Genomic DNA, 43,426 nt, shown 5'->3' on the forward strand with positions numbered 1-43,426 from the left:
ACTTTCAAGGTTTTTACCTAATATAAGCTAAAATGCGCTTGTTAAAGCGTTTAAGACAATAAAAAACGCCAATTTATAAAGTTAATATAAATAATTAGCTACCAACGGGGCTTCTTTTACCTTATTTCTAATTTGGTAAATTTTTTAATATTTATAGCTAAAGCAATTCAAAAGCCCATGAAGGGTGTCATTCCAGCGCGTGACGCTAAAATTCTGGAATTTTATCAGGTAGGTAAGCATAAAAGTTATGTTAAATGTATCATTTTATGGAAAACTGGATCCCAGTGTCAGCTACTTGGATGGCAGAAAAAGGAGGTGCTTGGATGAGACCATTCTTTTTTCTGGGTGCCAGCTTGTATCTACTTTGATAGGGGAATACAAGAAAGTTTTTATGGTTAATTTTTAGACAAAATATAGAATTTCGATAAATTTAACCTTTTTATGAAACTATACAGCAATGATAAATAAACTAAGAGGAAAGGGTTATGTTAATAGAGAAGGAAAAGTTTTTTGAAATAATAAAAAATGTCAGTGAGAGTAAAGATCTGAATGAGAATAATCTACTTGAAAGAATAAAAAATGAATTGCTCAAAAAGGATGAGGGAAAATATAGCACTTATAACGATTTAAGAATAGATAAGATATTCAGTGTATTAGTAGACTCAAGCAAAATTGTAAATTATACATTGTTACATCTTGCCGTGGAATGTAAAAATGCAAAAGTGGTAGAATGCCTACTAAAAAACAGAATAAAAGTTGATGAACCAATACGTGAACTTGATGTGGCTAAGTCTAAGCTAACTGCTTTGCACATTGCTGCTTTGAACGGTTATCAAGAGATAGTACAGCATCTTACTAGATGCTAACGCAAATCCCCTACTAAAAAATAGTGAAGGCCTAACTCCAAGAGAGATGATTTGTAATGTGCCAAACATGGATGCTATAATAAAAATGTTAGAGGAAGAAGAAATACGCCATGCTACAAATCAATCTGAGGCGAGAGCTACGAGAAGACAAACTTATAGAAGCAGTAATACCTTATTACAGCCTAATAATAAAGCTTCAGAAGATTGCAGAAATAATGAACAGACTTCTTTAAACTCAATCACTAATGCAAACAAAGTAGATGACACATTAGAAAGAAAACAGGCTCTAAGAGAAAGAGAGGCTAAAGCGCAACAGTTAAAAGAGGCAGAACAACGATTTGCCAATAGTCAGAAGCGTGTAGGGCAAGAGTGTTTGCACAATCAATATCCAGAGCAGTATACTCCGCATAACGGGGAACAGGCCTCTTTAGACTTGACTACTGATGAAGTTAGTAGTAACGACAGTCGAATATATGCTCCTACAGAAGAAGCCCATGAAGAACTAGTAAAATACTTAAAAGAACATAAAGAAAATGTTAATGAACGGGATGGCGATGGACGGGCTCCCCTACATTTTGCTGTTGCTGCTAGAAGTGAGAAATTAGTAAAACTTTTGATAGAACATAGAGCAAATATTGATGCACAGAATAAAGATGAAAAGACTCCTCTACATCTTGCTATTGCATATAGTTGCTCAAAGATTACGAAATATCTAGTAGAAAGTAAAGCAAATATTAATGCACAAGATAGGGCTAAGCATACTCCCTTATATTACGCTGTTGCAAATAACAATAAAAGATTAGCAAAATTTTTCATAAAACATCGAGCAGATCGCTCATTGATAAAGGATGAGGATCTAGTAACAGAAGTTCAGAAAAAAGAAGGAGCTGAAAAACTTAAAGTTAAGTTAAAAAGATCACGTGCTCAGCTAGAGGAGGGGCAGAAAGAAAGTCAATCACTAAAACGAAAAATACACGATCTAGAAAATGAAAACGTAGCACTTAAGAATAAATTAGAAAAAACAAAAAATCAGCACTCTGAGACAAACAAAGTATTGTTAGAAAAAGCACAAAAGGATCTAGTGGAATTAAAAAGTTGCGTAGCTGGACATGAGACTAAGCAGGAAGCACTTAATAAACTCGATGAAGAGAATAAGTCGCTGAAACAAAAAATAGGAGATCTGGAAAGTGAAAATGCAACGTTTAAGGGTAAATTAGAAGAAGCGCAAAGTCAGCATTCTAATTATGTAGCTGAGCATGAGGCTAAATTGGAAGCATTGAATAAACAAAACCAAGAAAAGAGTAAATTACAAGAACAAGAAATAAAAAATCTGAAAAGTGAAAATGCAACACTTAATAGCGAATTAGAAAAAAACAAAAATCAGCATTCTCAAACAAGTGAAGTGTCATTAAAAAAAGTAGAAAAAAGCCACCGTTATCAAAAATTGCCTACGTAAGCGTTGTAACAACGTCAATGGTAGGTTCTATCCTTAGTATTGTTTCAGGATTGTTTGCTCTATCGATGATTACAACTTCTGTAACATCTGCGTTGGTAGCTGGCGGTATTACATACATGGTATCAAAGCCTACCACCGAATTGAAAGGAGTAGCTATTGAATGCTTGGTGCAACATGGTGTTGGTAAGGTTTAGAAGTTGTACAGCTTATCTCAGTTTTCTTCCTTACTGAGCTAAAACCATTGTTAAGCTTTGTAATTTTAACACCAATACTTAATTAATAAATATATTTCTATAATTAATAATAGTATTAGTTGAGGTAAAAGTATATGTCAGAGAAATCAAAAATAAAACGTGCTTTACATTCAATCAATAATGTAGGCGATAAACTATTAGAAAAGGTTATAAATTATGGCTACTCTATTGAAGATTTGTCAAAAAAAGCTGCTAATGGAGTTTCTTCTAATGCCAAAAGTTTATATGGAAAGGTTACAAAAAGCGGATCTTTTGACCTTAACAAGAGCTATGAAAGTTCAGAGTTAGGAGGTAAATATAGATCTACTGAAAAAGTAGCGGTGTATCTCGAAGGGGAAAAGAAGGAAAGGATGGAAAAGCTTCGATATGCAGTAAAAGAATTTTGCAAAGCAAGCCCAAAATCAGGCAATCACCAAGCACTAAAAGAGGAACAGGTGAGTATAGATCTTGGTAATAAATCAGTGATTGATCATTACACTGGTATTTTATATAAAGCACCTCCAATGTTTGAAGAAGTTGCATATATGAAAGAGGTGGGGACCAAAGAAAGAAAAAGCTATAAGGAGCTTATGGGACTCGAAACATCTGCTAAACGTTTTTCTTCGAAAGAGCAAGCAGAAAACACAAAAATTATAAAAAAGGGCTCGAAAGGTGAATATAGACTGTTTGACCAGTGCGGTAATTTATACGATACAAGCGACAAGATAAGTAAAGGTCAAAAAGGTCTTGTAGCATATGCTATTACACTTGATGGTAAGCTAGTTACTTCACAACATATCCAACCGAGTGATAATACTAAATATGGATATTACCATTCAACACTTCTTGGTGGTAAGCCGGGGTTATGTTTTGGCATGATGAAAGTAAAAGATGGAAAAACAACTGAAATTGATGCCTTTAGTGGTCACTATAAGCCAACTCAAGAAAACTTGTATAATGCCGCTTTTCTCAAATCAGAACTAAAAAACGTTTTTGCTGATGATGTCAGAATAACAACATTAAGTGTCTCACACAACAAGAGAAAAAATATACTCGAGAACACAGTACATTCAGAGACTACAAAACAATTTGCACAAAGAATGGAGACAAAAGGAGCAGACGGTTTTACAATGCCGCAAAGATATTTTGGAGCATTACGTAACTATAATGCAGCATATAATGAGATGTTGGATAAATCTAAATCGAGCCATACTGAAAAAATCACCAATGAAAGAACAAACAGTAGTGAAAGAACAAGATGATGTATGTTCCATAGAGCAAAAGTTTTGCTCTATGGAACATACTGCTTTACTAGCCACTGGTAACTTTGATATAGTTACTTTAGTTAATCTATAAAAGTTTATAAATGGCAACTTTAAGCGTGAGAGAAGCTTTATGCGCAGCAATCAGAGAAGAAATGCAAAACGACCCTGATGTGTTTATTATGGGGGAAGAAGTAGCAGAATATGACGGTGCTTATAAAGTAACGAAAGGATTGCTGAAAGAGTTTGGAGAGAATAGGGTGATTGATACACCTATTACCGAACATGGATTTACTGGTCTTGCTGTTGGAGCAGCGTTTGCTGGACTTAGGCCAATTGTTGAGTTTATGACTTTTAACTTTTCTATGCAGGCTATCGATCAAATTGTGAATTCTGCAGCAAAAACAAATTATATGTCAGGTGGACAACTTGGATGCCCTATAGTATTTCGTGGACCAAATGGTGCTGCAGAGAGAGTTGCTGCACAACACTCTCAATGCTTTGCATCTTGGTATTCGCATGTACCAGGATTAAAAGTAATAGCACCTTATTTTGCCTCCGATTGCAGGGGTCTGCTTAAAGCTGCAATTCGTGATCCAGATCCAGTGATATTCCTAGAAAATGAGATTGCTTATGGACATGAGCACGAAGTTCCTGACTCTGAGCTATCGAATAAAGACTATTTACTTGAGATAGGCAAGGCTACTGTTATACGGGAAGGAAAGGATGTAACTATCACTGCTTTCTCACTGCAATTAATGTATGCTTTGAATGCAGCAGATTTACTCTCTAGTAAAGGTATAGAAGCTGAAGTTATTGACCTGAGAACCTTAAGGCCGCTTGACACTGAAACTGTCATTAACTCTATCAAGAAAACTAATAGATTGGTCAGCGTAGAAGAGGGTTGGCCATTTGCAGGAATCGGCGCAGAGCTTTCAGCTGCGGTTATGGAGGAGGGATTTGACTACCTTGATGCTCCAGCTGTACGCGTAACAGGTAAGGATGTTCCTTTACCCTATGCTGCAAACTTGGAGAAAAAAGCATTACCGCAAGTGGAAGATATAGTTGAAGCTGTGCACCTGGTTTGCTTTAGAAAGACTTAGCTATTTAGCAGGAAGAGCGTAGCTAAACCGAGAAGTATAAAAGCTGAAAGAATATCGGTTGTTGCTGATGTTAGAATTGAAGAGGAAACTGCAGGGTCGGATTTTAAACGATGGAGCATTATAGGAATGAAAGTTCCAATAAATGTTGCAATGATCGACATCATAAGCATGGAGGCTGCAAAAATGATCTCCACTTTGAAGCTGTGAAATCTCACTGCTAATACTACGAGTGAAATAGTAGATAGAATTATTCCATTTATAAGACCTATTAGAAACTCTTTTATCAGTATTCTGTTTGCATTTTGCTCAGTTAAATGTTTTGTTGCGATTGCTCTGATGGTGAGTGTTACTGTTTGGGATCCTGCATTTCCGCTAATCGACGCAATTATTGGCATAACTATTGGCAGTACTACAAAACTCTTTATTACGTTGTCGAAAAATCCAACTACTATAGAGCATATCGTTGCTGCTAAGAGGTTGAAAAACAACCAAGGTAGTCTTTGAATTATGGTTTTATGTATAGGGGCATTTATATCAGCTTTGGATGACACACCGCTTATTTTTAGTACGTCCTCTTCTGTTTCTTGTTGGACAACTTTTATTACATCTTCGATTAAGATCACACCGATGATTTTACCACGCTTATTTACTACTGGAGCTGATAGTAGAGAGTAATCTTTAAATATTCTTGCAACTTCCTCTTGGTCCACTCCAGTTTTGATGATCTTTATCTCCTGGCTCATTATCTCTTTTATTGTTGTTTCTCCCGAATGAGATATTACCTTGTTTAAATTAATACTACCTATAGGTTCTAATTTTGAGTTGATGACAAAAATCTGATGGAATGTTTCTGGTATTTTTCTATAGTTGCGTAAGAATTCTGTTAGCTGGTTTATTGTCCAATAATATGGAGCTATAACCATGTTTTTATGTATCAACCTTCCTGCACTTTCTTCTGGGTATGATAACAACTCCTCTACTAACTTTTGAGTTGTGTAGGGCAAATAGTGAAGTATGTTTTCTATAGACTTTCTATCCAAGTCCTTCACTATGGTTACTATGTCTTCTACATCAAGAAGAGTGAGTAACTTTGCCGTATTTTCTACTCCCAATGTTTCTATAATTTCCACTTGTAAATCTGGTACTACATGTACTAGGGCATCACTTAACAAATGTTGATCTAGGATACTAACTAATTTTTCCCTGTGGTCACTGATTGAAGTAGATAAAAAATAGGCTAACTGAACGCTATCTATTGTTTTTACGATATTGCGAACGTTTTCTAGCTCCTCTTTATCAAGTGACTCAATTAGGTCATCAATAGCCCTTTTATCTAAACCATAGTGGGAATTTATTTCAATACTCATATCTTCACCTTACTTCTTAACACATATACGTACTTGATCCCTTTAAACATTAGAGTATAATAGGATTGTTTTAAATTAACTACTATATGGTTAAATTTCTGTTTTGTGTACTGTTATTGCTATTGATAGTGAATATATTAAAATCTAAAGCGTAATGAAAGCCTATTTAGAAATTTTTGAACACTTTCAGAGCTTAGATAAGAGTATTTCTGTCATTAGGAGGTGTCTTTGACGTAGAAAAATTGAAATCACGCCTTGCAGAGCTAGAATTTCAGGCTGCAGGTGATGATCTATGGCAGGACAACCAAAAAGCACAAGAAATTTTAAAAGAACGTTCTAAAATCAAAAATGATGTTGAGTCGTTTTCAAAGTTAGAAAGTGATTACAACGATGCTATCAGCCTAATGAAATTTGCTATTGATGAGAATGATGAGGAATTTTTCTCTGAAGTTGAAAACGAATTAGTGAAGCTAGAGAAATTAATCAAGCGCAAGGAAACAGAATCTTTATTTACTGGTGAAGCAGATGATAATGACTGCTTCTTAGAAATTCACTCAGGAACTGGTGGAACGGAGAGCAATGATTGGGCTGAAATGCTTATGCGTATGTATATGAGATGGGCAGAGATTTATCACAACTTTAAAGTTGAAGTTGTAGAAAAATTGGAGGGAGAATCGGTTGGTATAAAATCTGCAACGATAAAAATCGTTGGAGAAAAAGCTTATGGATGGGCAAAAAGCGAAGGTGGTATTCACAGGCTGGTTAGAATATCACCATTTGATGCAAACAGCAAACGTCATACCAGTTTTGCAAGTGTAGGGGTGACACCGGTGATAGAAGATTCAATTGATATTGCTGTAGATGAAAAGGATTTAAAAATCGACACCTACCGCGCTTCAGGGGCAGGCGGTCAGCATGTAAACAAAACTGAAAGCGCAGTGCGCATTACGCACATTCCAACTGGTGTCATAGTTCAGTGCCAAAACAGCCGTTCCCAGCATCAAAACAAGCATGAGACATTGAGATTGCTTAAAGGACGTTTATACCAAATTGAGCTGGAAAAAAAAGAGCGGGAAATGGCTGAAGAATACGGCAAGAAATGTGACATAGGCTGGGGTAATCAAATCAGGTCATATGTTGTGCATCCATATCAAATGGTGAAAGATTTAAGAACCGGATATGAAGTGGGCAATATAAATTCCGTCTTTGACGGTAACATAGATTGTTTCATAGTCAGTGTGCTGACTAATAAAAATTAGGTGGGTTGACTTTTTATTGCGATATGTTCATAAAACCTCACTATCACTACAAGCTTGTATATGACTTATTTCCGTCGTGTGCTACTGTGTTGCTCTATAGACAATATGCCACCATCGCTGGAGAGCAAAGTGCGTGCTGGCTCTTACTTTGTTTAAGGCTTTCAATTGCCTACTTCTTGTCAGCTTCAGTGCGTGCATTAAAACTACATTGAAGATCTACACCACCTTCAATAAGGCTACATTGCAAGCCAAAACCAGCAGCAAAATCTTCTGTTTCATCAGGAAGATTTCAAGCAATGATTCCCTTTATAGTAATATTTTGGTCATTTGCAGTTGTTCGTATCATTACTTTGCCGTCTTTGATATCGTCATCTGCAATCCTTGCCACAACAATCCGATCTACAGCTTGTTTATCTTTCATTACTCGGGATATTACTTCTATATCTGGCTGACCATGATCTGTATCATCATGTTGCTCCAATTTATCAGCTTCTTCTTTTATGCGTTTTTTGTACTCTTCTTCACTTTTCACTTTGACTTCGTTTACTTCTATACTTGTATCTTTTTGATTGAAGAAATCTCTATTGATGTAATAAAAAATAAGCGCAGGTACCAGTGAAGTCATTAGATTTGATATAATACACGGGATTAAAATTATAGCAGCAACAATATAGATGAGGACTCTAGCTATAAACTTTAGTATTTTGGATAGTTTAGAATCGTTCTTGTGAGCACTAACAGCATTCAAAAAAAGGTAGACACACACAATCGACGCTATTGTTGCAGCAGTGGGCGCGATAATTGGAACAAGTAAAAGAGCGTTGACTAGCTTTTTCCAGGTACTAGTTGGTTTGGCGCTACTACTTAGCGATGCAAGATAGTTTTGGCCAGCGTTAGCAACCTATTTTGTACTTGATAAGACTCTCTCGCTATTTTTTTTTAGATAAATTAACTTTCATTGGCTTTACCATACTTATGATTATGCCAATTATACTAACAACGAATATAGTAAAATTAACATAAAATTTTTACTTCTGTATTTTTTGTTATTACAGAACAAAAAAACTACTTGACAACCTTCGCCATTCCTTTTATTATAGTATCGGAGCTATTCATTTAGCTTTAATCTGTGCAGATTAAACGACGAAAGTATCATGGTTGGCGTCTTATGTTTAATTTTTTGCACTATGTGCGCTTCATGTCTTTATTAATTCACCTAGACTTCTAGGTTTTTCCCTATACAAGCTGAAACGCGCTTATAAGTCGTTTAAGACAGTATAGTACGCCAATTTGCAGGATTAGAGAGTGAGCAACTTCTACCACGGGATTTCTTTTGCCTTTTTTTCTGCTTAGTTTAGGTTATGTAAGAAATTTAATGCTCATACAGTCACAATAGGTCTGAAAATTTTTATAGAACTAAAACTAAAGAAAACTTGCACGTAAACTTATCAAAGTATAAAATTAAAATTGTTTTAAAATGAATAGGTAAATTATGAATCTTATTACAAAGTCCGCTATTGATTTTAATGCTCCGGCTGTTCTCTCTGACGGAAAAATAGTTGACAGCTTCTGTCTAAGCGAATACGTAAAAGATAAGTATGCGGTCCTTTTTTTCTATCCACTTGACTTTACCTTTGTATGCCCAACTGAGCTGATATCGTTTAGTAACAAAATAGAGGATTTTTCGAAACGCGGTGTTGAAGTTATAGGAGTAAGTGTAGATTCAAAGTTCTCACATCATAGGTGGAGAGAGACTCCAGTTAATTGTGGTGGTATTGGAGAGATTAGCTACACTTTAGTGTCTGATATCAAAAAGTCTATATCAAGAGACTATGGAGTATTATATGATGACTCAGTTGCTTTTAGAGCAACTTTCATTATTGATGATCAGTTTGTTGTACGTCATCAATCAATAAATGATTTACCTTTAGGACGTAATATTGATGAGTTCATTAGAATCGTTGATGCAATTAAACATAACAAAGAGCATGGTGAAGTATGTCCAGCAGGATGGAAGAAAGGCAAACCAGCAATGCAAGCAAGTGATGAAGGAGTAGCTGACTACCTAAACTCATACAGTGAACAATTATAGATGGGGCAACTTAGTACAAAAGTTCTTATTATTGGGTCTGGAGTAGCCGGTTATGCTGCTGCTATATATGCAGCACGTGCAAACTTAGAGCCAGTTGTAGTAACCGGAATGCAACCTGGTGGTCAGCTTATGATTACTACGGATGTTGAAAATTATCCCGGGTTTATTTCAATACAAGGTCCGGAATTAATGGAGCAAAAGAGGTTGCATGCAGAGAAGGTTGAAGCAAAAATAATAGATGATGAAATAAAGAGTGTTGAGCAGCTTAAGGATTATAATGAATATAGGTTTAAGTCTTCTGGTGATATTAATGACTACTACTCAGATGCAATGATCATTGCATCTGGTGCGCAAGCAAGATGGCTTGGCCTGAAGAGTGAAAAAAAATTTCAAGGTTACGGGGTCTCAGCGTGTGCAACTTGCGATGGTGCATTTTTTAGGAATAAAGTTGTAGCTGTTGTTGGTGGTGGAAATACCGCTGTTGAGGAGGCGATATTTTTAACTAGGTTTGCCAAGGAAGTTATACTAATACACAGGCGCGATAAATTGAGAGCAGAGAAGGTAATGCAAGATAGGCTCTTTAAGAATGATAAGATAAAAGTAATGTTGAACCATACTGTGGAGCAAATTCTTGGGGAAGAAAATCCAAAGAAAGTTACTGGTATTGCAATTAAATCAACAGAAACTAAAAAAGTTCAAGAACTGGAAGTAGATGGAGTATTTATTGCAATTGGACATGCACCAAATACAAGTGTTTTTAAAGGCTTTGTTGAAATGGACGAGCAGGGCTATATAATTACAAAACCTGCAACAACTTTAACTAGTAGGGCAGGAGTGTTTGCTGCAGGTGATGTTCAGGATAAGATATATCGCCAGGCAGTAGTTGCGGCAGGGACTGGGTGCATGGCTGCGCTTGATGCGGAAAAGTTTTTAGAGTGCATTGTCAACTAGATTAAAATTTGGAAAATCTCTTGACATTTTCTTTATTTTCCTAATATAATTACACCACTAAATTCTTAGTGGTAGAAGTAACATGCCTAGTATAGGAGATAATTCCCTTGATTCGAGAGTTCCGGAACCATATAGAAGTAATAGGACTAATATCACTAATAACAACATGTTTGGTCGTACAACTCTAGAACCGCTTAGCGCATCAACAAAAAAGTTATTTCAGGCTATTGATGATGAAACCCTAGAAGATTTTAAGCGAGCTTCGGTAGAAGGTGTAGATGTTAACGCGTTTGATGAAGGGTATACACCATTAATGACTATAGTTACTGTTTTGTCTACATGTTCTATGGAGACGGAAAAGAAATATCATAGTATGTTAAGGCTACTTCTACTGGACCAGAACATAAATGTTAACATTCATGAACAAACTAATGGCAACACAGTTTTACATTTAGCAATGTGCTATCAACAAAAGGGAACGTTACAACTTTTGCTTAGTCACCCAGACATAAACACTAATATAACCAATAAGAAAAACCAAAGTCCTAGCGAGTATGCTACGAAAAATCGTGCAGGATATTGTATAATAGAAATACAAAAAGCACAAAAAGGAAAAAAATTATTAAATGCTCTTGCTAATGGAGACATTTACAAAGCGGAAACACTATTGAATCAAAAGCTTAACCCTAACTGCTGGAGAAGAAACCAAAATGGAGAAATAGAAACACCACTTAGCTTAATTGTTGGATTATGCTCAGGAGGAATAACGAAAAATAAAAAGGAAGTATTGACTAAACTTTTAAAACATAAGGAGCTGGATTTTAGTCAGATAAAGCCAATACAAAACAAAGAGCTGAAGCTATTGGTTGAGCTAACCATTAAGAACCAATTAACTAATGTTATTAACAGAAAAGATTTAGATGATGTGAAAAAATTGGTGGAAGATAATTGCTTCATGAATTATGCAATTGTTGCTGCTGCGTTAAGAGATGTTGGTGATCCAATTGAATCTATTACGAATTATTTAAATGAAAAATTTCCTGTAAGTATGGGGCAATCTTTATCAGAAGGTTTCAAACAACCTTTCCAAGATATTGGAACTGAACTTGAAAGCGTACAAGCTGATTTGAAACAAGCAAAACGAGAAAAGGTGGATCAACAAGCTAAAATAACTCGACTCATTAATGAAAATGCTCAACTTGGAGCTCAAAACCAAGATTTGAAAAACAAAAAATCCTCGGGGGAAGGTGCTCCAGGTGGAAAACAAAACAACTACGCTCTTGCATTTTTTATATTGCCGGGAACATTTGTTGTTGGTGCGTGTTTAACGGCAGTGGATTATCCAGAGATAAGTGCTGGTCTTGCTGCAGTTGTGCTGGGTCTTTTTTTAGCAGGGTATTTCCTATACAAAGGAGATGAAAAAGACATAGGACCTGGTAGTGCTACAGATAATCCTCAAGTTAAAAGGATTTCTATTTCTTCTCCAAATTCTGCTGGAAGTTCTTGTACATATTAAAAACATCCTGATAATTTAAGTGAGTGTAAACTTGGGTAGTTTCTAAGCTTGAATGGCCAAGCAGTTGTTGTATTGACCTTATATCGACGTTTTTCTGAAGTAAATGAGTGGCAAAACTGTGACGGAATGCGTGTGGAGATAAAATTTCTGGCAAGTTCAACATTCTCCTTATTTTCTGCAAGCGATTAGCAACGTAAGTTCTTCCAAATTTTTTTCCTCTTACTCACATAAAGAGATATTGTGATTCATCGTCAATGCCAAGGTAAGGACAAGCTTTTATATATTCTTGTAAGCACTTTTTTACTACCGGAAGAATAAATACCTGCCTTTGTTTGTTTCCCTTACCCGTAATTATTAGGTTTTCACCACTTACATCACTAATCCTAAGACTTAGCGCTTCACTAATTCTTAAGCCTGTGCCATATAATAGAACAATAATCGCAACTTCTCTTTTTATTACCCAGGGTTCACCCAAGTCAGATAATTTCATTTCTTTCAGTAGAGTTTTTATATTAGATATCGATAATGCTTTAGGTAAAGTTTTTCTCTGAATTGGCTTTGACAAAGAAAATACAGCCTTATTATTTATTTCATAGTTGTTTCTTATGTACTTGAAAAAGTTTCTGACTGCTGACAGCGCGCGAGTGTTAGATCTTGCATTTACGCCTCTTGCGTAACGGAAACTAAGCAAGCTTCTTAGCTCAGATATGCTTAATTTTTCTAAGGAACCAACATTTACTTCTCCACCAATATGAGCGCTGAGGAAACTTATAAGATCTTGCAAGTCTCTCATATATGATTCTAAAGTGTTAGGTGAGTAAGATCTATTGCATCTCAGCCATTCATGCCAATTTTCAATGATTGAACCAAGGTTACTTTTTAAAGAAGGCATTGATACACGCGTCGCGGAAAGCTTCGTTTATATCAGGGTGAGAGTGACAAATTCTATATATATCCTCTGCTGCAGCACCATATGCCATTGCAACTGCTGCTTCGTTAATTAGCGTATCAGCATATTTTCCTATGATATGTATGCCTAGTATTGTATCTGTGATGCTGCAAGTCAGCACTTTCACGAATCCTTCTGCATCATCAGTGATTTTTGCTCTGCCATTTGCAGCAAATTGGGATTTACCAACTTTATACTTACAACCTGCACTTTTTAGTTCCTCTTCGGTTTTACCGATTGAAGAAACGGCAGGGTGAGTGTAAATGACGGATGGTATGATCCCATAGTCAACGTGAGGTGACTGCCCTGTTATTGTCTCTGCAACTGCCACTCCTTCTTCTTCTGCTTTATGAGCAAGCATTGCTCCACCAATTACATCACCGATGGCAAATATTCCTTTCATATTAGTTTCATACCTGTTGTTAACTTGAATGAAACCACGATTATCTTTCTCTATCTTCTGATCGATACCAAGACCCTCGGTGCATGGTTTGCGACCCACTGCAATGAGCACCTTATCTGCCTCTATAGTGTCTGTTTGGTTGTCTTGAGCAGAGCAAACTTTTACGCTGAGAGAATTACTATTTTGATTTATCTCCTCAACTTTAGTGTTGAGTGAGAATTTTATTCCTTGCTTTTGCAGACTAGAGAGCAGAGATTTACCTAATTCTCCATCCATTGCTGCAGCAATTCTATCAAGAAACTCTACTACAGTTACCTCAGACCCTAGCCTTTTCCATACAGAAGACATTTCAAGTCCTATTGCTCCAGCTCCGATTACGACAAGTTTTTTTTGCACTTCAATTAGAGATAACGCACCGGTAGATGAAATGATGTTTTTCTCGTCAATATTAATTCCTGGCAGAGAACTAACATCAGAACCTGTTGCAATTACTATATTTTTTGTCTTCAACTTCTTGCCTTCAACTGAAACTTCGAGGTTACCTTGATCAAAAGCGGTAATTTTTCCAAGTCCGCTGACTTTAGTGATCTTGTGAAGGCTGAACAGATATTCTATACCTTTTCCAAGCTCCTGAACTCTGGCGTCCTTGTATTCCAACATTTCTTTTAAGTCAAAACTCGCATCCTTAACTTTTATGCCAAGTTTTGACAGATCATTTTTCGTGTGAACATACTGATAGGAGGAGTGAAGTAAAGCTTTAGAGGGTATACATCCAACTCGCAAACACGTACCACCAAAAATACTATTTTTATCTACGCAGGCAACTTTCAATCCAAGCCTTGCAGCAGCAATGGCACACTTATAGCCGCCTGGACCGCCACCTATAACAATCAGATCATAATCAGTCATAAAAAACAAACCTATTTTCTAAAGAATAAACACCGTTTTCCTCAATTGTCACATATATCTTATCATGGATAAACACTGGAGTGTGAAATACATTGCCAGGTATTTCAATTGCCTTTCATGTGTTTTCAGATCCAGGAAAAGCAAACACCAACCCTTTGTTACTTGTTACCCATAAAGTATGAGCATACATAATTGGAGCAAACAATTGCGTATTTTCTATTAAATCGGACGTCCAGACTGTTTCTCCGTTTTGTATGTCGACACCGATTATTTTATTATCTTTAGTAATTACAAAAATCCTGCCACCAGCTCTTTGTTCCTTTGCAGGGATAAGAGGACTATAATATGATACAATGTCTGATACACTTTTTATTTGCAGTGGCTTTGACCATAAAATGTTTCCTGACTTCACGTTAATACCATAAGTATAAGAATTGTTTGTAGCTACTAAAATATCACCGAGCACTCTTGGTGTAGTGGTTACATCTGTGAGCTGTGTGTCCAGAAGGTTTGTAGCCAATTTTTGGCTCCACAATTTTTTACCATCTTCGTTAAAAGCTATCAGCTCACCATTTGAAAACGGTGCTATTATTTTATCATTAGAAATTACGGGTGATATGGAATGTAAACCACGAACCACATTGATACCATTTTGATAAGTCCAAGCGGAGCTGCCATCTTTTATATCAAACGCATACAGGTAGTTATCGATGGTTAATACTACCAATTTGTTATTTATTACTGCTGCTTTTCCTCTTACCGGAGCTCTCAGTTCTTTTTCCCACTGAACCTCGCCAGTTTTTGCATCTATTGTATGCAGAACGTTATCTACTATAAAGAAAACAATCCCTCTATGGCGCGATAGGCTCATGTTACCAATTTTTTTTGTGTGTGGAAGGTGCAATTTCCAATTCAAAGTCCTTGGGTTATCAGCATCAAAGGAATATAAGGTTCCGTGCTTATCTGCCAGAATGATACTATTTTCTGTAAGCACCGGAGCCACATAACCTTGCGATAATTTTTTATCAACTAAGGTTATTCGTTCGCTTGCCATTGTGTAACTACTACACAATAACATTATCATAACAATTATTACTTTCATTATTTATTGAAAACAAGATTTATGAATATACATACTAGAAGCATTAATCACAATGAAAATGTTCTTAATTGAACCAAAAGTTAAATATCAACATCATGCACATTTAGTGCATTGGTATTGATAAAATCACGGCGTGGTTCGACTATATCACCCATTAACACTGAGAATATAGAATCGGCTTCCTCACAATCTTTTATTTCAACTTTGAGCAAAGTCCTAGTTTCTGGGTTGAGTGTAGTTTCCCAAAGCTGGTCAGCATTCATTTCACCAAGACCTTTGAATCTTTGCAGAGTTAACCCTTTTTTACCATAGTCCATTATTGTTTTTGCAAGTGCACTCGGAGATTTGATTTTTATTTCAGTTTCTTGTGACTTTAAAAATGAATCACCATTAAATAAGCCAATTATATCATCAAGAGAACTCAATATATTTCGTATTTCTTTGCTTTCAAGCATACTAAGCGGAAATATATATTTGTCTGCCAGTCCTTGAAATAACTTAGAGATATGCACTTCTTCATCTTTTATTTCTACTTCCCAATTGTATTCGTTATACATTAACTTTAAATATTTCAATATCTCATCAGCAGATGATAGGGCATTCTTTTTGCTTAGAATTAGTAGTGACTCCAGTAGATTTTGTGGTATTTCCCTGTTATAATTTTTGCTAATGTTTGAAATACTAAGACATTTGTCCAAGACAAAGCGTAAATCTTTGTCTTTACCACTTAATGTCAATCTTTTAACCGCCGAGTTTACTATATACTCTTCAAAAGTTTCGTCATCTTTAATGTAAGTATCTTTAGCATTTTTTGTAACTTTATAAAGAGGTGGTTGTGCTATATATAAATACCCTCTTTCAATTACTTCACGCATATAACGAAAAAAGAAAGTTAGAATTAAAGTTCTTATATGTGAACCATCAACGTCTGCATCTGTCATAATGATGATTTTATGATACCTAGCTTTCTCAATATCAAAATGCTCACTTCCTATTCCAGCACCAATTGCCGTAATCAAGGAGCCAATTTCTGCAGATGAAAAGATACGATCTAAACTTACACGTTCTACGTTTAGAATTTTCCCCCTTAGAGCAAGCACTGCTTGTGTTTTACGATTACGCCCCTGCTTTGCAGTACCACCTGCGGAATTACCCTCTACTATAAATAATTCTGATAACTCAGGAACTTTTTCCTGACAATCGGCAAGCTTTCCAGGTAGAGTGGAAATATCAATGGTGTTTTTGTTTTTAACTAACTCTCGCGCTTTTCTTGCAGCTTCTCTTCCTTTAGCTGATCTGATGACTCTTTCTACTATGCTTGCTGCTAATTTTGGATCAGTTTCAAGTATTGTACTCAATTTATCAGAAACTATGTTTTCTACAACTGTGCGCGTTTCAGAACTGACTAACTTATCTTTTGTTTGTGAAGAAAACTTAGGATCAGGCATCTTAAGAGATAAAACACAGGTTAACCCTTCTCTGACATCTTCCCCAGTGAAATTCACTTTTGCCTTTTTCAAAAACCCTTCACTAGTTGCATAATTGTTAATACATCTAGTTAAGGCAGACCTAAATCCTGCTAAGTGTGTACCACCATCTCGTTGTCTTATATTATTTGTAAAGCACAGCATATTTTCGTAGTAGGAGTCATTCCACTCCATTGATACTTCTACGCTAATGCCGAGATATTTTGTATCGTCTCTCATGCTAGCAATTTTGGTAACATGCGTCTTATTTTTATCTAAATATCGCACGAAATTTGCTGTGCCAAAATTATCTTGAGACTGTTTACTATCATTAAAATGAGACTCTACATGTGGTTTGTTACGAAGATCGCGCAAAGTGATCTCTATATTTGAGTTTAAAAATGCTAATTCTCTGATGCGACTCTCAATGGTAGAGTAACTAAAGTCGATGCTACTGAAAGTCTCTGTTGATGGCATGAACGTTACTCTAGTTCCTCTTTTGCTTGTATTTTCATTTACTACCTTTAAAGGCTCAATGGACTCACCGTCTTCAAAGCGTATAAAGTGTTCTTTCTTGTTACGCCAAATGGTTAATTCTAGCCAGCTAGATAACGCATTCACAACTGAGATCCCAACACCATGTAACCCACCAGAAACCTTGTAGGTATTGTTGTCAAATTTACCACCTGCGTGCAGTTGGGTCATTATTACCTCCGCTGCTGATATTCCTTCTTCTTCGTGGATATCAGTTGGAATGCCACGACCATTGTCGGTTACGGATACTGAGCCATCTTCATTTATGCTAACTTCAATTTTATCACAATACCCAGCTAAAGATTCATCTATCGCGTTGTCAACAACCTCACATACCATATGATGCAGACCAGATCCATCATCAGTATCACCAATGTACATACCTGGACGCTTCCTTACAGCATCAAGACCTCTTAAGATTTTTATTGCGTCAGCGTTGTAATTACTTTCCATGGAATTGCTTTATTTATAAATATTAATTAATATTACATTTGTATATGTCGATTAGCAACAGTTTTAAACTGAGAGGAGATATTTGGTTGTGGTATATAGGTATAAAGCATGCTGACACCTATATAATGGTAACATCCACTTCTACGCATTGTTTCAATATACGAGCCCAAATTGAAACAACTATACGAAATCCTGCTTTATATTATTTCAAGATAAATGACTATAGTGAACTATCTCGCCATTTGATTTGGGTTTCCTAATTCAACGTAGGATAAATTACTCATACATATTTTTAATATTTCTTTCTGTTTATCACTATTCAGCTTGCTGTTGAATTTCTGACGCTTTTCCTCAAGCGCTGCATGTACAGCGGTAATAAACATTACTATTTCAGTTGAGAGTTCTGATGAGCCTGCAAAGCTCTTCCGGATAGTTTCTTGCTCTCTTTCAGAAAATTTGCTTAGAACCTCCCTAGCTATTGCTGGTAACCCTTGAGTGATTGCTTCTTCTACCATTTTACTGGTTTCCTTTTCATCTAGCGTGATAACCACTGACGGGTGGAAACCAGATAAAGACTCAAATAGTTTGTTGTAAGTTCCACCAGCACAACTTTGACCCTTGTCACCATAAGTTGTTGCTGCATCTACAAGACTTCTTACAAACATATCCTTTCTAGCTTTTATATCATTATCACTTAAAGGAACTGTTTGGTCTTCCATTCCTGTGTTTCTATCATTGCAAGCTTTCCAACACAAAATAGCTGCTTGCTTTAGTGTTAACTGACTATAATTATCTTTGAAACTATTTCCTGTTCTATTGATAAATTTTAAGCATTCAAGTGCTTGAGATTTTTCGTCTGCTTTAAACTCATTTGACTGTATAATGTACTCCTCAATATCAGCTGTATTTCCCCTATTAAGCTGTACATAGAACTCCTCCTTACCTAGGTTCTCCTTATATTTTTCTATGAGTTTATCAACACTTAAGTTTACACTAGAAACCGCGTTTGGATCGTGAGTAGTTTGCGCAACAAAAGGAAAGACATCAACTAAACCATGTATGAGAAGCGGTTTTTCTTCTTCTGGAACTTCTTGCATTAAGTTAAAAAGCTGCCGCACCTCTCCAACGAGTGTCTGGTTTAGTAGCCATAAGAATAACGCAGGTAATGCTAAAAGCATACAGGAGGCAATAATGCATACGACTAGAACAGCTTTTAATATTATCCTAATGATATTTTTTGGCCAATGCGATAATCTCGCTTCATTTTCTTCTGGTTTCAAAAAATAATCTACTAACCACGAATACAGAAGAAACTTTACAAGAAGAGCAAATGGGACAATCATACTTATGAATAAAATTATGCTAATAGATCGCCTAATTTTACCAGTATTGCGGTAAGCATTTTGTACCCTTTCTGTTATAGCACGTGCTCTACCTTGCTGTTGGTTATTATTTTCGCCTAACATACCATACACCGCATTTAACACCAGCATATCTTGTTATAAAGGCATGTCAATAAGAAATTTATAGGCTATAGCTTAATTACAAAGGTAGTAGCAAGGTTGGAGCATTTGAGGAGCAGAAGCAAGTTTTAACGCTAAATCAGAAAACAGGTTATGTAATACCAATTCTCACTATGCAAAGGACAGATAGACGGTAGTAGAGAAAAGCTATCCAATAGAAACAAAAAAACTACTTGACAAATACTTCCGGTTCCCTTATTATAACATTGAAGCTATTATTTATCTTCAGTCTGTGCAGATTAAATGACAAAAAACTCAGCATACTTTGCGTCTCATGTTTAATTTTTTGCACTATGTGTACTGCATGTCTTTTTAAGACTTCTGGTTTTTTATCTATACAAGCTGAAACGCGCTTATAAGTCCGTTAAGACATCAAAAACGCCAATGTTATAAGATAGATAGTGAATAACTAGCTACTCGGGTTTTTTTGCCTTTTTCTCTATTTAGTAAATTTCTTAAATATAAAGGTTATACCAACTTTCATTATCGGTAAGTCAAACAGAGCACACCACAAATTCGCCAAAATCCTCCAGCTATAGGCAGCAGGCACTCCTTTTAATTTGTCCTATTACCATTTGTATAAGAGATCTATTTTTTTATAGCAAATATATTGCTTTTCGGAAAAGTATTAATAGCATTAAACAAGACTCTGATATTAGTTTTGACTACCTCAGTTCTTCTGTCAGATTAAGTTCTGTATAGTACAAGAGATATGATGTTTAATTTCCCAAACAAACGGTTAAGACGTAGGCGCTCAAGTAAATGGATTAGCAATTTAACAAGTGAAAGTATTTTATCAGTAAACGACTTGATTTTTCCCCTGTTCGTTCATGATAGAAAAGAAACAACCGAACCAATTCCTGGCTTACCTGACATAAAATGTTACTCAATAGATGGATTGGTTTCCATGGCTCAGGAAGCTGAGGATTTAGGAATTAATGCTATTGCAATTTTCCCTGTAGTTGACAGTAAATTAAAATCTGAAAATGCTGAGGAAGCATACAATCTGGGCAATTTAATCTGCAAGGCAATTCGTGCTGTAAAATTAAAGGTGCCAGGCATTGGCATTATCGGAGACGTTGCACTTGATCCATACACCACTCATGGTCATGATGGCATTTTAAAAAGCAATCGGATAGACGTGGAAAATGATGAAACTGTGTCAGTGTTGCTAAAGCAAGCGCTTGCTTTAGCAAAAGCAGGATGTGATATAATTGCTCCTTCTGATATGATGGATGGTAGAATAGGGAAAATAAGAAGAGTGTTGGATGATAATGGCTTTCAAGATGTATCAATACTATCTTATGCAGTGAAATATTGCTCCAGCTTCTATGCACCATTCAGACAAGTTGTTGGTTCATGCGTACCATCCAGTTCTATTGATAAAAGTGGTTATCAAATGGATTATAGAAATGCAAAAGAGGCAATTTACGAAGTCGAAATGGATATAAACGAAGGTGCAGATTTTATTATGATAAAACCAGGTATGCCATACTTGGATGTAATAAAAACAGCAAGCGATAAGTTTAATTTTCCGATTTTTGCTTACCAAGTAAGTGGTGAGTACGCAATGATAAAGGCTGCAACAAACAATGGCTGGCTGGATTATGACAAAGTAATTTATGAGTCTTTAATCAGCTTTAAACGTGCAGGTGCGAGTGCAATGTTCACCTATGCCGCACTTGATGTTGCGAAAAATTTGGGGTAAACACGCCCTGTAAAAAGTTTTCCTACATAACAAACTTTTGGCAGCGCTCCAGCAGTGAAACAAAAAAAACTCCCTGACAAACTTCGCCAACCACTTATCATAATAGTGAAGCTATTATTTATCTTCAGTCTGTGCAGATTAAACAACAAGAGTATTAAGGTTGGCGTCTTATGTTTAATTTTTTGCACTATGTGCACCTTATGTTACCTAGATTTCTAGGGTTTTCCCTATACAAGCTGAAACGCGCTTATAAGTCGTTTAAGACATCAAAAACGCCAATATCATAAGATAGATAGTGAATAGCTAGCTACTCGTGGTTTCTTTTGTCTTTTTTCTATTTAGTAAATTTCTTAAACATTTTATCTTAGGCAATTTTAGAGCACACAAAAAACACCAATTTTAAAATAACTGCTTTTTAGTATGCAAGAAGCCTGCTCGTATCTGTTCAACCCGAACTATGGATTAGAAATTTGGTATAATATCAAAAAAAAGAATAGAAAATCAGTAGGTTATACGATCACCAATCCATGCATAACAGAAAGTTTGCTAATACCAATTGCTGGTCGAAAAGTGTTAAATATCAGCAACTTACAAATATCCGAAGTAAAAATGATTTTATGCTATTAAAATTAGTGTAGAAAAACTCAAAATTTCAGGAGCTTACATCAGGCTAATCCATAGTTCGGGTGTTCAGAGGTATGGTTAAGATACAAGTGAAAAGACTTTAAATTTTTGCCTCAAACCACATTACACCGTATTTAGCCCATTTTTTCTAGCTCGTTCAACCATTTTCTGCAGCTTCGCTGCGTTTCATAAGGTAGTGAGCGGATGTTTTTTCGGTACGCTAAAATCAAAGAAAGTTAGTTTTTGTGCTATAATGGTCCTTTATATTGAAAATAGCGTTGATGGATATCACTACTTGTTTATTAGGGGATATTAGTAATTTAATAGATAGAGCAAAGAATCATCTCTCCACGCAGTTCAATTCTACTTTAGTGTTATTAAATTGGGAAATTGGCTTTAGAATAGACCAAGAAATCTTAAAACACAAACGTGCAGACTATGGCAAACGAATCATCCCCCAACTTGCAAAAGAACTTCAGATTAAATATGGACGTGGATTTGATAGAGCCTCATTATTTCGGATGGTGCAATTCTCCAAACTCTTTCCCGATCAAGAAATTGTCGCGACACTGTCACAACAATTGAGTTGGTCACATTTTATAGAAATTATTGCAATCTCTGATGACTTGAAGCGCAGCTACTATTTAGAAATGTGTCGTATTGAAGTATGGAGTGTTAGAACATTACGAAATAAAATCGATGCTATGTTGTATGAACGTACAGCATTAGCAAAAAAGCCTGAGGACTTCATAAGACAAAGCATCAAACAGTTAAGTGAGGGAAATACGTTAGCACCCGAATTCATTTTTCACGATCCATACTTTCTTAACTTTGTGGAATTGCCATCAAGTCATAGTGAGACTGATCTAGAAAACACGATTTTGGATGAATTGATAAAATTTTTACAAGAGTTTGGCAACGATTTTTGTTTTGTGACACGTCAAAAAAGGATGAGCACTAAAGCAACTGATAGGTATCTAGACCTGCTATTTTTTCATAGAGGATTAAGGCGTCTTATTGCAATAGAACTAAAAATCGGTCGGTTTGAACCAGCCTATAAAGGACAAATGGAATGGTACTTGAATTGGTTAGATAAAAATGAACGAAAACCAGATGAAGAAAAACCTCTAGGGATTATTTTATGTGCCGATAAGGATCAAGAAGATATAGAATACCTGGAGCTTGAGGGATCTAATATTCACGTTGCGCAATATTTAACACAGCTACCCCCTAAGAAAATCCTTGAGGAGAAGTTGAGAAAAGCTATCTCTATAGCTCGTGAAAAATATGAACGGCTCCAAGAAAAGTCAAGAAAATGATTAGTAACACAAAAGGCAAGTCAGCGTGGCAATTGAATAGAAAAATTGTTAGAATGAGATGGCGGTGTAGTGTGGTTTGAGGCTAAAGTTTAAAGTCTTTTTGCTTGTATCTTAACAACACCTCTGCGTCTATTCTTTGTCACTCAAGTGGTTAAGAACAGCTTCTGCTAATTCTTTACTAATCCTAGCTACGTTTTGAATTTCAGCTAGTGGAGCTTTGCTTATGTTTTCCACTGAACCAAAATGAGACATCAACGCATTTTTTCTTTTGTTACCAATGCCAGTTATTTTACTTAATGGTGAAACGAAAAGCTGTTTATCGCGCTTTTTTCTATGTGAAGCGACTGCAAAACGATGAGCCTCATTACGCAGCGATTGTAAATAAAGCATGACTTTGCTGTCATTTGCTAGAGTAAACTCTTCTCTGCCCGGCATATAAAATCTCTCATTTCCTGCGTTGCGATAGGGGCCCTTTGCCATGCAAGCAAAAGGAACATTTATATTCAATATTTCTAATACATTCTGTACTATAGAAACATGCCCAGGCCCACCATCAATCAATAGAAAATCAGGAATTATGTCTTTTATCTTGCCGGAGAAACGTCTGGTCAGCACTTCTCTCATCATTTTATAGTCATCACCTGAAATTTTTTCTTTTATAGTAAATTTTCTGTATTCATTTTTTAAAAAACCTTCCTGCCCTGCAATAATCAGCACACCAACTTGTTGATTTCCAGATATATGGCTATTATCATAAACCTCGATACGCTTTGGAACATTTGGTAACAAGAAAACTTTACTAAGCCCTTCAAGTTTTTCTAGACTATTTTTATAATCAGCAAGCTTCTGCTCCAAACTATGCTGAGAATTATCATAAACGAATTTCAACAAATTATGTTCTTTTTTATTTTTTGCATGCAAAACTTTTATTGTTTTTTGAGTAACGTTACGTAGTGCCTGCTCAACGATTTCCTTACCTGTAACAAAACCAGGAACATAAATTTGTGCTGGAGGCATGTTAGCTGAATTATATAAATTGATCAGAAAGGTGGATAAAATTTCATCGTCTGGATGATCATTGCAGTTCTCAACAAAGTAAGGAGTACTTCCATAGTTCTCTTTATTTCTGAACGATAACACACCAATGCATGCCAAATCCCCTTCACGTACAATGCTGAAAAAGTCTGCATCTTTTTCAAAAGAAAAATCCGTTCGCTGCATTTGAATTTGCTCAAGAAATTTTATTCGATCTCTATATATAGCAGCAAGCTCATAATTTTCCTCACTGCTGCACTTTCTCATTGTGGAAAGTAATTGTTCTTTCACTTCCTTATTTCTTCCAAGCAATGTATCTCGCGCTTGTTTTACTGATTGGCAGTAATCACCTTTTGTGATTTTATTTACGCACGGTGCTGAGCAGCGCTTAACTTGATACTCAAGACATGGTCTTTTTGTTGAGGAGAAATATCGATCTGAACATACTCTCAAAAGGAAAGCTTTTTGCAATGACAATATAGTCTGCTTAACAGCATCGGCAGATGGAAAGGGACCATAATAGTGAAACTCACCCTTTTTAAATTTACCTCTGTATCGTCCTATTCTTGGGTAATCGTGTTTAGAAATTGTTATATAAGGATAAGATTTTCCGTCCTTGAGCACAATATTATAAGGTGGCTTCAATGATTTTATTAGCTGCGCCTCAAGAAGCAGTGCATCCACTTCATTTTCAGTTAGAAAGGTCTTAATCTCAACAACTTGTGAGAGCATAACTTTAATTCGTTCAGAAAGGTTTTCATATCGAAGGTAGCTAGATAACCTCGCTTTTAAGTTTTTTGCTTTTCCAACATATAAAACCTTATCCTTCTCTCCTATCATCTTATACACACCACAAGACTGTGGAGATAACTCGATTTGTTTTTTTATTGCCTGAACATTTATGACATGGCCCATTGTTTGACTTGTATGAGGCTAAAATCTGCTACTAAATGAAAGATGGAAATAACACTTGCAAGCAAAGACAACCTATTTTTTCTCAGCTTATTAGAATCGCAATTGATCTTTACACTGTCCATAAATTGGTTGATAAATGGAGTAAAACCAGTAAGTTCATCAAGTGCTGTATTGAAGTAACCATTTTTTATTGCTTGTTTAGTGCTTTTACAAACAGCCACAGCACAATTTGATAGCGCTATTTCTTCACTATCAATCAGAAACTTCTTATTATAAGATGCAACGTAAGTAGTGTTGTCATTTTTTTCTGCTCTGCTGACTATGTTACTGACCCTTTTATAAGTGCTAAGAACCTGTTCACCTTCAGGCGTACTAAGATAATGGTCTAATACAACAGTTTGCTTTTCTGCTGTCAACAGATCATTAATATCAGTTTTATATAATATTGAACTTACAATATCTTGTCTTATACCCCTGTTCCTTAAAATAACCTTGAATCTTCCAAGGAAGAATCTAAGCACTAGTTCTGAAATTTTTTCCTTACTCGGCTTATTAGATTGATCAAATGATGTTACATCCTCAGTAAATCTAAGTTTTGGATATAAAGATACCGACTTATCTATCAATAGCTTAACCGGAACATGCAAGTTATTCTCAAGTATTGTTCTAATTACACCAATTGTCATTCTTCGCAAACCAAACTGATCATATGAACCTGAGATCTTTTCACCTGCTGCAATCAAACCAATCAAACTATCTACTTTGTCAGCAATAGCTAGAGCAATTGCGGCAGGAGATTTAGGACATTCTTGTTCCGATCCGATTGGCTTATAATGCTCAGTTACAGCTTCCACTATTTCTTCATTCTCTCGAAAGTAAGAAGCATAATATCCACACATTGTTCCTTGCAACTCTGGAAACTCTTTTACTATCGATGTTGCGAGATCTGCCTTTGCTAAATATGCAGCACGCTCAACTTTAATTAGTGAAGCACGCGGAACATATATGGCTATATATTTCGATAGAGCTATAATGCGCTTTACTTTTTCTCCAATGCTACCAAGAGAAGCATGAAACAATATCGAATCTAATTTCTTGACATAATAATCTAGATTTTTCTTTTTATCCTGAGATATCAAGAACTTGGCATCAGCAAGACGTGCTTCCAATATTTTTTCATGTCCATTGACAACTTCATCATTGTTAACGTTGACAACAGTGACAAAGTGCGAAATTATTTGCCCATTACTTAAAGCAAGGTGTTTTTGCTGTGTATTAATTATGCTAAGAACTACTTCCTTCGGTAGTCCAGATGACTTCTCTTGATCTACTTTGCCAAACAGCACAATCGGCCATTCTATAAGCCCAGTTAATTCATTCAGTAAATAATCGTTTTCTTCGAGTTGTAAACTCTGCTCTTTTGTAAATTTATCGATCTGATCCAGTATAAATTGTTTTCTTTTATCTGGCTGGAGAATGACATTGTTTTTTTCAAGCAATGCAAAGTAGTCTTTAGGTGTTTCAGCAGTGAGCGCCTTACCACTTGAGAGAAACCTATGACCGTACGTTACATTGCGCGTTGTGACTCCTGCAAAAGACACAGGTATTATATCATCATTCAAAATGCATAGGATGTTTTGAATTGGCCTAACCCATCTTTCTTTTCCTTCACTCCACCTCATGCTTTTTGGCCAAGAGAAATTTTTCAACATCTCCTCTAGTAGATTTTTGAGAAACTCTTGGACATTAAATGAGCAAATATCCTTTTTGATGAAGTAAAAGTCTCCATTACCTACCTTGCGAACGAATAAATCTGTCTTACTTTTTCCATTTTTCCTTAAAAAACCTTCAACGGCACTTTTTGGTGCGTTAACATTTGGTCCTTTAACTTCGTTATTAGAACCCTTGAGTCCCGAAATGCTTATACTATCAACAAAAAGAGTGATGCGGCGTGCCGTTATAAAAACCTCTATAGATGCAAATTTCACATTATTTTTATTGAAAGCATTAGCAACATAACTCTTAACTCGAGCTGCAGCTGAACTTTGCATTCTCGGTGGTATTTCTTCTGAAAGGCATTCAAATAATAATTGTGATGACATATGTTACTTACTCATATATAACTCACAACATTTTTTTGTCAGCTCTCTAACTCTACCAATATACACTGTACGCTCATTCACACCAAGCACACCTCTTGCATCAAGCAGATTAAGTAGGTGGATAGTTTTAACGCATTGGTCATAAGCTGCTACTGGTAATTCTTTTCCAATAAGAAATTTACATAGTTTTTCTGTGTCCTCAAACTGCTGCTGTACCACTTTAGTATCATAATAATCAAGCGCCAGGTGAGAAAATTCATACTCTCTTTGTTTAAAAATGTCTCCATAAGTCACGCCGCTATCGTTCCAAATTATATCATAAACATTATCCACACCTTGTATGCACATTGCCAAACGTTCTAGCCCATACGCCACTTCGCCAGGGATTATTTTGCAGTCAATACCTCCTACTTGCTGTATATAAGTAAGTTGTGTTACTTCCATCCCGTTGCATGTAACTTCCCATCCAAGCCCTGATGCACCAACACTTGGGTTTTCCCAGTCATCTTCAATAAATTTAATATCATACTTCTCCGTGGATATGCCAAGAGCCTTTAAGCTACTTAAGTAAACATCCTGCAAATTATTACCAGAAGGTTTGATTATAACTTGGTATTGATGGTGTTGATATAAGCGATTAGGGTTATCACCATAGCGTCCATCTGCTGGCCTAATTACAGGCTGTAGATACGCAATCTTTGTTGGTTTTGCGTCAATTGCTGACGTGATTGTTGCGGGATGCAACGTTCCAGCTCCAACTTCAGATGTGTAAGGATGGAGTATGGTACATCCTTCACCAGCCCAAAAATCTTGCAATCCCTTTATTATGCTTTGTAGATTCACGTAAACTGCACGCTTTTTATACTGAATATATAAGCAAATAGGTACTATTCAATATTTATTTTTTTATAGTGTTATGCAAGTAGTCACTCAAGACTACCGAATTTTCTTTCACATATTGAATTATGCTCTTGTTTAGGACAATTGCGTTATGCATAGTTAAATCGCAGAATATAAATGCAGTCAAATACAGCAAAATTACTGCGTAAAACGTATGGAAAATCCCCTCAAATGTAATTAATATTGCATTGTTATAACTGAGCTGTATTGAACTTATTGGCCAAGGTTTTATCACTTCCACAATATTAAAAAATGCATAAGGTATAATAAAGAAAAAGAACAAGTGCATGAAATCATTAAACCAAAACGGACATTGAAGTATCTGCTTACATATGCTTCCATAGAGTTTACTTACAGTATGATAAATTGACATTATTGCTGGCATTGAGAGCGCAACAGTCAGAACTTGCCCTGATGCTATTTGTATTACTATATTCTCACCACTGTTTGCTGAAGGGTCTTGAATATGAAAAATGGATATTCCAACTAATTGTAGTACTAACATAACTATTGCCAACTTTACAAAAATAGCAGCTACAACTACGCCCGAATTTGGCATTTTGTATAGTATAAAATCTCCTCCATATACGAGAACTAATATGATATCGGTAACAAATAATATTAAAAAAGAAGACCAATAGTTCTGCCAACTTGGTAAGTACCCTATTCCTAAAAAAGAGCTCACTATTTTAGCAGGAAAAACTTTACCCAATATCTTCTCCAGAGCTGTCCAAAAAATCTCCATGTCTCAAGTAATATTTAGCTAATAGAGTTATACTTTATTATAACAGACTTATCAATAGTTCAAGACAGATAAAGCAAACATATATTCTCCATAAAATCTTTCCATTGAGAAGAATGCTACTTTAGCTAAAACATGTTTTTAAGTTTTTGCCAAAACCCTTGTTTATTATCATTAACCTTTGTGAATGCTATACTTAAGCTGCATTGCGGATCACTTGGTGCATCATGTCTAATGTTAAGTGTTGAAGTTTTGTTATCATAAGCACAAACATCATCATATGATAACTCCGTTGTGTAGCACTTTATATGCTCTTGCTTATCATACACTAGATCATCTGATTTCTCTTCTAGTTCTACAAATTCAGCTTTTTTCTGGCAGTCTTTTATTTTTATTAAATCCTTATCCAGTGATATTGAAACAGGCAGCATATTTCCAGCATATTCTTTAGCTAAAAGTTCACTTTGAGGGTACATTTTTATCTCCCTACCATAATGCGAGTCCATAAAATTGTCAGCGTAGAACTTATCTCCGGCATGTATGCATTCGTCAGTTGTGTAAGGTACACCGTTGTAACTGCATTGAACTTTATAGCCTCCTGCACCGTTATTGTGAAAAAAATCATGAATGGTAGTGTAACTACCAGCAGCATCGTTTATGTAATCCATCGCCTAATTTCTAAAACCTTTAACTTATTATGGCATGCGCAATTACATCAATCAACTAGAAAATTTCTTTCCACTATTTTTCAGCAAGTATCTAGGGAGCGTATTGATAAGATTGTGACTTTCATGTCTCCCAGTTCTTCACATGCTGCTGAACTAGTTCAGGGTATTCTTTAATAATTAATAGATTCTCAGCGTTCCATTTTGGCGATTTTTGGCTTATCATCAATCCAAACTGGTATTCCGCTTGCAAACAATTCATTTATAATACTAGGTTTCGAGTAAAGTTGCGATTTATCTAAAATAACTTTTACATCAACACCACGCTTCTTAGCATTAACCAAAGCATTCGCAACCGCTTTAAGAGTAAATGTATATTCTTGAACTAAGATGGATTCTTTAGACTGTTCTATCTCGCTGATTATCGGCACAGCACAGTCCTCTTCAGGCGAGAAGCAAACTGTAGCTTTTGGGCATGGCGAAAATATAGAGCCTGCATAGTAATACAGAGAAAAGCACACTAACAAAGCAAAAGGTATAAAAACCTCACAACCCACACCTAAACATATGGTGATAGGCTACATCATAGTTTTATCATCTGTCAATAGATCCCTAGCACATCAAACCAGCTTTGACATGTGCGTCTTGACAAATCTTACCTGTAAAGGACACATTTTAAACTTTTTTGTTGAAATAAAATAGAAATAAAAGAGCTGTTTTTTTTTGCAGTACTTTACTGGTAATTTAATGGTAAAAATTCTAGGGAGAAATTTTGTACAATAGTCACCGACATTTTTCCTTAAGTTGACGCCCTTGAGCGCTCAGTTTCACTTTCCCTTATGAAATATTTTAGCTCTAATGCCTTACGTTATGAAGATACAAGCTAATATTATCCAAATCAGCATGTTTACGGTTATTTAATAACGCGCTTTTATATTAGTTAGTAATATTACAAAATATAGGTGGGGTGTATGGATATTGAAGCGAATGTTAAAGTAAGCTATGCGGAAATTACTAAACGTGTTGCAGCGTATGTAGTTGACCAAATTATATTTCTAGCTTTTTATCTCTTCATTTTGTTCATATCATCAGACAAACTCTTTACTGAATTTTGATTATATCATCTCTGATAATGATACAACTTCTGTGTCAACTCAAGTAGAAGTATTAGAAGCATTACGTACATAGTACTAGAAACATTAATGATAACAAAGCTTGGTCGGACTCCAGGAAAATTGCTATTTGGTATATACATAAAAGATTCAAACACACTTAAAAATATTGCTTTTATGCAAGTAGTAATAAGAAGCACTCTCAAGGCGCTTTTGTTTGTACCTCTCTATATTTCTGACTGGTTCTATATTCTACCAATTTTAGTTTTAATATTTGCAATATTCGATCAACATGATCAGACTTTTTATGATAAAATTGTAAAAACAGTAGTAATTGATTATAAACCTAGTTAAACTTTCTTTTATAGACATTGCATGGATAAAAAAGTAAACTACTCAACAATGACAAGGCGTACTCTAGCATTCATAGTTGATTGTGTTTTACTTATTGTAATACCGTTTATTTTGGTAGTGGTAGGTTTCTCACTCACACACGCAATAAAAGGGGTCATAGGAGCAATAATTGTAATCACCACGGTTGTATTTTCTTTATTTTTGATGATACCATGTGTATTTCACACATTCATGCTAGTAAAATTTGGCGGCACTCCAGGACACTTGTTATTTAGCATGCGTGTGAGAGACAAAGATACGCTTGAGCAGATCACTCTAATACAAGCAATAAAAAGGACTATCGCTTTTTTCATAATTTACTGTATAACGCTTTGTAATCCTATTTTATTCTTAGCTATATTAATCCTAGTTTTAGTATGTGCAGTAGATGACAAACATAGACAAGCTTTTCATGATAAAATTGCAAACACGGTAGTGATAGATTATAAACCAAGTTGATGTTTTCATTTAAGCCTGCAACTAATGGCGTTATGCAAGCAGTCCCACGATTTCATCCAAGCGCCTCCTTTTTTGTCATCCAAGTAGCTGACACTTGCATCCAGGATACTATTTTAGTAATAAATATTAAGAAATTTACTAAGCAGAAAAAAAGACAAAAGAAACCCCGTGGTAGAAGTTGCTCACTCTCTAATCCTACAAATTGGCGTACTACATTGTCTAAACGACTTATAAGCGCGTTTCAGCTTGTATAGAGAAAAACCTAGAAGTCTAGGTAAAATTAATAAAGACATGAGGTGTGCATAGTCCAAAAAATTAAACATAAGAGGCCAACCGTGATACTTTCGTCGTTTAATCTGCACAGATTGAAGCTAAATGAATAGCTGCAATACTATAATAAGGGAGTCGGCGAAGGTTGTCAAGTAGTTTTTACTTAAATAATGCTCAGTATGCTAATGTTTTAGTGTTTCTAAGCCAGAAAAATTATCGTCTTTATTTTTTACAGAGGAAGATGGTGCATTGCTTCCATTATCGCTTTCAATTGGAATAGTAGGCTGTATCAAAGCAATTTTTATAACCTCATCAATGTTCTTGACAAAAACTACATCGACTTTTTCCTTAATACTTGCTGGTATTTCTTGCATATCCTTTTCATTTTCGCTAGGTATAATCACAGTCTTGATTGATCCTCTGAGTGCTGCGAGTAACTTTTCTCTCAAGCCTCCAATAGCTAAAACTCTACCACGCAGTGTCACTTCACCTGTCATAGCAACACTTTTGTCAACTGATATGTTTGTCATAAGGGAAACAATGGATGTGCATATTGCACTACCAGCAGAAGGTCCATCCTTTGGTACAGCGCCCTCAGGTAGATGCAAATGTATATCATTGGTTTGAAATTTTTCAGGCTTTATGCCAAAGAATAGACAATTTGATCGAATATAACTATAAGCAGCCTTTATGGATTCTTGCATAACCTCTCCAAGTTTCCCCGTATATTTTATTTCCCCCTTACCTGGAATCAAAACTGACTCTATCATTAAAATATCACCACCTGTTTCAGTGTAGGCTAGTCCAGTTACCACCCCTACTAAACTCTCATTTTCTGCAATACCAAAGGTATATTTACGCACTCCTAAATAACCTTGTAAATCGTTAACTCCCACACATATTTTCTTATTTTTACCTTCTAATATTTCTTTCACTGCCTTTCTCATGAGCTTTGCAAGCTCCCTTTCCATACTGCGAACACCACTTTCACGTGTATATAGACGTATCAACTCATACAGTGCATCGTCAGTTATACTCCATTCTTTCTGACGCAAACCATGCTCTTTCTTTAATTTGGGAATTAGATGACACTTAGCGATACTAATTTTTTCATCTTCAGTATAACCAGATAATTGTATGATTTCCATTCTATCATGCAAAGGGTGTGGTAAACTCAAGCTGTTCGCTGTAGCGACAAACATTACACTTGAAAGATCAAACTCAACTTCTAAGTAATGGTCCGTAAAGTGCTTATTGTGTTCAGTGTCCAAAACCTCAAGCAACGCCGATGCAGGGTCACCACGCGAATCAGAACCCATCTTATCTATTTCATCAAGTAAAAAAAGTGGGTTGCACGAATTAGCTTTTTTCATGTGTTGAATGACTTTGCCGGGCATTGAGCCAATATAAGTTTTTCTATGGCCACGTATTTCAGATTCATCACGCACACCACCAAGAGCTATGCGAACAAAATCTCTCCCAACTGCCCTTGCCATAGACCTAGCTAAAGAAGTTTTACCAACACCTGGTGGTCCCAATAAGCAAAGTATAGGACCCTTGATCTCTTTTACTCTCTTTAACACTGCCAGAAACTCTATTATTCTATCTTTTACCTTCTCTATACCATAGTGATTTTCATCCAAGATTTTTTTAGCTGCATTTAAATTAATTTTTGCATCCTTGTATTTTCCCCACGGCAGATCAAGCAACCAATACAGATAATTAGATATAACTGTAGCTTCAGGAGAAATGGGATTCATTTTCTTATATCTCTTCAACTCAGTTATAGCTTTCTCCCTTGCTTCCTGAGAAAGCTTTGTTTCTTCTATCTTTTTTTCAAATTCATTTATTATATTTCCTTCTTCTCCGTTCTCAAATTCGCCCAATTCTTTCTGTATAGCTTTCAATTGCTCATTGAGGTAGTAGGTTTTCTGAGTGCTTTCAACTTGTGATTTAATTGTTTTATATAAACGGTTTTGTGCATTCAAAATGCTGATTTCTCTCTCAATAAAAGTAAAAGTTTTTCTTAAACGTTCCCCCGGACCATAAGTCTCAAGTATGCTTTGTTTATCTGATGCTTTTATATTCAAATATGAAACTGTCGTGTCTACAAGCAGATCAATTTCTTTGATCTGCTCAACGGGATTAACAATAATGTCAGGCTGGTTTTTCTTGTTCAGTTTACACCAACTATCAAATGCACCTATAACAGATCGCCTTAAAGCTTCTAGATCGACATTATCCTCATCTTCCTCGTATTCATGATAATTATCCAATTCTACTCTAGCCTGTAATAAAGTATGAGAGTCGATATACTCAACAGCTCTTCTTCTGCTGATTCCTTGGATTACAACCTTTACTGCATTATCAGGCAATTTTATCAATGGCTGTACAATATTTGCTAGCACACCTACTTCATAAAGATCTTGTGGCTCTGGGTTATCAAGAGAGCCATCTTGCTGTGTCACAAGAAAAATCTTATTTTGGTGACTACTATTATTAATTGCATACTCTAACGCATTAATAGATTTTTCTCTGCCTATAAATAAAGGTACCGCTACACTTGGAAAAATTACTACATCTCTTAAAGGCAATACCGGAAATGTAGCAAAATTAGAGTCCATAGCATACTCAATGTTCATAATACATGCTTAAATTAACCATCAACCTCCTGCTACAATGTCACCCTTGTTGCCACAATTGATGACTACTTTTCCTGATTCCACCATTTCCTTAGTAACTACTATTGTACTACCTTCAAAACCCCCGTTTCCAACTTTATACATAACATCAAGCAAAAGTGACTCTAAAATAGCACGTAACATTCTTGCACCTGTTTTATAACTCATAGCTTTTTTAGCAATAGCTGATACTGAGCTATCTGAAAATTCAAGATTTACTTTACTAAACGCAAGTAATGCTTTGTACTGTTTTATTAGTGCATTCCTTGGCTCTATCAGTACATGTACTAAATCTTCGTGATCTAACTCATCTAAAACAGCAGTTATTGGAACACGCCCTACAAACTCCGGTATCAAACCGAATTTAATTAAATCTTCGGGTTGAACATCACGTAAAGTATTTTTTTTTCTTTGCTCTTTAGATTGACTGATATCTGCTCCAAAGCCAACTGACGTTCCTTTCTTTCTTGCTTCAATGATCTTGTCTAAACCTTCAAAAGCTCCCCCACAAATAAACAGTATATTATTAGTATCCACTTGTACAAATTCCTGTTGTGGGTGTTTCCGTCCTCCCTGTGGCGGAACGTAAGCAACTGTGCCTTCCATAATCTTAAGTAGAGCTTGCTGAACTCCTTCGCCTGAAACGTCACGTGTTATCGAAGTACCTTCAGATTTCCTTGTGATTTTATCTATTTCATCTATAAACACTATACCACGTTGTGCCTTTACAACATCATAATTTGCTGCTTGCAATAAACGCGATAACACGCTTTCCACATCATCACCTACATAACCTGCTTCAGTCAAAGTTGTTGCATCAGCCATCGCGAACGGCACATCTGAAACTTTAGCGAGTGTTTTGGCTAGCAAGGTTTTACCAGAACCAGTAGGACCAATGAGCATTACATTCGACTTTTCGATTTCAACATCGCTTATAGAGTGAAATTGTGCCATAGACTGACAATGGTTATACATTGCTACAGACAAAACATGTTGTGCGTGTTCTTGACCAACAACATGTTTACTAAGGAAATTTTTTATATCTTCAGGTTTTTTTAGTAGTAACTTCACATCAGACATACAATCTGAATTAAATGTCCCACTTTTCTTTTGGCTTATTGCTCTATGAGATAACTCTATGCACTCATTACAAATAAACACTTTCAAACCGTCTGAAGAATTAGTAATTAACTTATCTACTTCGTTTTGTGCTTTATTACAAAAAGAACAGTAGTGTAAATCATCATTGTTGTCCATCAACTCACCTTTTGTCCAACTCTAATACTTTCAATCTTAATATCCTTACGCTCAGCTATTACTCTGTCAACCAAGCCAATTTTCCTTGCTTCTTCAGGATCCATGAATTTATCTCTTTCCATCATTCTTTCAATTTGCTTCAGTGAACTTCCAGTATGCTTTTCATAAATCTGGTTTAGTTTTTTCTTAATTCGCAAAATTTCATTAGCATGTATTTCTATATCAGTTGCCTGACCCTGATAACCACCAGATGGCTGATGTATCATGATTCTTGAATGAGGCAGAGAGTAACGCTTACCTTCTGTGCCGGCTGCAAGCAACAGAGAGCCCATAGACGCAGCTTGACCTATACACAAAGTTGAAACATCTGGTTTTATATACTGCATTGTATCATAGATCGACAAACCAGCAGTTACAACGCCACCTGGCGAGTTAATATACATATAAATGTCTTTATCAGGGTTTTCCGATTCTAAAAATAAAAGCTGTGCTACTATTACACTGGCCATGTTGTCTTCAATAGGACCAGTTACAAAAATTATTCTTTCCTTCACTAACCTCGAATATATGTCATAGGCACGTTCACCACGGCTTGTTTGCTCAACTACAATTGGTATAAGAGTCATACCTTTTCCTACTAAATATTATCAAATAATTCCTTTAACCCTTTCACAGAAACAACCTGCTCTTCTTTATTAACTTTTTCTATTATATAATCTGTAATTTTACGTTCAAGAGCTTGCCCTCTAATTAACTCCTGAAATTGCCTGTTTGAGCTAAAATGTTTCAATACTCTATTAAGCGGTACATCTTTATTGACATACTGATTCAGAATAACATTTAAAACATCATTTTGAGTTAATGATATTTTATGTTCTGTACTGAACTTCATAAATAACATTGCAAGCTTTACTCGTCTTTCAGCTTCCTTAAAAGAGTCATCTTTAGAGTTCAACTCTCTTTCCACTCTCTGCTGTTCCTGTTTTACTACGTCTGTAGGCAAATCAAAGATGTAACTAGCATCCAAACAATCAAATAGCTCCTTTTTAATTAAGAGGTCTCCCATTTCTTTACATTGATTATCAATTACTTCTTTTGCATGATTTATTAGCGAAGAATAATCTTCAAAACCAATCTTCCTAGCTACTTCATCATCACTTCCAAAATCTTCGGCAATCTGGATGTCATTAACTCGGACAGAAAAAGTAGCCTCTTGTCCGGCAAGGGAAATTACCTGGTAATCCTCAGGAAACCTCAACTTAAAGCTTTTTGTTTCTCCTTTTTTCACGCCAATTAATTGATCTTCAAAACCATCGATAAATGCTCCGGATCCTAAATTAACAGCAAAATTTTTGCCACTTCCGCCTTGAAAGAGTTTCTTTCTAATCCGCCCTTCAAAGTCAATTGTCAGTTTATCCCCATTTTTCGCTTGATAAGAATCATCATCAACAGAGATAAGATTAGGAAATTTTGTTTTTATAGAATCAATAAATTCTTTTATGTCTCCCTCTTCGATTTTTGCCTCAACTTTCTTCAAACTTATTTTATCAAGATCTATTGTCGGCGCTTCTGGCATTGACTCAAAAGACAGCTTGTACACAAAATCGCCTTTTTCATCCTTTTTATCCAGATCTGGTAGTGATATAATATCAACCTTAGGATGAATGTGATACTTGACTTCAATTTTTTTCATTAAATCACTTGAGCAATAGTCAATCGTATTATTCACTACATGTTCCAAAACTTCACTTTTATAATTTTTAACAACAAGGTCGTAAGGCGTCTTCCCTGATCTAAATCCAGGCAATTTTGCATTCTTCGCTATCTCTTGTAATCTAGAATTCATCTTTTGTTCTATATAATCGCTACTAACTGTGATTTCATACTCATGCTTTAGTTTATCTACACTAAGCTTCTTATAGGTACATATATTACTTGATGTATCTACTTCGACTGCATTTTGAGGTATGTTACTAGACATCATAACCTATTTAATCAATGTTTTAATTTATATTTTTATAAAGCTATTTTACCAGAATCTCAGTGAAATACAATCCTTAAGAACGAGTTTTTACACAAACATTAGAGTATATTTAGTGATTATAAACCTTTTTTTAAATCTAGGTACATGATTTGAGTGCGGATAGAGGGACTTGAACCCCCACGAGCAAGCTCACCAGGACCTAAACCTGGCACGTCTACCAATTCCGCCATATCCGCAAGAATTTTTCAGTAACTTATAGTTAACATAAACTATTCCTATCACCCCATTATAAGTACCGTCTTAAAAAGACTCAAGGTCTAAAGTCTTACTTAATTTATAGTATTTACACAATTAAAAAAGCTTATTAACATTCCTTAATGAAAATTTTAAACCATGAAAATCAATAATGAGACTAATAACAAGCCTCTTACTTGGAATTTTTCTGATTACACAGAGTGGCTGTACACCACTTATAATAGGTAGCGTAGTGGCTACAGCAACGGCAACAGCAATAACAACACAAGATAAATCTTTGGGAAATATTGTTGATGATACAACTATGGTAATCAGAATTAATAAGGGACTTCTAAAGCATGGACTATTTTCATCTATAAAGGTTAAAGTAAGCGAAGGAAGAGTATTGCTCATTGGAAACGTTGATACCCCTGAAAAGCAACTCACAGCAGAGAAAATAGCTTGGCAACAAAAAGAAGTTAAAGAAGTAATAAATGAAATAAGAGTAACACCAATACAAACAACTTCCATGCTTGACACTACCGTAGATGGTATAATAACGGCGGAAATAAGAACAAGACTTTTAGGGAAAAGAAATATCAAATCAATTAATTATAGCGTTAATACGGTTGATAGAGTTGTTTATTTGATGGGTATAGCTCAAAATAAAGCGGAACTAAAAGCTGTAATAGCAATTGCAAGAAAGGTAAAAGGGGTAAAACAAGTTGTAAGTTATGTACGATATAGACATAGCAAATTACGCCATTAATGCAAATTTAGTTCCCAATGGCAATTTTATATCAAAGGTGATGTGCAAATGAGAGTAGCCTTTCAAATGGATGAAAATATAAACTTTGAAACTGACACCACATTTGCATTAATAAAGGAGGCACAAAGGAGGAAGCACGAAGTTTTCTTCTATGTCCCTAACAATTTAGCACTAAAGTTAAATCAGCCAATCGCTCTTGCTCAGAAAGTCAGTGTTGACGATTTTAGTTTCATCTCTAAAAAAGATGTAACCATCAATTTGAGTGAAATGGATATTGTATTTATCAGACAGGATCCACCCTTTGATGTGCGTTATATTACAACCACCTATATTTTAGAAAAAACTAGCGCATTGGTAATTAATAATCCAACGGAGATAAGAAACTGTCCCGAAAAACTAATTGCTTCACTGTTTCCAGAACTAACTCTACCAACTTTAATTACTGAGAATGTATCGATGATTAGAGATTTTTACCATGATTACAGAGATATTATTCTGAAACCATTGTATAGCTATGGAGGAAACGATGTAATAAGAATACAAGATGGAAACAATATTCAAGTAGTAGTTGAATTCATGATCGCAAAATATGAGTGTCCTGTAATTGCACAAGCATTTTGCAAAAATATAGACAAAGATAAAAGAATATTATTACTTGATGGCCAACCAATTGGAATAATGAAACGAGTTCCAAGAGATGGAGAGATCAGAACAAACTTGCGGCTCGGAGCAAGCTTTGAACCTGCTCAGATGAACGACAGAGATAATGAAATATGCAATAAAATTGGTCCTGAATTAAAGAAAAGAGGGCTAATATTTGTTGGTATTGACATTATAGGTGAATTCCTTCTCGAAATTAACACGACTTCACCTACGGGAGTAGTTTACGTCAACAAATTATATAATACATTGCTAGAAAAAAATCTTTGGGATACATTCGAAGAAAAAGCAAGCAGCCATATCCGTCAGCTAAATTCTTGAGCTATTACCTTAATAAATTTAGTAACCTCATTCCTTATTCTTGTTCTCTTAGTATTATTAGCCATATCACGCAATTTTTGACAATTTTGTAATAGATCGACTAGCAACTCTCTTAAATTTTTTTTCACTTCACTGTTTTGCTCAACTATTACAGCTGCCACTGAATCTTCGATATATTTTGCGTTATAGAATTGATGACTATCTTTTGAGTGAGGATAAGGAATATATATAGCGGGGCGCTCAGCAAGAGTGATTTCCGCTATTGAGGTTGCTCCTGCTCTGCTAATTATCAAATGAGCACTTACTAACCTATTTTCCATATCGTCAAAAAACTCACTTAATTCACAATAGATCCTTTCACTCTCATATAGGCCCCTAACTCTGTCCATATTTTTCTTTGTGCATTGCTGCGTCACTCTAATCTTCCCTTTCATTTCAGTAGGCAGACTACAAATTACGTCACTCACTATATTATCAAAAAAATTTGCACCTTGACTACCTGCTATTATTAATATGTTTAGGGTTTTCTCAGTACAAGAATAGCCTTGCGCCTTTATATTAACGAAATTCCCTGTAAAAACACATTTACTGTTTCTCGCATATTTAGTTTCTGGAAAGCTAGTTGCAATTAATTTAGCATTTTTGGAAAAGAATCTGTTTACTCTCCCTAAAACTGTATTTTGTTCATGCAAAATTATAGGTATAGAGAGAGTCTTTGCTGCAAGAAGAGTTGGAAAAGAAGCATAGCTACCAAAACCAATGACTAGTTTTGGTTTCAATTTTCTTATTTGATACAGTGCTAACACACAACCACATATCAAAAAAAGAAAAAACTTAAATTTATTGCTGCTTGACTTACATAACGGCAGAGTATAACTCTCCATGTCAGTATTTTTATCCATTTTTTTATCAGTAAATAATGTGCTATTATATCCTTGTATCTTTAGTGCTCCTGCTAAGGTTATAGCTGGAAAATGTGTCGGCCTGTACCACCTGTTGCTAGAATGATATCCATCTGTGCATAGCAAATTAATACTAGATTGTTAACCATTACTTAACAATTTGCACGTAAAATTTTACTAAGCTTTATGGCAGGGAATCAAAAATGTCTGAAAACAATAGTAAAAAAGAATCTAACGTGAAAAGTAAGCCTCAAGAACAAGGAAAAGGCAAAAGCGGGAGTTTTGTAGGAATGTTAAAAGATATAATAAAATCTCTCTTCGATTCGGTCGTTGATCTACCTCAGCAAGGGCAATGTAAAAATTATAATCAGCAAGAGAGTAAAGATATGAGTACTGAAACAACAGTCAAGCAAAGGGGTAAAAAAAATCCAGAGGATCTTAATCAAAAGCAAGTGAAAAAAGCAGCTGAAGGGTTCAAAGAAAGGTTACAGAAATCTGGTGCTGGTAATCAACCTGTCGGAATTGAAGTACCCAGTCAAGCTACAACTCAAGATATTGATGATGTTAAAGCAATGAGACGCTAATTCAACTGTTTAACGACTCATCGTCCGCTGCAAGAACCGATTCGTGTATCATTTCTGAAATGGTCGGATGAGGAAAGATCGTAGACTTTATGTCGGAGTCTGTTCCTTCCAGCTGCTTTGCAAGAGCAAAATTGCTAATTAACTCTGTTACTTCTGCTCCTATCATGTGAGCGCCAAGAAGTTCTCCTGTTTTGTTATTAACCACTGTTTTTACTAACCCTTCGGTTTCACCGAGTGCAATGGACTTACCATTAAAATTAGCATGAAATTTTCCTATTTTTATATTATATCCATTTTTTATTGCCTGTTCTTCAGTAAGGCCAATACTTGCTATTTGCGGGTGAGAGTAAGTGCAATTTGGTATGCACTCTTTTTTTAACTTATAAGGACTTTTGTCAGCAATCTTTTCAACGCAGATTACAGCTTCGTGACTTGCCTTATGCGCTAAACATGGCGGGCCAGCTACATCACCTATTGCATACACGTTAGGTTCACTCGTTTCATACCATTCATTCGTTTCAATAAAACCAGAAGAGCTTAATTTAATTTTTGTATTTTCTGACCATATATTTTCAGTGTTTGCCTGAACGCCAACTGCAACAATTACTCTATCGAATTCTTTGCTCTCACCACTACTTAGTTGCACTTGAGTAGAGCCTTTATTTTTAGTAAAAGTTTTTACACTATTGTTTGTATATATCTTTATTCCCTGTCTTGTAAGTATTTCTTGCGCTAAATTTGAAATCTCTCTATCTTCCAGCGGTAAAATAGTGTCTTTTACTTCTACAATTGTTACTTCAACTCCCAAAGTACTATAAAAACTTGCAAATTCTACTCCGATTGCACCAGATCCTATAATTAGTAGCGATTTTGGCAGTTTATCTGGAGTCATAGCATGCTGTGCATTCCATATTAAATCTCCATCTATCTCTATTCCAGGCAAATTTCGTGCTCTCACACCTGTTGCTAAAATAATATGCTTGGAAACAATTTCTTGTTCCTCCTTACTATTGAAGATTTTTATAGTATGGTTACCCGCAAGTTTACCAAGTCCTTGGTGAATTTTGATGTTATTCTTCTTCATCAAATACGCAATACCTTTTGATAACTTATCAACAACGTTTCTTGAGTATTTCACTATCGACTGAATATCAAAGCTTGTATCTTTTACTTTTATACCAAATTCCTCTGATCTTCTTATTAGCCTATAAATTTCAGATACTCTAAGCAGAGATTTTGTTGGTATACACCCCCAATTTAAGCATATACCACCTAAATTCTTCTCTTTTTCAATAATGGCAGTTTTAAACCCAAACTGCGCTGCTCTAATTGCTGCTATATAACCACCAGGACCGCTACCTATAACCGTAACATCATACTCACTCATCAGTTTTCTTTGTATTAAAAAAGACTATATATAACAGACGGAACCTATATAATCAACGGCGTTATCTCTGTCATGCAAGTAGCGGACACTGGAATCCAGTCCTCATTTAATCTATTGAAAACTTTGTGTTTTTACATAAGACTACTTTTATGTTCACCAACCTAATAAAATTCCTGGATGCCAGTGTTAGCTACTTGCATGACACCTTAGTGGTAGGCTCAAATTACAATGTTCGTACAGTTGTGCGTCAAGCGCTGGAATGATACCTTCCTATCCGGTTCATAAATTGTAACTAGCTATAAATATTTAAGAAATTTACCGAATGAAAAAAGGCAAAAGAAACCCCGTTAGCTAGTTATTCACTATCTATCTTTTAAATTGGCGTTTTTTATTGTCTTAAACGCTTTAACAAGCGCATTTTAGCTTATATTAGGTAAAAACCTTGAAAGTTTGTAAAGACATGAGGTGCACATAGTGCAAAAAATTAAACATAAGACGCCAAGTACATTGAGTTTTTTGTCATTTAATCTGCGCAGACTGAAGATAAATAATAGCTTCAGTCTTATTATAAGGATAACGGCGAAGGTTGTCAAGTAGTTTTTTGTTTCTATTGGAGACAGTTGTTGTATGCCTAGCGCACTACCAAAAGCTGTTTTTTATGCAAGAAGTCTATCAGTGAGTTAACAAAAAAACTGCTTGTAACTAGTTGTTAATACTATATAATGTATTATTTCTAATAAAGTTTAAATTGAAGGGCACATTGCATGAATAATAATTATCCAACAGCAAATCTACCAATTAGTATCAGAAAACTATCGTCAAACAAGTTCATAGAAGATATATGTCAAGGCCAGTTTGAAGATCAAAGTAACATTTTATTTGAAGATTCTTTTATTAATAAAATTAAGGAAGGAGATGTAGTAGAAGGTGTCATTACACGAGTAAATCCTAATGACATC

General features: G+C 35.5%; 32 protein-coding genes, 1 tRNA gene and 5 pseudogenes. 18 read left to right on the top strand and 20 right to left on the bottom strand.

The genetic code is table 11. The features are described from left to right. Positions 1-485 precede the first annotated feature (485 nt). From AB6N09_RS01880 to AB6N09_RS01900, 5 genes are all read left to right on the top strand, one after another. A complete protein-coding gene (locus AB6N09_RS01880) occupies positions 486-866 on the top strand; it encodes an ankyrin repeat domain-containing protein (RefSeq protein WP_411131268.1) in 381 nt (126 codons plus the stop codon). Between the two features lie 67 nt (positions 867-933). After that, on the top strand, positions 934-2,322 hold the full coding sequence (locus tag AB6N09_RS01885; RefSeq protein WP_411131269.1) for an ankyrin repeat domain-containing protein: 1,389 nt from the start codon (positions 934-936) through the stop codon (positions 2,320-2,322). Between the two features lie 17 nt (positions 2,323-2,339). Beyond that, entirely contained in the window at positions 2,340-2,516 is a 177-nt protein-coding gene (locus tag AB6N09_RS01890; protein ID WP_411131270.1) for a hypothetical protein, read from the top strand. Positions 2,517-2,650: 134 nt separating this feature from the next. Next, a complete protein-coding gene (locus tag AB6N09_RS01895) occupies positions 2,651-3,817 on the top strand; it encodes a hypothetical protein (protein ID WP_411131271.1) in 1,167 nt (388 codons plus the stop codon). A gap of 104 nt (positions 3,818-3,921) precedes the next feature. Further along, positions 3,922-4,920, top strand: coding sequence for a pyruvate dehydrogenase complex E1 component subunit beta (locus AB6N09_RS01900; RefSeq protein ID WP_411131272.1), 999 nt, complete (start codon positions 3,922-3,924; stop codon positions 4,918-4,920). On the opposite strand, the gene mgtE is transcribed toward AB6N09_RS01900, so the two are convergent. Further along, a complete protein-coding gene (gene mgtE, locus AB6N09_RS01905; RefSeq protein WP_411131273.1) occupies positions 4,917-6,287 on the bottom strand; it encodes a magnesium transporter in 1,371 nt (456 codons plus the stop codon). The genes AB6N09_RS01900 and mgtE overlap by 4 nt on opposite strands. 154 nt (positions 6,288-6,441) lie before the next feature. Here mgtE and prfB point away from each other — a divergent pair. Next, positions 6,442-7,546, top strand: a protein-coding gene (prfB, locus tag AB6N09_RS01910) for a peptide chain release factor 2 (protein ID WP_411131274.1) whose coding sequence is annotated in 2 segments (ribosomal slippage) — positions 6,442-6,516 and positions 6,518-7,546 — 1,104 coding nt in all. Because the reading frame shifts where the segments join, the coding sequence is not laid out codon by codon here. Between the two features lie 289 nt (positions 7,547-7,835). On the opposite strand, the gene AB6N09_RS01915 is transcribed toward prfB, so the two are convergent. After that, positions 7,836-8,171 carry a hypothetical protein gene (locus tag AB6N09_RS01915; protein ID WP_411131275.1) on the bottom strand — a complete coding sequence of 112 codons (336 nt, stop codon included), beginning with the start codon at positions 8,169-8,171 and terminating at the stop codon, positions 7,836-7,838. An 867-nt stretch (positions 8,172-9,038) separates the two neighbouring features. On the opposite strand from AB6N09_RS01915, the gene AB6N09_RS01920 reads away from it, so the two are divergent. The 3 genes from AB6N09_RS01920 (at position 9,039) to AB6N09_RS01930 (ending at position 12,105) form a co-directional block, all read left to right on the top strand. Then, a complete protein-coding gene (locus AB6N09_RS01920; protein WP_411131276.1) occupies positions 9,039-9,638 on the top strand; it encodes a peroxiredoxin in 600 nt (199 codons plus the stop codon). Continuing rightward, entirely contained in the window at positions 9,639-10,589 is a 951-nt protein-coding gene (trxB, locus tag AB6N09_RS01925) for a thioredoxin-disulfide reductase (RefSeq protein ID WP_411131277.1), read from the top strand. A gap of 82 nt (positions 10,590-10,671) precedes the next feature. Beyond that, entirely contained in the window at positions 10,672-12,105 is a 1,434-nt protein-coding gene (locus AB6N09_RS01930) for an ankyrin repeat domain-containing protein (RefSeq protein ID WP_411131278.1), read from the top strand. Here AB6N09_RS01930 and AB6N09_RS01935 read toward each other — a convergent pair. From AB6N09_RS01935 to AB6N09_RS01955, 5 genes and pseudogenes are all read right to left on the bottom strand, one after another. After that, positions 12,062-12,997: pseudogene (locus AB6N09_RS01935) on the bottom strand (tyrosine-type recombinase/integrase). The gene AB6N09_RS01930 and the pseudogene AB6N09_RS01935 overlap by 44 nt on opposite strands. After that, positions 12,978-14,366, bottom strand: coding sequence for a dihydrolipoyl dehydrogenase (lpdA, locus tag AB6N09_RS01940; protein ID WP_411131279.1), 1,389 nt, complete (start codon positions 14,364-14,366; stop codon positions 12,978-12,980). The pseudogene AB6N09_RS01935 and the gene lpdA (AB6N09_RS01940) overlap by 20 nt, the downstream one beginning before the upstream one ends. Then, positions 14,359-15,468, bottom strand: a pseudogene (locus tag AB6N09_RS01945) (outer membrane protein assembly factor BamB family protein). The gene lpdA (AB6N09_RS01940) and the pseudogene AB6N09_RS01945 overlap by 8 nt, the downstream one beginning before the upstream one ends. Before the next feature lie 80 nt (positions 15,469-15,548). After that, a complete protein-coding gene (gene gyrB / locus AB6N09_RS01950) occupies positions 15,549-17,921 on the bottom strand; it encodes a DNA topoisomerase (ATP-hydrolyzing) subunit B (protein ID WP_411131280.1) in 2,373 nt (790 codons plus the stop codon). A gap of 230 nt (positions 17,922-18,151) precedes the next feature. Beyond that, positions 18,152-19,387 (bottom strand): hypothetical protein, encoded by a 1,236-nt coding sequence (locus tag AB6N09_RS01955; protein WP_411131281.1) that lies wholly within the window; start codon positions 19,385-19,387, stop codon positions 18,152-18,154. A gap of 772 nt (positions 19,388-20,159) precedes the next feature. Here AB6N09_RS01955 and hemB point away from each other — a divergent pair. Together hemB and AB6N09_RS01965 are read left to right on the top strand one after the other, a co-directional pair. Then, positions 20,160-21,152: a porphobilinogen synthase gene (hemB, locus tag AB6N09_RS01960; RefSeq protein ID WP_411131299.1), complete on the top strand. Its 993-nt coding sequence runs from the start codon at positions 20,160-20,162 to the stop codon at positions 21,150-21,152. Between the two features lie 905 nt (positions 21,153-22,057). Beyond that, complete coding sequence (locus AB6N09_RS01965; RefSeq protein ID WP_411131282.1) at positions 22,058-23,095, top strand: PDDEXK nuclease domain-containing protein; 1,038 nt, start codon at positions 22,058-22,060, stop codon at positions 23,093-23,095. A 129-nt stretch (positions 23,096-23,224) separates the two neighbouring features. Here AB6N09_RS01965 and uvrC read toward each other — a convergent pair whose 3' ends face one another. The 6 genes and pseudogenes from uvrC to AB6N09_RS01995 form a co-directional block, all read right to left on the bottom strand. Next, the gene (gene uvrC, locus AB6N09_RS01970; RefSeq protein WP_411131283.1) at positions 23,225-25,045 is read right to left on the bottom strand and encodes an excinuclease ABC subunit UvrC; all 1,821 of its coding nucleotides are present in this window, start codon (positions 25,043-25,045) and stop codon (positions 23,225-23,227) included. Further along, positions 25,030-27,147 carry a glycine--tRNA ligase subunit beta gene (glyS, locus tag AB6N09_RS01975; protein ID WP_411131284.1) on the bottom strand — a complete coding sequence of 706 codons (2,118 nt, stop codon included), beginning with the start codon at positions 27,145-27,147 and terminating at the stop codon, positions 25,030-25,032. The genes uvrC and glyS overlap by 16 nt, the downstream gene beginning before the upstream one ends. Positions 27,148-27,150: 3 nt before the next feature. Beyond that, complete coding sequence (locus AB6N09_RS01980) at positions 27,151-27,990, bottom strand: glycine--tRNA ligase subunit alpha (RefSeq protein WP_411131285.1); 840 nt, start codon at positions 27,988-27,990, stop codon at positions 27,151-27,153. A 55-nt stretch (positions 27,991-28,045) separates the two neighbouring features. Further along, positions 28,046-28,792, bottom strand: a complete 747-nt coding sequence (locus AB6N09_RS01985; protein ID WP_411131286.1) for a phosphatidylglycerophosphatase — start codon at positions 28,790-28,792, stop codon at positions 28,046-28,048. 125 nt (positions 28,793-28,917) lie between these two features. Beyond that, positions 28,918-29,457: a hypothetical protein gene (locus AB6N09_RS01990; RefSeq protein ID WP_411131287.1), complete on the bottom strand. Its 540-nt coding sequence runs from the start codon at positions 29,455-29,457 to the stop codon at positions 28,918-28,920. Between the two features lie 121 nt (positions 29,458-29,578). Then, a pseudogene (locus AB6N09_RS01995) lies at positions 29,579-30,004 on the bottom strand (phospholipase D-like domain-containing protein). A 421-nt stretch (positions 30,005-30,425) separates the two neighbouring features. Here AB6N09_RS01995 and AB6N09_RS02000 point away from each other — a divergent pair. From AB6N09_RS02000 to AB6N09_RS02010, 3 genes are all read left to right on the top strand, one after another. Then, the gene (locus tag AB6N09_RS02000) at positions 30,426-30,569 is read left to right on the top strand and encodes a hypothetical protein (RefSeq protein ID WP_411131288.1); all 144 of its coding nucleotides are present in this window, start codon (positions 30,426-30,428) and stop codon (positions 30,567-30,569) included. Positions 30,570-30,638: 69 nt separating this feature from the next. Then, positions 30,639-30,920, top strand: a complete 282-nt coding sequence (locus tag AB6N09_RS02005; RefSeq protein ID WP_411131300.1) for an RDD family protein — start codon at positions 30,639-30,641, stop codon at positions 30,918-30,920. 21 nt (positions 30,921-30,941) lie between these two features. Next, a complete protein-coding gene (locus AB6N09_RS02010; RefSeq protein ID WP_411131289.1) occupies positions 30,942-31,418 on the top strand; it encodes an RDD family protein in 477 nt (158 codons plus the stop codon). A 452-nt stretch (positions 31,419-31,870) separates the two neighbouring features. On the opposite strand, the gene lon is transcribed toward AB6N09_RS02010, so the two are convergent. The 5 genes from lon to AB6N09_RS02035 all read right to left on the bottom strand — a co-directional run bounded on the left by lon (position 31,871) and on the right by AB6N09_RS02035 (position 37,846). Next, the gene (gene lon, locus AB6N09_RS02015; RefSeq protein WP_411131290.1) at positions 31,871-34,330 is read right to left on the bottom strand and encodes an endopeptidase La; all 2,460 of its coding nucleotides are present in this window, start codon (positions 34,328-34,330) and stop codon (positions 31,871-31,873) included. A gap of 21 nt (positions 34,331-34,351) precedes the next feature. Then, entirely contained in the window at positions 34,352-35,629 is a 1,278-nt protein-coding gene (clpX, locus tag AB6N09_RS02020) for an ATP-dependent Clp protease ATP-binding subunit ClpX (RefSeq protein WP_411131291.1), read from the bottom strand. Continuing rightward, positions 35,626-36,252, bottom strand: coding sequence for an ATP-dependent Clp endopeptidase proteolytic subunit ClpP (gene clpP / locus AB6N09_RS02025; RefSeq protein ID WP_411131293.1), 627 nt, complete (start codon positions 36,250-36,252; stop codon positions 35,626-35,628). Before clpP ends, clpX begins: the two co-directional genes overlap by 4 nt. A gap of 11 nt (positions 36,253-36,263) precedes the next feature. Next, complete coding sequence (gene tig / locus AB6N09_RS02030; protein WP_411131294.1) at positions 36,264-37,607, bottom strand: trigger factor; 1,344 nt, start codon at positions 37,605-37,607, stop codon at positions 36,264-36,266. A 157-nt stretch (positions 37,608-37,764) separates the two neighbouring features. Continuing rightward, positions 37,765-37,846, bottom strand: a tRNA-Leu gene (locus tag AB6N09_RS02035). 170 nt (positions 37,847-38,016) lie between these two features. Between AB6N09_RS02035 and AB6N09_RS02040 the strand changes: the two genes are divergently transcribed. Both AB6N09_RS02040 and gshB read left to right on the top strand, forming a co-directional pair. Continuing rightward, complete coding sequence (locus AB6N09_RS02040) at positions 38,017-38,613, top strand: BON domain-containing protein (protein ID WP_411131295.1); 597 nt, start codon at positions 38,017-38,019, stop codon at positions 38,611-38,613. A gap of 48 nt (positions 38,614-38,661) precedes the next feature. After that, positions 38,662-39,594, top strand: coding sequence for a glutathione synthase (gshB, locus tag AB6N09_RS02045; RefSeq protein WP_411131296.1), 933 nt, complete (start codon positions 38,662-38,664; stop codon positions 39,592-39,594). Here gshB and AB6N09_RS02050 read toward each other — a convergent pair. After that, a pseudogene (locus AB6N09_RS02050) lies at positions 39,579-40,609 on the bottom strand (UDP-N-acetylglucosamine--N-acetylmuramyl-(pentapeptide) pyrophosphoryl-undecaprenol N-acetylglucosamine transferase). The gene gshB and the pseudogene AB6N09_RS02050 overlap by 16 nt on opposite strands. Before the next feature lie 90 nt (positions 40,610-40,699). On the opposite strand from AB6N09_RS02050, the gene AB6N09_RS02055 reads away from it, so the two are divergent. After that, positions 40,700-41,080 carry a hypothetical protein gene (locus AB6N09_RS02055; RefSeq protein WP_411131297.1) on the top strand — a complete coding sequence of 127 codons (381 nt, stop codon included), beginning with the start codon at positions 40,700-40,702 and terminating at the stop codon, positions 41,078-41,080. Between the two features lies 1 nt (position 41,081). Here AB6N09_RS02055 and lpdA (AB6N09_RS02060) read toward each other — a convergent pair whose 3' ends face one another. Further along, positions 41,082-42,467 (bottom strand): dihydrolipoyl dehydrogenase, encoded by a 1,386-nt coding sequence (gene lpdA, locus AB6N09_RS02060; protein ID WP_411131298.1) that lies wholly within the window; start codon positions 42,465-42,467, stop codon positions 41,082-41,084. A gap of 764 nt (positions 42,468-43,231) precedes the next feature. Between lpdA (AB6N09_RS02060) and AB6N09_RS02065 the strand changes: the two are divergent. Next, positions 43,232-43,426: pseudogene (locus AB6N09_RS02065) on the top strand (30S ribosomal protein S1); the annotation flags it as partial.

It is taken from the genome of Wolbachia endosymbiont of Tettigetta isshikii (genome assembly GCF_041154185.1).
Taxonomy (GTDB): Bacteria; Pseudomonadota; Alphaproteobacteria; order Rickettsiales; family Anaplasmataceae; genus Wolbachia.

What these genes read in the sequence shown, in the direction of transcription:
- AB6N09_RS01880 (WP_411131268.1), top strand. Translation starts at nt 486, where the DNA reads ATGTTAATAGAGAAGGAAAAGTTTTTTGAAATAATAAAAAATGTCAGT.
- AB6N09_RS01885 (WP_411131269.1), top strand. Translation starts at nt 934, where the DNA reads ATGGATGCTATAATAAAAATGTTAGAGGAAGAAGAAATACGCCATGCT.
- AB6N09_RS01890 (WP_411131270.1), top strand. Translation starts at nt 2,340, where the DNA reads ATGGTAGGTTCTATCCTTAGTATTGTTTCAGGATTGTTTGCTCTATCG.
- AB6N09_RS01895 (WP_411131271.1), top strand. Translation starts at nt 2,651, where the DNA reads ATGTCAGAGAAATCAAAAATAAAACGTGCTTTACATTCAATCAATAAT.
- AB6N09_RS01900 (WP_411131272.1), top strand. Translation starts at nt 3,922, where the DNA reads ATGGCAACTTTAAGCGTGAGAGAAGCTTTATGCGCAGCAATCAGAGAA.
- mgtE (WP_411131273.1), bottom strand. Translation starts at nt 6,287, where the DNA reads ATGAGTATTGAAATAAATTCCCACTATGGTTTAGATAAAAGGGCTATT.
- AB6N09_RS01915 (WP_411131275.1), bottom strand. Translation starts at nt 8,171, where the DNA reads ATGACTTCACTGGTACCTGCGCTTATTTTTTATTACATCAATAGAGAT.
- AB6N09_RS01920 (WP_411131276.1), top strand. Translation starts at nt 9,039, where the DNA reads ATGAATCTTATTACAAAGTCCGCTATTGATTTTAATGCTCCGGCTGTT.
- trxB (WP_411131277.1), top strand. Translation starts at nt 9,639, where the DNA reads ATGGGGCAACTTAGTACAAAAGTTCTTATTATTGGGTCTGGAGTAGCC.
- AB6N09_RS01930 (WP_411131278.1), top strand. Translation starts at nt 10,672, where the DNA reads ATGCCTAGTATAGGAGATAATTCCCTTGATTCGAGAGTTCCGGAACCA.
- lpdA (WP_411131279.1), bottom strand. Translation starts at nt 14,366, where the DNA reads ATGACTGATTATGATCTGATTGTTATAGGTGGCGGTCCAGGCGGCTAT.
- gyrB (WP_411131280.1), bottom strand. Translation starts at nt 17,921, where the DNA reads ATGGAAAGTAATTACAACGCTGACGCAATAAAAATCTTAAGAGGTCTT.
- AB6N09_RS01955 (WP_411131281.1), bottom strand. Translation starts at nt 19,387, where the DNA reads ATGTTAGGCGAAAATAATAACCAACAGCAAGGTAGAGCACGTGCTATA.
- hemB (WP_411131299.1), top strand. Translation starts at nt 20,160, where the DNA reads ATGTTTAATTTCCCAAACAAACGGTTAAGACGTAGGCGCTCAAGTAAA.
- AB6N09_RS01965 (WP_411131282.1), top strand. Translation starts at nt 22,058, where the DNA reads ATGGATATCACTACTTGTTTATTAGGGGATATTAGTAATTTAATAGAT.
- uvrC (WP_411131283.1), bottom strand. Translation starts at nt 25,045, where the DNA reads ATGGGCCATGTCATAAATGTTCAGGCAATAAAAAAACAAATCGAGTTA.
- glyS (WP_411131284.1), bottom strand. Translation starts at nt 27,147, where the DNA reads ATGTCATCACAATTATTATTTGAATGCCTTTCAGAAGAAATACCACCG.
- AB6N09_RS01985 (WP_411131286.1), bottom strand. Translation starts at nt 28,792, where the DNA reads ATGGAGATTTTTTGGACAGCTCTGGAGAAGATATTGGGTAAAGTTTTT.
- AB6N09_RS01990 (WP_411131287.1), bottom strand. Translation starts at nt 29,457, where the DNA reads ATGGATTACATAAACGATGCTGCTGGTAGTTACACTACCATTCATGAT.
- AB6N09_RS02000 (WP_411131288.1), top strand. Translation starts at nt 30,426, where the DNA reads ATGGATATTGAAGCGAATGTTAAAGTAAGCTATGCGGAAATTACTAAA.
- AB6N09_RS02010 (WP_411131289.1), top strand. Translation starts at nt 30,942, where the DNA reads ATGGATAAAAAAGTAAACTACTCAACAATGACAAGGCGTACTCTAGCA.
- lon (WP_411131290.1), bottom strand. Translation starts at nt 34,330, where the DNA reads ATGAACATTGAGTATGCTATGGACTCTAATTTTGCTACATTTCCGGTA.
- clpP (WP_411131293.1), bottom strand. Translation starts at nt 36,252, where the DNA reads ATGACTCTTATACCAATTGTAGTTGAGCAAACAAGCCGTGGTGAACGT.
- tig (WP_411131294.1), bottom strand. Translation starts at nt 37,607, where the DNA reads ATGTCTAGTAACATACCTCAAAATGCAGTCGAAGTAGATACATCAAGT.
- AB6N09_RS02040 (WP_411131295.1), top strand. Translation starts at nt 38,017, where the DNA reads ATGAGACTAATAACAAGCCTCTTACTTGGAATTTTTCTGATTACACAG.
- gshB (WP_411131296.1), top strand. Translation starts at nt 38,662, where the DNA reads ATGAGAGTAGCCTTTCAAATGGATGAAAATATAAACTTTGAAACTGAC.
- AB6N09_RS02055 (WP_411131297.1), top strand. Translation starts at nt 40,700, where the DNA reads ATGTCTGAAAACAATAGTAAAAAAGAATCTAACGTGAAAAGTAAGCCT.
- lpdA (WP_411131298.1), bottom strand. Translation starts at nt 42,467, where the DNA reads ATGAGTGAGTATGATGTTACGGTTATAGGTAGCGGTCCTGGTGGTTAT.